Annotated in this window: 48 protein-coding genes, 1 tRNA gene and 1 rRNA gene; 31 read left to right on the top strand and 19 right to left on the bottom strand. The window is 66.8% G+C overall.

The window, feature by feature from the left end; translation table 11 throughout:
• Positions 1 to 161: 161 nt before the first annotated feature.
• Positions 162 to 275: ribosomal RNA gene (gene rrf / locus ABD024_RS15030) — 5S ribosomal RNA — on the top strand.
• 249 nt (positions 276 to 524) lie between these two features.
• Positions 525 to 1,208, top strand: a complete 684-nt coding sequence (locus ABD024_RS15035) for a rhomboid family intramembrane serine protease (protein ID WP_343854810.1) — start codon at positions 525 to 527, stop codon at positions 1,206 to 1,208.
• Positions 1,209 to 1,212: 4 nt separating this feature from the next.
• Here the strand turns inward: ABD024_RS15035 and ABD024_RS15040 are convergent, their stop codons facing one another.
• On the bottom strand, positions 1,213 to 1,941 hold the full coding sequence (locus ABD024_RS15040) for a glutamine amidotransferase (protein ID WP_343854814.1): 729 nt from the start codon (positions 1,939 to 1,941) through the stop codon (positions 1,213 to 1,215).
• A gap of 33 nt (positions 1,942 to 1,974) precedes the next feature.
• Positions 1,975 to 3,795, bottom strand: a complete 1,821-nt coding sequence (gene tfpB, locus ABD024_RS15045; protein WP_343854817.1) for a type IV pilus assembly ATPase TfpB — start codon at positions 3,793 to 3,795, stop codon at positions 1,975 to 1,977.
• Positions 3,796 to 3,892: 97 nt separating this feature from the next.
• Here tfpB and glyQ point away from each other — a divergent pair, with 97 nt between their 5' ends.
• Positions 3,893 to 4,816, top strand: coding sequence for a glycine--tRNA ligase subunit alpha (gene glyQ / locus ABD024_RS15050; RefSeq protein WP_343854821.1), 924 nt, complete (start codon positions 3,893 to 3,895; stop codon positions 4,814 to 4,816).
• On the top strand, positions 4,813 to 6,960 hold the full coding sequence (gene glyS / locus ABD024_RS15055; RefSeq protein WP_343854823.1) for a glycine--tRNA ligase subunit beta: 2,148 nt from the start codon (positions 4,813 to 4,815) through the stop codon (positions 6,958 to 6,960). Before glyQ ends, glyS begins: the two co-directional genes overlap by 4 nt.
• 69 nt (positions 6,961 to 7,029) lie before the next feature.
• Here glyS and ABD024_RS15060 read toward each other — a convergent pair whose 3' ends face one another.
• Complete coding sequence (locus ABD024_RS15060) at positions 7,030 to 7,593, bottom strand: helix-turn-helix domain-containing protein (RefSeq protein WP_343854828.1); 564 nt, start codon at positions 7,591 to 7,593, stop codon at positions 7,030 to 7,032.
• Between the two features lie 280 nt (positions 7,594 to 7,873).
• Between ABD024_RS15060 and ABD024_RS15065 the strand changes: the two genes are divergently transcribed.
• Positions 7,874 to 10,933 carry a TonB-dependent receptor gene (locus tag ABD024_RS15065; RefSeq protein WP_343854831.1) on the top strand — a complete coding sequence of 1,020 codons (3,060 nt, stop codon included), beginning with the start codon at positions 7,874 to 7,876 and terminating at the stop codon, positions 10,931 to 10,933.
• A gap of 240 nt (positions 10,934 to 11,173) precedes the next feature.
• Complete coding sequence (locus ABD024_RS15070; protein WP_343854837.1) at positions 11,174 to 13,048, top strand: MFS transporter; 1,875 nt, start codon at positions 11,174 to 11,176, stop codon at positions 13,046 to 13,048.
• An 11-nt stretch (positions 13,049 to 13,059) separates the two neighbouring features.
• Here the strand turns inward: ABD024_RS15070 and ampE are convergent, their stop codons facing one another.
• The 9 genes from ampE to ABD024_RS15115 all read right to left on the bottom strand — a co-directional run bounded on the left by ampE (position 13,060) and on the right by ABD024_RS15115 (position 18,864).
• Complete coding sequence (gene ampE, locus ABD024_RS15075; RefSeq protein WP_343854839.1) at positions 13,060 to 13,929, bottom strand: regulatory signaling modulator protein AmpE; 870 nt, start codon at positions 13,927 to 13,929, stop codon at positions 13,060 to 13,062.
• Positions 13,930 to 13,999: 70 nt separating this feature from the next.
• A complete protein-coding gene (locus tag ABD024_RS15080; RefSeq protein WP_343854842.1) occupies positions 14,000 to 14,701 on the bottom strand; it encodes a hypothetical protein in 702 nt (233 codons plus the stop codon).
• 64 nt (positions 14,702 to 14,765) lie between these two features.
• A complete protein-coding gene (nudC, locus tag ABD024_RS15085) occupies positions 14,766 to 15,740 on the bottom strand; it encodes an NAD(+) diphosphatase (RefSeq protein ID WP_343854844.1) in 975 nt (324 codons plus the stop codon).
• Positions 15,741 to 15,751: 11 nt separating this feature from the next.
• The gene (gene erpA, locus ABD024_RS15090; protein WP_343854846.1) at positions 15,752 to 16,120 is read right to left on the bottom strand and encodes an iron-sulfur cluster insertion protein ErpA; all 369 of its coding nucleotides are present in this window, start codon (positions 16,118 to 16,120) and stop codon (positions 15,752 to 15,754) included.
• Positions 16,121 to 16,166: 46 nt separating this feature from the next.
• Positions 16,167 to 16,595 (bottom strand): bactofilin family protein, encoded by a 429-nt coding sequence (locus tag ABD024_RS15095; RefSeq protein WP_343854849.1) that lies wholly within the window; start codon positions 16,593 to 16,595, stop codon positions 16,167 to 16,169.
• Positions 16,582 to 17,337 (bottom strand): DUF6776 family protein, encoded by a 756-nt coding sequence (locus tag ABD024_RS15100; RefSeq protein WP_343854852.1) that lies wholly within the window; start codon positions 17,335 to 17,337, stop codon positions 16,582 to 16,584. The genes ABD024_RS15095 and ABD024_RS15100 overlap by 14 nt, the downstream gene beginning before the upstream one ends.
• 104 nt (positions 17,338 to 17,441) lie before the next feature.
• Positions 17,442 to 17,912, bottom strand: a complete 471-nt coding sequence (gene bfr / locus ABD024_RS15105) for a bacterioferritin (protein WP_343854856.1) — start codon at positions 17,910 to 17,912, stop codon at positions 17,442 to 17,444.
• Positions 17,913 to 18,040: 128 nt separating this feature from the next.
• Positions 18,041 to 18,247 (bottom strand): (2Fe-2S)-binding protein, encoded by a 207-nt coding sequence (locus ABD024_RS15110; RefSeq protein WP_425543168.1) that lies wholly within the window; start codon positions 18,245 to 18,247, stop codon positions 18,041 to 18,043.
• Positions 18,248 to 18,303: 56 nt separating this feature from the next.
• Positions 18,304 to 18,864, bottom strand: a complete 561-nt coding sequence (locus ABD024_RS15115) for an RNA pyrophosphohydrolase (RefSeq protein ID WP_343854861.1) — start codon at positions 18,862 to 18,864, stop codon at positions 18,304 to 18,306.
• A 181-nt stretch (positions 18,865 to 19,045) separates the two neighbouring features.
• Between ABD024_RS15115 and ABD024_RS15120 the strand changes: the two genes are divergently transcribed.
• From ABD024_RS15120 to glmU, 14 genes are all read left to right on the top strand, one after another.
• Positions 19,046 to 19,122: transfer RNA gene (locus tag ABD024_RS15120), tRNA-Met, on the top strand.
• Positions 19,123 to 19,177: 55 nt separating this feature from the next.
• Positions 19,178 to 19,540, top strand: coding sequence for a 6-carboxytetrahydropterin synthase QueD (gene queD, locus ABD024_RS15125; protein ID WP_343854864.1), 363 nt, complete (start codon positions 19,178 to 19,180; stop codon positions 19,538 to 19,540).
• A gap of 152 nt (positions 19,541 to 19,692) precedes the next feature.
• Positions 19,693 to 20,082 (top strand): phasin family protein, encoded by a 390-nt coding sequence (locus ABD024_RS15130; RefSeq protein ID WP_343854866.1) that lies wholly within the window; start codon positions 19,693 to 19,695, stop codon positions 20,080 to 20,082.
• A 262-nt stretch (positions 20,083 to 20,344) separates the two neighbouring features.
• Complete coding sequence (locus tag ABD024_RS15135; protein WP_343854868.1) at positions 20,345 to 20,710, top strand: hypothetical protein; 366 nt, start codon at positions 20,345 to 20,347, stop codon at positions 20,708 to 20,710.
• A 3-nt stretch (positions 20,711 to 20,713) separates the two neighbouring features.
• On the top strand, positions 20,714 to 21,532 hold the full coding sequence (gene atpB, locus ABD024_RS15140) for a F0F1 ATP synthase subunit A (protein ID WP_343854871.1): 819 nt from the start codon (positions 20,714 to 20,716) through the stop codon (positions 21,530 to 21,532).
• A gap of 69 nt (positions 21,533 to 21,601) precedes the next feature.
• Complete coding sequence (gene atpE / locus ABD024_RS15145) at positions 21,602 to 21,895, top strand: F0F1 ATP synthase subunit C (protein WP_343854875.1); 294 nt, start codon at positions 21,602 to 21,604, stop codon at positions 21,893 to 21,895.
• Positions 21,896 to 21,997: 102 nt separating this feature from the next.
• Complete coding sequence (locus ABD024_RS15150) at positions 21,998 to 22,468, top strand: F0F1 ATP synthase subunit B (RefSeq protein WP_343854878.1); 471 nt, start codon at positions 21,998 to 22,000, stop codon at positions 22,466 to 22,468.
• A 3-nt stretch (positions 22,469 to 22,471) separates the two neighbouring features.
• Positions 22,472 to 23,005, top strand: coding sequence for a F0F1 ATP synthase subunit delta (locus ABD024_RS15155; protein ID WP_343854882.1), 534 nt, complete (start codon positions 22,472 to 22,474; stop codon positions 23,003 to 23,005).
• 149 nt (positions 23,006 to 23,154) lie between these two features.
• Positions 23,155 to 24,705 (top strand): F0F1 ATP synthase subunit alpha, encoded by a 1,551-nt coding sequence (gene atpA, locus ABD024_RS15160; RefSeq protein WP_343854884.1) that lies wholly within the window; start codon positions 23,155 to 23,157, stop codon positions 24,703 to 24,705.
• Between the two features lie 74 nt (positions 24,706 to 24,779).
• Positions 24,780 to 25,697: a F0F1 ATP synthase subunit gamma gene (gene atpG, locus ABD024_RS15165; protein ID WP_343854888.1), complete on the top strand. Its 918-nt coding sequence runs from the start codon at positions 24,780 to 24,782 to the stop codon at positions 25,695 to 25,697.
• Positions 25,698 to 25,828: 131 nt separating this feature from the next.
• Positions 25,829 to 27,241 carry a F0F1 ATP synthase subunit beta gene (gene atpD / locus ABD024_RS15170; protein WP_343854890.1) on the top strand — a complete coding sequence of 471 codons (1,413 nt, stop codon included), beginning with the start codon at positions 25,829 to 25,831 and terminating at the stop codon, positions 27,239 to 27,241.
• A gap of 128 nt (positions 27,242 to 27,369) precedes the next feature.
• Positions 27,370 to 27,795 carry a F0F1 ATP synthase subunit epsilon gene (locus tag ABD024_RS15175; protein WP_343854892.1) on the top strand — a complete coding sequence of 142 codons (426 nt, stop codon included), beginning with the start codon at positions 27,370 to 27,372 and terminating at the stop codon, positions 27,793 to 27,795.
• Between the two features lie 170 nt (positions 27,796 to 27,965).
• Positions 27,966 to 28,496, top strand: coding sequence for a hypothetical protein (locus tag ABD024_RS15180; RefSeq protein WP_343854896.1), 531 nt, complete (start codon positions 27,966 to 27,968; stop codon positions 28,494 to 28,496).
• A 72-nt stretch (positions 28,497 to 28,568) separates the two neighbouring features.
• Positions 28,569 to 29,963, top strand: a complete 1,395-nt coding sequence (glmU, locus tag ABD024_RS15185) for a bifunctional UDP-N-acetylglucosamine diphosphorylase/glucosamine-1-phosphate N-acetyltransferase GlmU (RefSeq protein ID WP_343854899.1) — start codon at positions 28,569 to 28,571, stop codon at positions 29,961 to 29,963.
• Between the two features lie 57 nt (positions 29,964 to 30,020).
• Here the strand turns inward: glmU and ABD024_RS15190 are convergent, their stop codons facing one another.
• On the bottom strand, positions 30,021 to 31,013 hold the full coding sequence (locus ABD024_RS15190; protein ID WP_343854901.1) for a chorismate transformation FkbO/Hyg5 family protein: 993 nt from the start codon (positions 31,011 to 31,013) through the stop codon (positions 30,021 to 30,023).
• 92 nt (positions 31,014 to 31,105) lie between these two features.
• On the opposite strand from ABD024_RS15190, the gene ABD024_RS15195 reads away from it, so the two are divergent.
• The 8 genes from ABD024_RS15195 to fabG all read left to right on the top strand — a co-directional run bounded on the left by ABD024_RS15195 (position 31,106) and on the right by fabG (position 37,520).
• Positions 31,106 to 31,375, top strand: coding sequence for a phosphopantetheine-binding protein (locus ABD024_RS15195; RefSeq protein ID WP_343854903.1), 270 nt, complete (start codon positions 31,106 to 31,108; stop codon positions 31,373 to 31,375).
• Between the two features lie 97 nt (positions 31,376 to 31,472).
• Positions 31,473 to 32,189 (top strand): COG4648 family protein, encoded by a 717-nt coding sequence (locus ABD024_RS15200; RefSeq protein ID WP_343854906.1) that lies wholly within the window; start codon positions 31,473 to 31,475, stop codon positions 32,187 to 32,189.
• Positions 32,186 to 32,485, top strand: a complete 300-nt coding sequence (locus ABD024_RS15205; protein ID WP_343854910.1) for an ApeI family dehydratase — start codon at positions 32,186 to 32,188, stop codon at positions 32,483 to 32,485. The genes ABD024_RS15200 and ABD024_RS15205 overlap by 4 nt, the downstream gene beginning before the upstream one ends.
• Entirely contained in the window at positions 32,485 to 33,441 is a 957-nt protein-coding gene (locus ABD024_RS15210; protein ID WP_343854913.1) for a lysophospholipid acyltransferase family protein, read from the top strand. The genes ABD024_RS15205 and ABD024_RS15210 overlap by 1 nt, the downstream gene beginning before the upstream one ends.
• Complete coding sequence (locus ABD024_RS15215) at positions 33,368 to 34,024, top strand: LolA-related protein (RefSeq protein ID WP_343854915.1); 657 nt, start codon at positions 33,368 to 33,370, stop codon at positions 34,022 to 34,024. The genes ABD024_RS15210 and ABD024_RS15215 overlap by 74 nt, the downstream gene beginning before the upstream one ends.
• 2 nt (positions 34,025 to 34,026) lie before the next feature.
• A complete protein-coding gene (locus tag ABD024_RS15220; protein WP_343854918.1) occupies positions 34,027 to 36,345 on the top strand; it encodes an MMPL family transporter in 2,319 nt (772 codons plus the stop codon).
• The gene (locus tag ABD024_RS15225) at positions 36,329 to 36,763 is read left to right on the top strand and encodes a hotdog family protein (RefSeq protein WP_343854920.1); all 435 of its coding nucleotides are present in this window, start codon (positions 36,329 to 36,331) and stop codon (positions 36,761 to 36,763) included. The genes ABD024_RS15220 and ABD024_RS15225 overlap by 17 nt, the downstream gene beginning before the upstream one ends.
• Positions 36,764 to 36,782: 19 nt before the next feature.
• A complete protein-coding gene (gene fabG / locus ABD024_RS15230) occupies positions 36,783 to 37,520 on the top strand; it encodes a 3-oxoacyl-ACP reductase FabG (protein ID WP_343854923.1) in 738 nt (245 codons plus the stop codon).
• Between the two features lie 9 nt (positions 37,521 to 37,529).
• Here fabG and ABD024_RS15235 read toward each other — a convergent pair whose 3' ends face one another.
• From ABD024_RS15235 to ABD024_RS15255, 5 genes are read right to left on the bottom strand one after another with little or no spacing between them, the layout of a single operon-like run.
• Positions 37,530 to 39,110: an NAD(P)/FAD-dependent oxidoreductase gene (locus tag ABD024_RS15235; RefSeq protein WP_343854925.1), complete on the bottom strand. Its 1,581-nt coding sequence runs from the start codon at positions 39,108 to 39,110 to the stop codon at positions 37,530 to 37,532.
• A 55-nt stretch (positions 39,111 to 39,165) separates the two neighbouring features.
• Entirely contained in the window at positions 39,166 to 40,425 is a 1,260-nt protein-coding gene (locus ABD024_RS15240; RefSeq protein ID WP_343854928.1) for a cation:proton antiporter, read from the bottom strand.
• Positions 40,426 to 40,429: 4 nt separating this feature from the next.
• The gene (locus ABD024_RS15245) at positions 40,430 to 41,188 is read right to left on the bottom strand and encodes a glycosyltransferase family 2 protein (RefSeq protein WP_343854930.1); all 759 of its coding nucleotides are present in this window, start codon (positions 41,186 to 41,188) and stop codon (positions 40,430 to 40,432) included.
• Positions 41,185 to 41,976: a beta-ketoacyl synthase chain length factor gene (locus ABD024_RS15250; protein WP_343854932.1), complete on the bottom strand. Its 792-nt coding sequence runs from the start codon at positions 41,974 to 41,976 to the stop codon at positions 41,185 to 41,187. Before ABD024_RS15250 ends, ABD024_RS15245 begins: the two co-directional genes overlap by 4 nt.
• On the bottom strand, positions 41,973 to 43,166 hold the full coding sequence (locus ABD024_RS15255; RefSeq protein ID WP_343854934.1) for a beta-ketoacyl-[acyl-carrier-protein] synthase family protein: 1,194 nt from the start codon (positions 43,164 to 43,166) through the stop codon (positions 41,973 to 41,975). Before ABD024_RS15255 ends, ABD024_RS15250 begins: the two co-directional genes overlap by 4 nt.
• A gap of 180 nt (positions 43,167 to 43,346) precedes the next feature.
• Here ABD024_RS15255 and ABD024_RS15260 point away from each other — a divergent pair, with 180 nt between their 5' ends.
• Entirely contained in the window at positions 43,347 to 44,048 is a 702-nt protein-coding gene (locus tag ABD024_RS15260; protein ID WP_343854936.1) for an ElyC/SanA/YdcF family protein, read from the top strand.
• Positions 44,049 to 44,136: 88 nt separating this feature from the next.
• Positions 44,137 to 45,039: an oxygen-dependent coproporphyrinogen oxidase gene (gene hemF / locus ABD024_RS15265; RefSeq protein WP_343854939.1), complete on the top strand. Its 903-nt coding sequence runs from the start codon at positions 44,137 to 44,139 to the stop codon at positions 45,037 to 45,039.
• A 9-nt stretch (positions 45,040 to 45,048) separates the two neighbouring features.
• Here the strand turns inward: hemF and ABD024_RS15270 are convergent, their stop codons facing one another.
• Positions 45,049 to 45,720 carry a DUF4097 family beta strand repeat-containing protein gene (locus ABD024_RS15270; protein ID WP_343854941.1) on the bottom strand — a complete coding sequence of 224 codons (672 nt, stop codon included), beginning with the start codon at positions 45,718 to 45,720 and terminating at the stop codon, positions 45,049 to 45,051.
• Positions 45,721 to 45,874: 154 nt separating this feature from the next.
• On the opposite strand from ABD024_RS15270, the gene gpmA reads away from it, so the two are divergent.
• The gene (gene gpmA, locus ABD024_RS15275; RefSeq protein ID WP_343854943.1) at positions 45,875 to 46,618 is read left to right on the top strand and encodes a 2,3-diphosphoglycerate-dependent phosphoglycerate mutase; all 744 of its coding nucleotides are present in this window, start codon (positions 45,875 to 45,877) and stop codon (positions 46,616 to 46,618) included.
• The last annotated feature ends 375 nt before the right edge of the window (positions 46,619 to 46,993 follow it).

Here is a 46,993-nt window from a genome sequence, read left to right on the forward strand (position 1 = left end):
ATGCGTTCAGCTAACTGATACTAATGAGCCGTGAGGCTTGACCATATAACCCCAAGACGCTTCGTGTGTCCGCAACACCCTCGATTCGAATTCACCTCGACGCTTGTCACTCGTTTACACCCTATGTGGAGCCGGCGCTTACGCGCTGCTCCCACCCCTTCCCTGGCGGCCATAGCGGCGTGGTACCACCTGATCCCATCCCGAACTCAGAAGTGAAACGCGCATGCGCCGATGGTAGTGTGGCTTTGCCATGCAAGAGTAGGTCACCGCCAGGGGCTTTATCCTTAGAAGGCCTCCCCATCCGGGGAGGCCTTCGTCTTTATGGCGTCGGTCGTTCCGCGGCGATCACCGATCGCTGGCTGCAACAGGTCACCGCCAGGGGCTTTATCCTGAAACACCCTCACCGGCAACGCTGGGGGTTTTTCTTTTATGTCGAAGGGCCGACCCCGTCATCGTGGGCAATCCGTCATCGCCTATGATGGCGGGCATACGCGGCCCGGCGCATGTCTGGGGGAGAGCGACTCTTGTTTGTCCATGTCGAAACACGTCGCCGTCCCCGTTGGCACTGGGCAACCCTGTTGGTGGTAACGGTCTGCGTGATGTGTTTCGTGGGTCTGGCGTTGACCCCTGCCACGCAACGGATTTCCCTGTTGCTGGAATGGGGCACGGTGCCGGCGAACATCTTCGACCCGCATGAGGCGCTGCTGCCGCAGTTTACCGATCCCGCCTTGCTGCGGCTGTTCACGGCGCTGTTCATCCATGTGACTTGGCTGCATCTGCTGAGCAACCTGCTGTTTCTGGCGATCTTCGGTTTGCCGGGCGAACGCGCGTTGGGCTCGCTGCGGTTCCTGCTGCTGTTCGTGGTGGGCGGGATCGTGGCGAACCTGATCGGTGCGTTGTCCCTGACCGGCGTCCGCCTGCCGATCATCGGCTGCAGTGGCGCGGTATCGGCGGTGGTCGGCACGTATGTGGCACTGTTTCCGCGTGCCCGGCTCGGTCTGGTGCTGCCGCTGGGCCTGTACCTGGAGTTTGTGCGGGTGCCGGCGTTCCTGCTGATCGGCCTCTGGGTTTTGCTGCAATTGCTGTTCAGCTATGCGGGGCCAAGCTACGGCGCCTACGTCTGGTGGGCGCACATCGGGGGTTTTCTGTTCGGCGTGGTGTTCGCGTTGTTCTCGCGCGATGCGATTGCCCGCCGCCTGCGCGGCTGAGGTCTCAGCCGGTGGTCGCGGTCCAGCGGTGGTGGCGTGAGAACTGACGCAGCAGCCGGCGAGCGATCGGCGTGGCCGCTACGGCACTGAAAACCTGCTGTGGGTCCGCACCTTCGCGTCGGATGTCGGCATGCTTGCGCCGGATGTAGGCGCGCATCACCTCAGCGTTGAACTCCGGGTGGAACTGCGCGCTGAGCGCATGCGGTCCATAGCGCAGCAGTTGATGTGGGTCGCGCGCCGATCGGGCCAGCACGGCAGCCCCGCCTGGTGGTTCGATCACGCTTTGTTCGTGCGTGGTGTGCGCGCGGAAGCTGGCCGGCAGCCCGCGCGCCAGCGGATCCTGCGCGCCGGCGTCTGACAACTCGATGGCCTGGGTGCCGATTTCGCGCCCGCCCGGCAGGTAGTCGACGCGCCCGCCCAGCGCATGCGCCATCAGCTGGTGGCCATAGCAGACGCCAAACAGTGGTAGTTCAACATCCATCGCATCGCGAATCCAGCCGGCGGTGCGCTCGCTCCACGCCAGGCGCTCGGTGACCATGGCGGCCGAACCGGTGATGATGGCCCCGGCAACCTCCTGCGCGGCCGGCAAGGCTTCGCCCGCAGCGACGTCGACGATCCGCAGCTGCTGCGGGTGCAGCCCCGCGCCAAGCCGGAACCAGTGGGGGAAGTCGCCGTGGCGGGCCCGGATGCGATCCGGCGCGCGGCCGGTGCGAATGATCAGTACGGGTTTCATGCGAGGAATCGGTTGCGCATCATCTGGACGTCTTTACGGCTGAGTATCGTCGAACGCGTCGATCGGCGGAAGCACGGTGAGGATCTCCTGCACGGTAGTCAGTCCGGCCGCCACCTGGTCCGCGGCCGAGATGCGCAGCGGACGCATGCCTTCGGACAGTGCGGCCTGGCCAAACCCGCTGAGATCGAGCTGGGCGGAGATCATGCCACGCAACCGCGGCGACAGCTTCAGCATCTCGTAGATGCCGGTGCGGCCGAGGAAGCCGGTATTGCGGCATTCCAGGCAACCGATCGGCTGGAACACCTGCTGCGGCAACGGCATGTCCCAACCATGGGTGAGTACGGTCCAGGTCTGCCGGTCTTGTGCGCTCACCTGCTTGCAATGCGGGCACAGCGTGCGCACCAGTCGCTGTGCCACCACACCGGTCAGGGTGGACTGGATCAGGTAATGCGGTACGCCCAGATCGAGCAGGCGGGTGACCGCGCTGGGGGCATCATTGGTGTGCAGGGTGGACAGCACCAGGTGGCCGGTGAGCGAGGCCTGTACCGCCATCTGCGCGGTTTCCAGGTCGCGGATCTCGCCGATCATGATGATGTCGGGGTCCTGTCGCAGCAGCGTGCGCACGCCGGCGGCAAAATCCAGGTCGATCGCCGCATGCACCTGCATCTGGTTGAATTCCGGCGAGACCATCTCGATCGGGTCTTCCACCGTGCACACGTTGAGTTCCGGCGTGGCCAGGTGCTTCAGCGTGGAATACAGCGTGGTGGTCTTGCCCGAACCCGTCGGACCGGTGACCAGCACGATGCCGTGCGGCCGCTCCACCATGCTGCGCCAGTTGGCGCCCTCGCGAGGGGAGAAGCCGAGTTGGGCGAAATCCTTCACCACCAGGTCTGGATCGAAGATTCGCATCACTACCTTCTCGCCGAACGCGGTGGGCATGTTCGAGATGCGCAGCTCCACCTCGCGGCCGGAGGACGAACGGGTCTTGATGCGGCCGTCCTGCGGGCGGCGCTTCTCGGCCACGTCCATGCGCGCCAGGATCTTGATGCGCGCGGTCACCGCCGTCATCACCGGCGCCGGCAGCTCGAACACCTTCTGCATGATGCCGTCGATGCGGAAGCGGATGTGTCCGGTGTCGCGGCGTGGCTCCAGGTGGATGTCCGAGGCGCGTTGCTCGAATGCGTACTGCAGCAGCCAGTCGACGATGTGCACCACATGGCGGTCGTCGGCGCCGACTTCGCCGCTCTTGCCCAGCTCGACCAACTGCTCGAAATTGAGGATGGCAGAAGAGGCATCGCTGCTGCCCTTGGCGTCCTGCGCCAGCTGGATCGAGCGCTGGACGCCGTAGAATTCCTGCAGGTAGCGGTTGATGTCGATCGGGCTGGCCACCACGCGCTTGATGTCCCGCCGCAGCATCTGCGCCAGATCCGGCGCCCAGCCAGCTTCGAACGGCTCGCAGGTGGCGAAGGTCACCTCACCCGGACTGGCCGCGATCGGCAGGATCCGGTGGCGCTTGGCGTAGGCATGGCTCACCACCTGGGTCGCCGAGGCGACGTTGATCTTCATCGGATCGATCTTCAGGTACGGCAGCCCGGCGTGGCCGGCCAGCCACTCGGTCAGGGCTTCCAGGCTGAGCGGTCGGCCCTTTTCGTGCTGGTTCGCCAACTTGGCGTTCGCGATCAGCACCAGCGGGTGCAATTCGACCGTGCTGCGGCCGGCCCGGACACCCATGCGCACCTGCTTGGCGTCATCGGCCAGCAGGTAACCGTCGACCACCAGTGTCGCCAGCAGTTCGTCCAGCTCCAGTCGGCCACGCCGGCCGAGCAGGGATGCGATTTGCGGTGAAGCGGCCATCCGGATGCGTCCCCCACGATGCGTTTTCCGACCGGAACCCGGTGGAAAAGCGAGCTGCGGCTATACTAACGCGCTTTACCCAAGGTCACGGAAAACCATGTCCGCACGCACCTTCCAGGATGTGATCCAGACCCTCAACCGCTACTGGGCGGCGCAGGGCTGTGTGCTGCTGCAGCCGCTCGACACCGAGGTCGGCGCCGGCACGTTCCACCCCGCCACCTTCCTGCGCGCGCTCGGTCCCGAGCCTTGGGCCGCCGCCTACGTGCAGCCCTCGCGCCGACCCACCGATGGACGGTATGGCCAGAACCCGAACCGCCTGCAGCATTACTACCAGTACCAAGTAGTGATGAAGCCCAATCCCGAGAACATCCTGGAGCTGTACATCGGCTCGCTGAAGGAACTTGGGCTGGATCCTCTGATACATGATCTGCGTTTCGTCGAAGACAACTGGGAGTCGCCAACCCTGGGCGCTTGGGGACTGGGCTGGGAAGTCTGGCTCAACGGCATGGAGGTCACCCAGTTCACCTACTTCCAGCAGGCCGGTGGCCTGGAATGCCGCCCGGTGACCGGCGAGATCACCTATGGCCTCGAGCGGCTGGCGATGTATCTGCAAAACGTGGACAACGTCTACGACCTGATCTGGACTGATGGTCCACGTGGCATCGTGACCTACGGCGACGTGTTTCACCAGAACGAGGTGGAGCAGAGTACCTACAACTTCGAACACGCGAACGTGCCCGAATTGCTGCGCTGGTTCGACGTGTGCGAAGCCACCGCGAATCAGCTGATCGCGGCGAACCTGCCGCTGCCGGCGTACGAACAGGTGATGAAGGCCAGCCATACTTTCAACCTGCTCGATGCGCGCCGTGCGATCAGCGTCACCGAGCGCCAGCGCTACATCCTGCGCGTGCGCACGCTGTCGCGCAGCGTGGCCGAGACCTATGTGGCGCAGCGCGAGAAGCTCGGCTTCCCGGGTCTGAAGCACGCGCCGTCGAAGAACGCGAAGGAGCAGGCCGCATGAGCGCCGCCAAGTCATTGCTGATCGAGTTGGGCACCGAGGAGCTGCCGCCGAAGGCGCTGGATGAACTGTCCGCTGCCTTCCTGCGCGGCATTTGTGACGGCCTGGCCAAGCGTGGCATCGACGCCGGGCTCGACCTGGCCCAGGCTTATGCCTCGCCTCGCCGCCTCGCCGTACATGTACCTGCGGTGGCTGCGGCACAGCCGGAACAGGCGCTGGAACGGCGTGGTCCGGCGTTGAATGCCGCGTTCGATGCCGAGGGGCAGCCGTCGAAAGCGTTGCTCGGCTTCGCGCAATCCTGCGGCGTCGGTGTGGAGCAGCTGGAAAAGCTGGAAACCGACAAGGGCGGCTGGTTCGTCTGGCGGACGGTCAAGCCAGGTCAGCCGGTGGCGGCACTGCTGCCCGAAATCATCGACGAGGCGCTGAAGACGCTGCCGATCCCGCGGCCGATGCGTTGGGCCGACCACGACTACAGCTTCGTGCGTCCGGCGCACTGGCTGGTGATCCTGCACGGCGCCGACATCATCGATGGCAGGGTGCTGGGCCTGAACAGCGGCCGCAAGTCGCGCGGCCATCGCTTCATGCATCCGCAGCCGGTGCACCTGGCCGACGCGGACGGCTGGCTGGATGCGATGCGGGCCTGCAACGTGCTGGCTGATCCGCGCGAGCGGCGCCAGCGTATTCGCGACCAGGTCAGGCAGGCCGCCGGAGTGACCGGTGGCGTGCCGCGGCTCGACGATGCGTTGCTGGACGAGCTGGCCAACCTCACCGAATGGCCGGTGGCGATCGCCTGCACGTTCGAGCGCGAGTTCCTCGGCGTGCCGCCCGAGGCGCTGGTGACCACCATGGTGGCGAACCAGAAGTTCGTGCCGGTGTTCGACGTCGACGGCAAGCTGACCGAGCACTTCATCGGCATCGCGAACATCGAGAGCAAGGACCCGGCCGAGATCCGCAAGGGTTATGAGCGGGTGATCCGGCCGCGCTTCGCCGACGCCAAGTTCTTCTGGGACGAGGATCTGAAGACGCCGCTGGCCGGCTACCAGGAACAGCTCAGGGACGTCACCTACCAGCAGGCGCTGGGCAGCCTGTGGGACAAGAGCGTGCGCGTGGCCGAACTGGCGCGGATCGTCGCTAACCGGGTCGGCGTCGATGCCGGCGCGGCCACCCGCGCCGCTTCGCTGAGCAAGTGTGACCTGCTGACTCGCATGGTCGGCGAATTTCCCGAATTGCAGGGCGTGATGGGTCGTTATTACGCCAGCCATGACGGCGAGCCGGCGGTGGTGGCCGAGGCGTTGGACAGCTACTACCAGCCGCGTTTCGGCGGTGATGCGATCGCCGCCGACCGGCTCGGTCAAGTGCTGGCCGTGGCCGAACGGCTGGATACCCTGGCTGGCATCTTCGCGGTCGGCATGAAACCCGGCGGCAACAAGGATCCGTTCGCCCTGCGCCGCGCCGCGCTGGGTCTGGCACGCACCCTGATCGAAGGCGGCCTCGAACTCGATCTGCGCGGCAGCTTTATTGAGGCGCTGGAACTGCTGCCGGACGCGGCGCTGGCTGCGGGGCTGAAGCCAGGCAAGGACGGCAAGCCGCCAGTCCTGAACGCGGGCCAGCGACGGGCGATCCTGACTGACGAGCTGTACGACTTCGTGCTCGATCGCCTGCGCGGCTACTACGCCGAGCAAGGCTTCGACAATGCTCAGTTCGAGGCAGTGCTGGCGGTGCAGCCAGCGAGCCTGGCCGATTTCGATCGCCGTCTGCGTGCGGTGGCCGAATTCGGTCGTTGCCCGGAAGCGGTCAGCCTGGCTGCCGCCAACAAGCGCGTCGCGAACATCCTGCGCAAGCAGGCCGAGGAGGCCGGTGCGCCGCCCATCGGAAGGGTCGTCGATCCGGCGCATTTCGAGGCGGATGCGGAGCGCGAACTGGCCGACGCGCTGGCCTCGGCACAGCGGGACAGCGCCGCGGCCCTGGCCGTCGGCGACTACACCGCCGTGCTGGCGCGCTTGTCGCAGTTGCAGGTGCCAGTGGACGCATTCTTCGACAACGTGCTGGTGAACGCCGACGCCCCGGCCGTGCGCGCCAACCGACTGGCCCTGCTGGGCCAGCTGAAGGCCCAGTTCGGCGCCATTGCCGACATCGCGCTGCTCTGACTGAGCGCACAAAAAACGCGGCAGCCCAGATGGCTGCCGCGTTTTTGTGCGCTCGGACCGGGCTGCGGGTCAGACCGTGCCACGCTCCTTGTGGACCCTCTCGGCGAGTTGCTGGTTGAACGTCACCATGGCGAGCGGATCCAGATGGGAGCCGCCTGGGCCGAGCATTTCGTAGAGCTGAGTCAGCAGATCGGTGTTCTCGGACAGCGAGAGATGGCTGTCGGCCAGGCTCAGCTCCGACTGCAGGATGCGTACGGCCGTATCCAGTCGCTGTGCGTCGACCGCAGTGGTGACCGCATGGTTGTGCGTAGAGACCATGCGACCGTGAGAGCGGTGTGATACGGCCTTTTCCGAACTGTACTGCTCATCCGCACCAGCATGGGTGGGATCGATTTGCAGCGTTCCTTCACCAGCCACCAGCCAGACCAGTGAGATACCCAGCGTCCTGGCCAGTGTGACGCAACGCGCGCGCGACGGATCGGTGTTGCCGTCGCGCCAGCTGCGTACCACGCCTTCGGAGAAGCCGCACATTCGGGCGATCTCGGTGGCGCTTCCTACGCGCTGGATCAACAACTTGATGCGTTCGGCAAATGTTTCCGCGACGAGCGGATTCGTTATTTTTTGCGTATCCATGGGGGAGACCGCCGTGCTGTGGAGTGGGATTAGCGCAAGTTCATGGCGTAAGTCAAGCAGAGAAATACAGGAAATGAAGTTACGGAAGTGTTGACCTTCGTGATTCCTTGAATTAACGTCGCAATAACTTGCGTAGGAATTTGCGCAGGAACGCACGTTAAATCATGTGGATGAGCATGGGCTAGGTGTCTCGCTTGGGACGCCGCCGTTGGATATTTGAACACACAAAAAGTTTCATGTGCCCGGGTGGCTCGGGCTGAACCTTGGGGAGTTACCAATTATGAATTCACGTAAAACCTTTATGACGCGTCAGTTGCGTCGCACATCGTTGGCGATCGGACTGGGCTTGTGCCTGGCCGGCACGGGTGTGCTGGCGCAGTCGACCACCGGTAGCATCTTCGGCCAGGTTCAGGCTGGCAGTGGCGAAACCGTGATTGTCAAGAGCTCGTCGGGCATCACCCGCCAGGTCGCGGTTGACTCGGCTGGTCGCTATGCGGTGGATTCCCTGCCGCTGGGCAACTACACCGTGACCCTGCAGCATGACGGCCAGGCCGTCGATTCGCGCTCGAACGTCACCCTGCGTGTGGGTTCGGGCACGGAAGTTTCCTTCGGCCCGCAGGACGCCCAGAACCTGTCGGCGGTGACAGTGCAGGCTAACGCCCTGCCGACTATCGATGTCAGCGGTGTTGACTCGCGCACGATCATCACGGCCGAGCAGCTGGCCCGCCTGCCGTTGGCGCGCAGCGCCGAGGCGATTGCCCTGTTGGCTCCGGGCGTGGTCGAAGGCAGTGGCTTGTTTAGCGGTCCGACCGGTGGTTCGGTGGTGTCGTTCGGTGGCTCCTCAGTGACCGAGAACGCGTATTACATCAACGGCTTCAACACCACCGATCCGCTTGGTGGCTTCGGCGGCCTGACCCTCCCGTACGGTGCGATCGACCAGCAGGAAATCCTCAGCGGCGGTTACGGTGCAGCCTACGGTCGTTCCGATGGTGGCGTAATCAGCCAGGTCGGCAAGCGAGGCACCAACGAGTGGCACTTCGGTGGCCAGATTCAATGGACCCCGACCGACCTGAGGAGCGACCCGAAGAACTTCTACTACGTCAACAAGGACGGTTCGCAGGGCAAGATCCGCCAGTACCGCAAGAACAACAAGTCGTGGACCACCACGGTGGACGCCTATGTCGGCGGCCCGCTGATCCAGGACAAGCTGTTCCTCTTTGCGGCCGTCGAGGCACAGCGTCAGCAGGGCGAGTCGACTGGCTCCAACGTGGCGCCATTCGTTACCCATTACCGCTACGACAACCCGAAGTGGTACGGCAAGCTGGACTGGAACATCACCGACAGCAACATCCTTGAGCTGACCGGCGCGTCGAACAAGTCGTCCTACCAGGGCGTCTTGAATGACTACGACTACGCCACCAACACCGAGGGCGGCTTCAACAGCAACGATACCTCGACCAAGAAGGGCAGCGACCTCTACTCGGCCAAGTTCACCAGCTACCTCACCGACGACCTGACCCTGACCGCGCTGTATGGCGAGATGAGGGGCACGCTGTACAGCAATACCCCGGGTTACGATCCGACCAACCCGTACCTGCTCACCCCGGACAAGCAGAACCCGGCGTTGACGGGTGGCCAAGTCATCACCAATAACCAAACCCTGTTGCGGATCGCGAATCCGGCACACAGCACCAAGAACACCAACCTGCGCTTCGACCTGAGCTACCGCTTGGGTGATCACACGATCATCGCCGGTATCGATAACCAGACGGTTCATGATGCCGACGACGGTACGGTGACCGCGGGTCCGGGTTACGCTTGGGAATACAACGACAGCACGGGCAAGACCCCGGCGACCTACATCACCGGTGGCCCGGTTGCCAACGGTGCGGGCTGGCAGAGCCAGCCGTGGGTGGAGGCTCCGGCGGGTTATGCCGGCGGCCAGACCGGCTACTACGCGGCCCGGTACGTCTACAGCAACAATTCGTCGGTCAAAACGACGCAGCGTGCCCAGTACATCGAAGACAGCTGGCAGGTCAATGACCGCTGGTTGGTCAAGCTCGGTCTGCGCAATGACCAGTTCACCAACTTCAATGGTGACGGCGTTCCGTATCTGCGTCTGACCAGCCCGCAGTGGGCTCCGCGCGTGGGCTTCAGCTGGGACGTGAACGGTGACTCCAGCTTCAAGGTGTACGGCAACGCCGGTCGCTACTACCTGGCGATGCCCGCCAGCGTGGCGCTGCGTTCGGCCGGTGCCTCGCTGTATACCCGTGAGTACTTCACGTATACGGGCATCGACGCGAATGGCGTTCCGACTGGTCTGACTCCGATCAAGAGCAGCACCGGCGGCCCGATCTCGGCCAACCTGGAATACGGCATTCCGCGTGATCCGAAGACCGCAACTTCGAGCACTCTCAAGTCCGAATATCAGGATGAGTACATCGTCGGCTTTGACAAGAAGCTGGGCGACTCGTGGGTGTACGGTGCCAAGGCGACCTACCGCAATCTGCGCAACGCCATCGATGATGTCGGCGACTCGTTCGCGATCATGGACAAGATGGATGCCATGGGTATCGATCCGGCTACCTATGATCCCGACTCGATCCAGGGCAGCTACCTGGTCAATCCGGGTCGCTCCAACACCTTCGTGATCCCCAAGATCGGCGGTGGCTACTACGATGTGACGATGGATTGGGCGAAGGATTTCCACTTCAACACCACGCTGAAGCGCAAGTACTACGGCCTGAACCTGTTCTTGGAGCATCCGTTCGACGGTAAGTGGTTCGGTCGTGTCGACTATCTGTGGTCGCGCAGCTACGGAAACAGCGAAGGCCAGGTTCGTACGGACATTGGCCAGGCCGACGTCTCAGCCACGGTGGACTGGGATTACGCTGCCGTCATGGATTACGCCAACGGCTCGCTGGCCAATGATCGTCGCCATCAGATCAAGGCGTTCGGCTCGTACCAGGTCGCCCCGGAATGGATGGTGTCCGGTAACCTGGCGATCATGTCCGGTGCGCCGCGTACCTGCCTGGGTTATTACGGCGAGGGCCAGACCAACCCGGGTCTTGGCTATGGTCCGTACTACCACTTCTGCAAGGGTCAGCCGTCGTCGCCGGGCGCTTCGCGTGAGGCCTGGACGTACCAGCTCAGCCTGAGCACCGAGTACCGTCCGCTGTGGGCTGACAAGAAGTTGGCGTTCAACGTGATGGTCAACAACGTGTTTGACAGCCAGAAGACCACGCAGACCTACGCGATCGAGGCGAGCTCCAGCTTCCGACGTCCGTATACTGCACAAACCCCGCGTTATGTCCGTTTTGGTATCTCGTACGACTTCTGATGGTCTGAAGCAGTACGCATAACGTGGTAGTTACAAGAAAAGCCGCCGGGGTTACCTCGGCGGCTTTTTTGTATACGGCTGAATGCGGCATCGGGCACTATGGGTGCCATCAGGCGGCAACGTGAGAGCCATTTTCAGGCAAGCGGCCTTCGTTGGGCCTGATGCGCGCTCGCTCGTGGCAATAATCTCGCGGACGGGGTCGGTGGGCTGACGCGGACGCTTTCTCTTTCAGGGCATCGCATGAGCCAATTCGCATTGCTGGGCAAGCGGCGCTTTGCGCCGTTCTTCTGGACCCAGGCGCTGGGGGCGTTCAACGACAATGCGTTCCGCAATGCGCTGGTGATGCTGGTGGCGTTCCAGATGGGGCTGGGTGACCGCACGGTGTCGCTCTACACCAACCTCGCGCCGGCGTTGTTCATCATTCCGTTCTTCCTGTTCTCCGCCACCGCCGGCCAGCTGGCCGAGAAGTACGAGAAGAGCCGGATCATCCGCTACGTGAAGCTGTTCGAGATCGGCGCGATGGCGCTGGCTGCGTACGGTTTCTACACGCACCACACCACGCTGCTGCTGGTTGTGCTGTTCATGATGGGCATGCATTCGGCCACGTTCGGGCCGATCAAGTACGCGATCCTGCCGCAGGCGCTGAAGCCGGACGAGCTGGTCGGTGGCAACGGGCTGGTCGAGATGGGCACGCAGATGGCGATGCTGGTCGGCATGATCGCCGGCAACTCGCTGATGCTGGTGGCCGGCGTAGGGCCGCTGCTGGCGTCCGGCGCCACCATCGCGGTGGCGATGGCCGGCTATCTGGCTTCTCGCCGCATTCCGCCTGCGCCGGCAACCGCGCCGGAATTGGAGTTCAACTGGAATCCGTTCAGTGAAACTGCGCGGGTATTGGCGATCACCCGCGCCGATCGCGCGGTGTTCAACGCGGTGCTCGGCATTTCGTGGTTCTGGTTCTTCGGCACCGTGCTGATCGCGCAGCTGCCGATCTACACGCGCGAGACGCTGGGCGGCGACGGTTCGGTCAACACCCTGGTGCTGACCCTGTTCTCGATCGGCACCGGCGTCGGCGCGCTGCTGTGCGAGCGGATGTCGGGCCGGCGGGTGGAAATCGGCCTGGTGCCGCTGGGTGCGTTCGGACTGACCGCGTTCGGCATCGACCTGTACTTCGCGCAGCACGGCGTGGCGGCGGTGCGCGGGCTGGACTGGCTGGCCTTCCTGCACGGCGCGGGCAGCTGGCGCGTTGCGCTCGACCTCACCCTGATCGGCGTGTTCGCCGGCTTTTACGTGGTGCCGCTGTTCGCGTTCGTGCAGGCGCGCGCACCGCGCGAGAAGCTGTCGCGGATCATCGCCGGCACCAACATCCTGAACGCGCTGCTGATCGTGGCGGCGGCCGGTTTCGGCCTGGGACTGGGCGCGCTGGGCATGGATGCGCCGCAGATCTTCCTCGCCGCGGCGCTGCTCAACGTGCTGGTGGCCTGGTACATCTTCACCCTGGTACCCGAGTTTGTGATGCGCTTCATCACCTGGGTGCTGGTGAACACACTGTACCGGCTACGCGCTGACGGCACCGGGCAGATTCCCGAAGAAGGTCCGGCGTTGCTGGTGTGCAACCATGTCAGCTTCATGGACCCGCTGTTGCTGATGGCGAACCTGCGTCGGCCGGTGCGCTTCGTGATGTATTACAAGATCTTCAACATCCCGCTGCTGAGCTTCGTGTTCCGCACGGCGAAGGCGATCCCGATCGCCGGCCACAAGGAGGATCCCGCGGTGCTGCAGCAGGCCTACGATGCGATCGACGCCGCGCTGGCGGCGGGCGAGGTGGTGTGCATCTTCCCCGAAGGCGGGCTGAGCACCGACGGCGAAATCGCGCCGTTCCGGCCGGGCGTGGAGAAGATCCTGGCGCGGCGGCCGGTGCCGGTGGTGCCGATGGCGCTGCGCGGCCTGTGGGGCAGCGTGTGGAGCCGACGCGACTCGATGCTGCATCGCGCCCGTTTGCCGCGGCGTTTCCGGGCGCGGGTGGAACTGGTGGTCGATGCACCGCGTGCGCCCGCACAGGTCACCGCGACAACGCTGGAGGCGCGGGTGCGCGAGTTGCGCGGCGACCTGGCTTAGGTCGGATTCCTTCAGCCGACCCAGCTGCCGATCACGATCAGCGCCACCACGCTCAGCCATGCCAGCAACGCACGCAGCAGGGTGCTGCGCAGGCGCCGCAGTTCCGCCAGCGGGTCGCTGTGTTCCTCGGCGTAGCCGTCGCCGGCCTCGATGTCGATCAGCACGTCGGCCTGTGCCGCCACGCCCAGGAAACCCGGGCCGGCGTCATACCAGCTGGTCGGCGCGGCCTGACTGTGCCAGCGCCGCCAGGCGCCGATCACCGCTTCCCAGTGGCCGACCACGGCCAAGGTGAAGGTCAGCAGCTGCGCCGGTAGCCAGTCCAGTGCGTTGGCCACGTAGCCGGCGGCGCGACGGCTGTCCGGATCGAGCCGCAGCGCGTCGTCACGGCCCAGCGTCTGCGCCAGCCGGTACAGCAGCGCGCCGGCCGGGCCGAGCAGGAAGAACCACAGCAGTACGGCGAAGCGCCGGCGCAACGCGGCATAGGCGACCGCCTCGCCCAGCGCCGGTGCGTTCCAGGGGATCGGACGGCCGTCGTCGGCCAGCGTCTGTGACGCGGCTTCGCGGCTGGCGTCATCCGGGGCGTCCAGGATCGCTTCCAGGTCGGCTTCGAATTCGCGCGGACCGAAGCAGTACAGCAGCACCGCCAGCGCGAACAGCAATGGCAGCAACTCGCCCAGCGGCGAACGCCCGAGCGACCATTCGAGCAGCACGCACACGATCAGCGGCAGCAGCAGTGCCAGCGCCACGCGCCCGCCACCGCTGGTGTCTGCCAATTGCGCCACCCAGCGCCGGAACAGGCCGTCGCCGCGCCAGCGTGCCAGTTGCGGCAGGACGTGCAGCAGGCCAAGGGCGACGAGGGCGACGAGCAGACTGATGGCCATGATGGAACAGACTCGCGGACAGTAGCTGCCATTGTAAGCGACCGCTCGGCGTCGACAGCATGCGCTGGCGTCAGTCGTTGGAGATGGCCCGACGGGAGGCCGCATCGATGGTGGCGTCGGCTGCGGTGCGAGCGGCTTGCGGGCCGCAGCCGTCGGCGTCGAGCGCGCGTTCCACCAGCTGGCGCGTGACGAACTGGTTGACGCTGCGTTCCATCTTCATGCGCTCGTATTTGCAGCGGCTGGCCGTGCTCATCGCGCGCACGACTTCCTGCAGGCTCGGGGTGGTCCGCAGCTGGATACCCGGGTGCGGCGGTGCATCCGAACCGGGCAGGCGCACGCGCGGCGTCTGTGGCGCGTCGCGCAGGCCTGCATCCAAGGCCGCGGAACGGTAGTCGCCGGGACCATCGGGCACGCTTGCTGGCGGGGTGACGACGACAGTGTGCGGCGGCGTGGTTGCGCTCGACGGCAGCGGTGCGGCCACCAACGCCGCCGGGTGCGCCGCTCGGGGCCGCAGCGGTCCCGGCGGCAGGCTGGCAGGTCGTGGTTTGTCGGGTCGTATCACGAAGCTGAGGCGCAGGGCTTCGTCATCGTCGTGGATGGTGGTGCGCGCCGATCGGTACGGCGGCATAGGGCGCAGCACCAGCGCCATGGTGACCAGGTGCAGTGCGGTGACGCTGCCGAGGACCACGCCGCGGCGCAATGTGGCACGCCAGGCGGGGTGCGCACGCGATCGCCCACGGGCGTCGTATAGCAGAGTGCTTCGGTGCGCCATGGCCGATCCTTGGTGGTGGATGCGGCTGGGACCGGCAGATCGGTGTGAAGTTCGCGCCAGCGGATCAGCGTGACGGGGTATCGGCAACCAGCGCGTCCAGGTCCAGCCCCGCGCGCTGCTGCAGCCAGTGCGCCAGCAACTGATAGGACACCGACAGTCGCGTGGAGGGCAGGAAGCTGCCGTCGGCAATGCCGTCGACGATCTGCTGCGGGGTGAACCAGCGCGCGTCTTCGAGCTCGTGGTCGCGCATGACGATCTGCCGCGACACGGCGGTGGCGATGAAGCCGACCATCAACGAGGCCGGCATCGGCCACGGCTGCGAGGAGTGATAGCGCACTTCGTCGACGATCACGCCGGCTTCCTCGGCCACCTCGCGGCGCACCGCATCCTCCAGCGCCTCGCCCGGCTCGATGAAGCCAGCCAGGGTGGAGTAGCGGCCGGGCGGCCAGCCGGCCTGGCGGCCGAGCAGGCAGGCACCGTCGTGCTCGACCAGCATGATCACGGCGGCATCGGTGCGCGGGAAGTGCAGGCGCGCGCAATCCGGGTTGGTGCATTGCGCGCGATGGCCGGCGGCAACCAGCCGCAGCGTTGCGCCGCAATGGGCGCAAAAGCGCGTCTCGCGCTGCCAGTGCGACAGGCCCTTGGCATAGGCGAACAGGCTGGCCTCGTCGGCCGCCAGCTGCAGACCGGCGCTGCGCAGATTCATGCGGCGTGCGTCCAGCGCACCTTCGAGTTCGCCGATGCGGGCGGGATCGTCCACCACCAGCAGGAAATGCGGGCGTTCGTAGGCGATGCCGAGCAGGCTGGCGTGCAACTCGCCCAGCCATTGTTCGCGTTCGTTCACGTCGAGCCAGCGCAACACGTCGCCATCGCGGCGCAGGAACGCTTCGCCGCTGGCGTCCAGCAGCAGGTAGCGCGCCGCCGGCGAGCGTGCCTGTTCGACGATCCACATCGATTCGTCGCGCGACTCGGCGACGCGGTTCAGCACCAGGCTGAGCCCGGCGAACGTGTTCGGCGGTGGCAGTTTGGCCCGATCCATCGGCGGCGTGCTCAGGCGGAAAACGAGGAGCCGCAGCCGCAGGTGGTCTTCGCGTTCGGGTTGCTGATCACGAATTGCGCGCCGCTGAGGTTCTCGGCGTAGTCGATCTGCGCGCCGGTGAGGTATTGCAGCGACAGCGGATCGCATAGCAGGGTCACGCCCTCACGCTCGATCGCCAGGTCGTCCTCAGCCTGGGCCTCGTCGAAGGTGAAGCCGTACTGGAAACCCGAGCAGCCGCCGCCGGAGATGTAGACGCGCAGCTTCAGCGCCGGATTGCCCTCTTCGGCAATCAGCTCATGCACCTTGTGCGCGGCGGCGGCGGTGAACACCAGCGGGGCACCGCTGCTGCGGTAATCGGGGATCGCGATGAGAGTTTCCATGGTCATCTAGATGGGGGCGTGGCGGACTGTAGCCAAGCATACCGCTTCAGGCCGGCATGGCCTCGTCGAGTTCGGCGTCTGGTGCCGGCAGTTCACGTTGCGCCTCCTCGACCTGGCGCGAAATGCGCCCGTTGACCTGCGCGCCGGCGGCCATTTCCAGCGTGTGGTAGCGCAGATCGCCGTCGATGCGCGCCAGCGGCGCCAGTTCCAGCCGCACGCTGACGACGACGTCGCCGGTCACGTGGCCATTGATCACCGCCTGCGGTACATGGATCTCGCCGTGCACCTGACCGTGCTCGCTGAGCGTGAACATGGCATCGTCGCCCTCGCCCAGCACGGTGCCCTCAATGCGGCCGTCCAGGTGCAGCGCGCCGCTAAAGCGCAGGTCGCCGCGGATCACCGTGCCGCGCGCGATCAGGCTGGTCTCATGACTGGTGTTGCGATCATTGCGATCGTTGCGTCTACGGTTGAGCATCGCGATCCCCTTCGGCGTTGGTGATGTTTCCGCTCAGTGCGGCGCCCCATGCGACGGCACGGTTGACCGGCTCGCCGCTGACGGGCTGAATGCTGATGCGCAATCGCGTCGGGCGGAAATCCGCCGGCAGCACGATGGTGCCGTGCAATTGCTGGAAATAGGTGAAACGGAATGGCAGGCCATCCTTCTGCGCGGCATCGCCCAGCGCGGGCCAGTCCAGCCGTGCCACCTGGTCGCCGCGCAGACCTTCCACGCTGACCAGGGCATTGCCGGAAATCTCGTTGCCGCGTTTGGCATTCTGGGTCAGGCTGAGGCTGAGGTTCCAGCCGCGCGAGCCGACGATCGGCTGCAACTTCACTTCCTGCAGCTTCAGTCCCTGCCGTTGGGCGTCGCCGCCGACCAGTCGCGCGTAGAAACCCAGGTCGGCACGCAAGCCGTTGAGCTCTTCCTCGCGCTGGGCCAGGGTGCCGCGCAGCGAGCGGGTGGCGACTTCGTTGACCTGGGCCGCGCGCTGCAGGTTCGCGAGCTGCTGCTTCAGGTCGTCGATCTGGCCGAGCAGGGCGCGCTGCTGGCGGTTGTCGACGGCGGCAGGGGCGTTCGCCCGCCAACCCAGCGCAGCAACGACCAGGCCGACCACCAGCAGGCTGCCGAGCCAGGCCAGGCCCAGCCACAGCCAGCGTCGGCGCTGGCTGGCATCGTCGTGTCGGCGCACGACAAAACGCGGTGGTGGTCGTGAGGCCATGCGGCGCGTTCCGGGGAAAACCGAAGGTATAGCCCCGGCGTGATGAAAGCGTCAAGGAACGGGTGCACGCTTCGATGCGCAGGCCTCGATGCAACCGCCGTGGCTCAGCCCTGCATCTTGCTTTGCAGGTAGCGCTCCGCGCCGATGTCCTTGATCAGGCTGAACTGGGTTTCCAGCCAGTCGATGTGTTCTTCCTCGTCGTGCAGGATGTCCTTGAACAGATCGCGGCTGATGTAGTCGGCGATGCCTTCGCTGTATGCGATCGCCTCGCGCAGATCCTTCACCGCGGCCAGTTCCAGGTCGAGGTCGCCCTGCATCGATTCCAGCGCGTTCTCGCCGATGCGCAGCTTGCCCAGGTGCTGCAGGTTCGGCAGGCCATCGAGGAACAGGATGCGCTCGATCAGGTGATCGGCGTGCTTCATCTCCTCGATCGATTCCTTGTACTCGTGCTCGGCCAACTCGGTGTAGCCCCAGTCCTTGAGCATGCGGTAATGCAGGAAGTACTGGTTGATCGCGGTCAGTTCGTTGTAGAGCACCTTGTTGAGGAACTCGATGACCTTGGCATCACCTTTCATGGTCGTTCTCCGATCAACAGACGACTTGGACTATACGAATTCCATGCGGGAATCGACGGAATGAGAATGGCAATGGTTTGCCTGTGCGGAGCAGGGCATCCGCGCATGGCGAGCAGAAGATGAAGGACTCAGGCGGTGGCGAGCGGCAGCTGGCAACGGACCTGCGATACCGCCTGGTCGAACGTGGCGCGGGCTTCCTGTTCGCAGCAGCCGCAGCAGTCCGAGCAGCCGGTGCGGGCCTGCAGTTCGGCAAAGGTGTGTACGCCATCGGCCGCTTCGCGGCGGATGTCGTGGTCGGTGACGGCGTTGCACATGCAGATGTACATGGCGCGTATAAGAACGCGAATACGAATGATTGTCAACAAGCAGTTGGCGGGCCGCGGCAATCCGTTCAGGCGACGGCGCGGCCGTCGCCTGGTCCGGTCGGTGGCGTGTCGGCGTTGTCGCGCGGCGGCAGGGTGCCCAGCTGCACGCTGAACAGGTCTTCCACCAGCGGGGCGAAGTGGCGCAATGCCCGTTCGTATACCTGCCGCTTGAAGTTGACCACGTGCGCGGCGGGGTACCAGAAGTCGACCCAGCGCCACAGGTCGAACTCCGGCTTATCGCAGGCATCCAGCTTCAGCGCATCCTCGCCGCCGACCAGCTTGAGCAGGAACCAGACCTGCTTCTGGCCGATGCAGGTGGGCCGCTGGTGATGGCGTACATAACGGTTCGGCAGGCGATAACGCAGCCAGCCGTGGGTGGCGCTGATGACCTCGACGTGGTGCGCGGCGAGGCCGGTCTCCTCTTCCAGTTCGCGGTACATCGCCTCCAGCGGGGTCTCGTCCGAGCGCATGCCACCCTGCGGGAACTGCCAGCCGTCGCGATTGATCCGGCGCGCCCAGAACAGCCGGCCGTCTGCATTCAGCAGCACGATGCCGACGTTCGGGCGGTAGCCATCTACATCAATCATGTCGCCTCCTGGAGTCGAACGGCGCAGCCACAGTCGACAAGACCGCAGCGACTCCTGCAGTCGATTCAACCACGGCGCGCGAAGCGGCGGCAAGCGGCGGACTTGAACCGACCGGGTTACCCGACTACACTGCCGCGCCCCGCCCGCATCGTTCCGATCCGGCATGGCGGGTTTCCCCCAAGGCTATGTAGCTCAGCCGGTTAGAGCACAGCACTCATAATGCTGGGGTCGGTGGTTCGAGTCCACCCATAGCCACCAAACGCGTCGTGCGTGTTTTCTGCCGCCGGCCCATCATTTTTCGCAGGCGTCCGCCATGCATATCTTCAAGGTGTTTCAGATCGAGGCGGCGCATCGGCTGCCGAACGTGCCGGCCGGGCACAAGTGCGCGCGGTTGCATGGGCATTCGTTCCGTATCGAGATCCATGTGACGGGCGAGCCGGACCCGCAACTGGGCTGGGTGATGGATTTCGCCGACGTGAAGGCGGCCTTTGCGCCGCTGTACGAGCAACTGGACCATCACTATCTCAACGAGATCGAAGGGCTGGGGAACCCGACCAGCGAGATACTGGCGCGCTGGATCTGGCAACGGCTGCAACCGCGCCTGGCCGGGTTGGACAAGGTGGTGGTGCACGAGACCTGTACCTCGGGAGCCAGCTGCAGCCGCGACAGCTTTTGACGCGTCGCGGTAGTACTTGAGGTGGTCATAAGTCACCGTTTTTCATGAATGTTTCTTGACTTGGCTGTGCATGTACGAAAATATATGTTGCATTGCAACAGAAACGTTGCTAGAGTGCATGCCACTACCCCATCCTCAACGAGGACTACGTCATGACGCAGCAACTCAACAACCAGCTTTTCGCTTTCACCAAGCAGTTCACCGATAGCGCGTTCAAGGCGCAGTCGCTGGCCCTGAAGGGTCTGGAGACGGTCACCGAGCTGCAGCTCAAGGCGCTCGAGGAGCAGGCCAAGGTCTCCGCCGAGTTCGTCGCCGAAGCGCTGGAAACCCGCGACATCAACGGCCTGCGCAGCCTGTGGGAAAAGGGCACCAGCCTGGGCCGCGACAACGCCGAGCGTGCGGTGGCGGTTTCGCAGGAAGTGCTCGCGATCACCCAGAAGACCGCCGAGTCGCTGAATGCGCTCGTGCAGGAGCAGCGTCAGGCCGCGAACGACGCCGTTGTCGCGCCGGTCGCCGCTGCCAAGAAGGCTGCCGCCAAGTAATCCAGCCATACGTCGCAGTTCACGCGATGAAACAGGGCCGAACCTCGTGTTCGGCCCTGTTTGTGTGTACGGTCGCAGGAAGATGCGGGCGGCGACAGGCCAGGAAGTGCAATCCGTATGGGCGGATTCTGGTGGTCCGGACACGATGCCGCAGGCTGCACGGCTTGTCCGCACAATTGCCGCACTGATATACTTTTGCGGATTGGATCGTGGCCCGTAGCTGTATCGGTGCCGCCTGACGCAGGCCGCGCGGAGACGCTACGTGCTCAATAGTCTTGCCTCTGGTCGACGCCTCGCCTTGCGCATCATTTTGCTGCAGCTTGCTGTGGCGCTGCTGGCTGGCCTGGTTTTCCTGATGCTGGGGCGCCGCGAAGCGGTGTCGGCAGCGGCAGGTGCGGCGCTGGTGGCGCTGGGTACCGCGCTGATGTCGGCGCGATTCTTCAGCGGCCTCGGCGGAGCGGGCCTGGCGTTGAGCCGCCTGCTGACGGGCATGTTCCTGAAATGGATCGTGATCGTCGGGGGGCTGGTCGTGATCCTGTTCCAATTCAAGTTGCCACCGCTGGCCGCCATCACGGGGTTGGCGGCGGCTTACGCGGTTTATCTGCTGGCGTTCAGATTCAAGGGTTGATCCATGGCAAGCGAGCCGCAGGGCGGTCTTACCGAATACATCCAGCACCATCTGCAGCATCTGACCCCGCACTCGAGCGAGGGCGGTTTCTGGGCGGTGCACGTCGACTCGGTCACCGTGTCGCTGGCGCTGGGCGCGATGTTCTGCCTGTGGTTCTGGCTGAAAGCACGCAAGGCCACGGCCGGCGTGCCGGGCAAGGGGCAGGCCTTTGTCGAGATCGTGCTGGAGTTCGTCGACGGTCAGGTCAAGGACGTGTTCCATGGCGACCGCCGCGTGCTCGGGCCGCTGGCGCTGACCGTGTTCGTCTGGGTGTTCCTGATGAATGCGATGGATCTGCTGCCGGTCGACCTGTTGCCGTGGATCACCGAGAAGTTCGGTATCGGCCACTTCCGCGCCGTGCCCACCGCCGACGTCAACATGACGTTCGCGATGTCGCTGACGGTGTTCATCCTGATCATCTTCTACAGCTTCAAGGCCAAGGGCGCCGGCGGCTACATGCACGAGCTGTTCACCGCGCCGTTCGGCAAGCATCCGCTGCTGTGGCTGCCGAACTTCGCGCTGAACCTGGTCGAACTGGCGTCGAAGCCGGTGAGCCTGGCAATGCGACTGTTCGGCAACATGTACGCCGGCGAGCTGGTGTTCATGCTGATCGCCGGTTTGTTCAGCGCCGGCGCGGGCATCGCGGGCTGGGCGCTGTATGGCGCGGGCATCATCGGTTACACGGTGTGGGGCATCTTCCACATCCTGATCATTTCGATCCAGGCGTTCATTTTCATGGTGCTGACGATCGTGTACATCTCGATGGCGCATGACCATCACTGAGTGAAGTTTTCGCGACATCCGTTTCTGTAAATCAACTTTTCAGCTTCAATTTTTTTTCAGGAGATCACCGTGGAACATCTCGTTCAGTTTGCACAAATCCAGGGCTTCACCGCCATCGCGCTCGGCCTGATCATCGGTTTCGGCGCACTCGGCGCCTGTATCGGTATCGGCATCATGGGCTCGAAGTTCCTCGAAGCCGCTGCCCGTCAGCCGGAGCTGGTGCCGCTGCTGCAGGGCCGCATGTTCCTGCTGGCCGGCCTGATCGACGCGGCGTTCCTGATCGGCGTGGCGCTGGCGATGTACTTCGCGGTGGCCAACCCGCTGCTGGGCAAGGTGCTGACTGCTGCCGGCGCAGGCCAGTAAGAGTCGTCGTTACGGCGCGCGTCGTTGTGGCGCCGCCGTCTGTTCGGCACGGGTATCTGATACCCGTGTCTGTTCCATTCCGTATTTGCAGGTAACGCAGCGATGAATTTCAACGCGACCTTGATTGGCGAAATGATTTCGTTCGCCATCCTGATCTGGTTCTCTGTCCACTTCATCTGGCCGCACATCAACAAGGCCATCGAAGAGCGGCAGATCAAGATCGCCGAAGGTCTGAATGCGGCCGAGCGCGCCCACGCCGAGCTGAAGAGCGCGGACGTGAAGGTGGCCGGCGAGATCAAGCAGGCCCGCCTGCAGGCTTCCGAGATCATTGACAAGGCCCAGCAGCAGGCCAACCAGATCATCGAGAAGGCCCGTGGCGAAGCGGTCAGCGAGATCAACCGGCTGAAGGCGGCGGCGCAGGACGACATCGCCTCGATGGCGCAGCGTGCCCGTGACCAGTTGCGCGAGCAGGTCGGTGCATTGGCCGTGCAGGGCGCCAGCAGGATCGTGCAGCGCGAGGTCGATGCGTCGACGCACAAGGCGTTGCTTGACCAGCTCGCGGCCGAGATCTGATCCATGGCCCAGGCAATCACCCTCGCCCGCCCGTACGCCCGCGCCGCTTTCGAAGTGGCGCATGCGGCCGGCACGCTGGACGCATGGTCGCAGGCGCTGGCGTTCGCCGCCGCGGTGGCGAAGGACCCGCGCGTGGCCGGCCTCGGCAACGACCCGCGGGTGCTGCCGGCGCAGCTGGTGGCGCTGCATCTGCCCACCGGCGTGGCCGCGGACGCCCCGTTCGGGCAGTTCCTCGTCGAGATGGCCGAGCAGCGCCGGCTGGCGTTGCTGCCGGAAGTGGCTGAATTGTTCGAGGCGTTCAAGCGCGAGTCCGAGTCGCAGCTGCTGGTCAAGGTGACCAGCGCGATGGCGCTGGACGCCGTCCAGGCCGAGCAGCTCAAGGCATCGCTGAAGCGCCGCTTCAAGCGCGAGATCGAACTGGAAACCCAGGTCGATGCGGCGTTGCTGGCCGGCGTGGTGATCGATACCGGCAGCGAAGTGATTGACGGTTCCGCCCGTGGGCGCCTGGCGAAGCTGGCTGGCGCACTGGCGAATTGATTTACGCGAAGTCCATTTCGCGAAGAGCAAAACCGGCCGTCCGTGGCCGGACAGATTGAGTAAACGCGAGATCCGTTTCGCGAAGAGCAAGACCGGCCATCCCTGGCCGGACTCTTCAAAAAAGCTTTTCATTTTCGGGATAGATGACCATGTCCAGCACCACACTGAATCCGTCCGAGATCAGCGAACTGATCAAGAGCCGCATCGAGCAGTTCAAGCTCGGCGCGGAAGCGCGCAACGAGGGCACGATCATCAGCGTGTCCGACGGCATCGTGCGCATCCACGGCCTGGCCGACGTGATGCAGGGCGAGATGATCGAGCTGCCGGGCAACTCATTTGCGCTGGCGCTCAACCTCGAACGCGACTCGGTCGGCGCGGTGGTGCTCGGTGAATACCAGCACCTGCGCGAAGGCGACACTGCCAAGACCACCGGCCGCATCCTCGAAGTGCCGATTGGCCCGGAGCTGCTCGGCCGCGTCGTCGACGCGCTGGGCAATCCGATCGACGGCAAGGGCCCGCTGAATGCCAAGCTCAACGCGCCGATCGAGAAGGTCGCGCCGGGCGTGATCTGGCGCAAGTCGGTCGACCAGCCGCTGCAGACCGGCTACAAGTCGGTCGACGCGATGATCCCGGTCGGCCGCGGCCAGCGCGAGCTGATCATCGGCGACCGCCAGACCGGCAAGACCGCGCTGGCGATCGACGCGATCATCGCGCAGAAGGATTCCGGCATTAAGTGCATCTACGTCGCGATCGGCCAGAAGCGTTCGTCGATCGCCAACGTGGTGCGCAAGCTCGACGAGAACGGCGCGCTGGCGAACACCATCATCGTGGTCGCCTCGGCGTCCGAGTCGGCCGCGCTGCAGTATGTCGCGCCGTACTCCGGTTGCGCGATGGGCGAATATTTCCGCGACCGCGGCCAGGACGCGCTGATCGTCTACGACGATCTGTCCAAGCAGGCCGTAGCGTATCGCCAGATCTCGCTGCTGCTGAAGCGTCCGCCGGGTCGTGAAGCGTATCCGGGCGACGTGTTCTATCTCCACAGCCGTCTGCTCGAGCGCGCCTCGCGTGTGTCCGAGGAGTATGTCGAGAAGTTCACCAACGGCGAAGTGAAGGGCAAGACCGGTTCGCTGACCGCATTGCCGATCATCGAGACCCAGGGCGGCGACGTCTCGGCGTTCGTGCCGACCAACGTGATCTCGATCACCGACGGTCAGATCTTCCTCGAAACCGACCTGTTCAACGCCGGCATCCGACCGGCCGTGAACGCCGGTATCTCGGTATCCCGCGTCGGCGGTGCCGCGCAGACCAAGATCGTCAAGAAGCTGTCCGGCGGCGTGAAGCTAGCCTTGGCGCAGTTCCGCGAACTGGCCGCGTTCGCGCAGTTCGCCTCGGATCTGGACCCGGCCACCCGCGCCCAGCTCGACCGCGGCCAGCGCGTCACCGAACTGATGAAGCAGAAGCAGTATTCGCCGCTGTCGATCGCCGAGCTGGCATTGTCGGTGTACGCCGCCGAGCAGGGTTATCTCGACGACCTGCCGGTGAACCAGGTGCTGGCGTTCGAGAAGGGTCTGCACGCGTTCATGCACCAGAACCACGGCGACCTGATGAACACCATCGTGGCCACCGGCAACTGGGACAAGGACATCGAGGGCGTCTTCAAGGCCTCGCTGGACGAGTACAAGAAGACCGGTAGCTGGTAATACGGGTAGTGGCGAATCGGAAGGGTGGACGGTTTCCTCTCTTCCCACCAGCGAGCATAACGAGCGGATAGAGCATGGCCAGCGGACGCGAAATCAAAACCAAGATCAAGAGCACGCAGAACATGCGCAAGGTGACGCGCGCGCTCGAGATGGTCTCGGCCTCGAAGATCCGCAAGGCGCAGGATCTGATGAAGGCCTCGCGTCCGTATGCGCGCTCCATGCGCAAGGTGATCGCGCACGTGGCGCAGGCCAGCACCGACTTCAGCCATCCGTTCATGGTCCAGCGCGACAACGTGGCGCGGGTCGGCTACATCGTGGTGTCGACCGATCGCGGCCTGTGCGGCGGCCTCAACTCCAACCTGTTCCGCCGCCTGCTGCCGGCGATCGCCGAATGGCAGAAGCAGGGCGTGCAGGTCGACGTGGTGGCGATCGGCCAGAAGGCCGTGGCGTTCTTTCGCCGCCTCAAGGGCGTCAACCTGGTCGGCAGCGTCACTCATCTCGGCGAGAAGCCCAAGCTCGAACAGCTGGTCGGCGTGATCAAGGTGATGATGGACGCCTACCAGGCCAACGGCCTGGACCGCGTGTTCCTCGCCTACAACGACTTCGTCAACACCATGACGCAGAAGCCGACCATCGACGCGCTGCTGCCGCTGCCGCTGGTGGCCGCGGAGATGGAAGCGCACCAGGAAGCGGGCGAGTCGGCGTACGCCGGCGTGAAGCTGGAAGCGAGCCACGACTGGGACTACATCTACGAGCCGGATGCGCAGACCGTGCTGGAGCATGTGCTGACCCGCTACATCGAGTCGGTGGTGTACCAGGCGGCGCTGGAGAACCTGGCCAGCGAGCACGCCGCGCGCATGGTCGCGATGAAGAGCGCGTCGGACAACGCGAACAAGGTGATCGACGAGCTGACGCTGATCTACAACAAGGCGCGCCAGGCCGCGATCACCCAGGAAATCTCGGAAATCGTCAGCGGCGCTGCGGCGGTATAAATGCGCTCATCCGTGATCGCAGAACAAGATCAAAAAGCGGCCATCCGTGGCCGCACTCCTAGCAAGAGCGACGTTTCATTGGCGCTTTGTACAAATCGAAATCTTAAAGAGATTCATCCGGAGCTATCAGCATGAGCCAGGGCAAAGTTGTTCAGATCATCGGTGCGGTCGTCGACGTGGAGTTTCCGCGCGACCAGGTGCCGCAGGTGTATGACGCACTGAAAATCGACGGCACCGCGATCACGCTGGAAGTCCAGCAGCAGCTCGGCGACGGCATCGTGCGCACGATCGCACTTGGTTCCACCGAAGGCCTGAAGCGCGGCCTGCAGGCGCGCAACACCGGCGAAGGCATCAAGGTGCCGGTCGGCAAGGCCACCCTGGGCCGCATCATGGACGTGCTCGGCAACGCCATCGACGAGGCCGGCCCGATCGGCGAGCAGGACCAGTGGGTGATCCACCGCGAGGCGCCGAGCTACGCCGACCAGGCCGCCGCCACCGACCTGCTGGAAACCGGCATCAAGGTGATCGACCTGGTCTGCCCGTTCGCCAAGGGCGGCAAGGTCGGCCTGTTCGGCGGCGCCGGCGTCGGCAAGACCGTCAACATGATGGAACTGATCAACAACATCGCGAAGGCGCACGAAGGCCTGTCGGTGTTCGCCGGCGTGGGCGAGCGTACCCGCGAGGGCAACGACTTCTACCATGAGATGAAAGACTCCAACGTGCTCGACAAGGTCGCGATGGTGTACGGCCAGATGAACGAGCCGCCGGGCAACCGCCTGCGCGTCGCGCTGACCGGCCTGACCATGGCCGAATACTTCCGCGACGAGAAGGACGAGCATGGCAAGGGTCGCGACGTACTGTTCTTCGTCGACAACATCTACCGCTACACGCTGGCCGGTACCGAAGTGTCCGCGCTGCTCGGCCGCATGCCGTCGGCGGTGGGCTACCAGCCGACGCTGGCCGAGGAAATGGGCGTGCTGCAGGAGCGCATCACCTCGACCAAGACCGGCTCGATCACCTCGATCCAGGCCGTCTACGTGCCCGCGGACGACCTGACCGATCCGTCGCCGGCCACCACCTTCGCGCATCTGGACGCGACCGTGGTGCTCAGCCGCAACATCGCCTCGCTGGGTATCTACCCGGCGGTGGATCCGCTCGATTCGACCAGCCGCCAGCTCGATCCGAACGTGATCGGTCAGGAGCACTATGACGTTGCCCGCAAGGTGCAGGGCACGCTGCAGCGCTACAAGGAGCTGAAGGACATCATCGCGATCCTTGGCATGGACGAGCTGAGCGAAGAGGACAAGCAGGCCGTGGCGCGTGCGCGCAAGTGCGAGCGCTTCTTCTCGCAGCCGTTCCACGTGGCCGAGGTGTTCACCGGTTCGCCGGGCAAGTACGTGTCGCTGAAGGAAACCATCCGCGGCTTCAAGATGATCGTCGACGGCGACGTCGACCACCTGCCGGAGCAGGCGTTCTACATGGTCGGCGGCATCGACGAGGCGATCAAGAAAGCGGAAGAGATGGGCGCCAAGAAGGCCGCCTGATTGCAAAAGCGGGAACAGGGATCGGGGAACGGGGAACAAGAGCAGCGATGCCTCGGCGTCAGCGCTCCTGATTCTTCCGTTCCCCGTTCCCCGTTCCCTGTTCCAGTCGAGCAAAGCGAGACCAAGCCATGACCCAAACCATTCGCGTCGACATCGTCAGTGCCGAAGCCGAGATCTTCTCCGGCGACGCGACGATGGTCGTTGCCACCGGCGAAATCGGCGAGCTAGGCATCACGCCGCGCCACGCACCGCTGATCACCCGTCTCAAGCCGGGCCACGTCGACGTGCTGCTGGCCAGTGGCGAGCGCCAGCAGTTCTGGGTCTCCGGAGGCATGCTGGAAGTGCAGCCGCAAGTGGTCACCGTGCTGGCCGATACCGCCGCGCGCGCCGCCGACCTGGACGAGGCCTCCGCGCAGCGCGCCAAGAAGGAAGCCGAAGACGCGCTGGCCAACCGCACCGACGCGATGGAAATCGCCGAGGCCCAGGCCAAGCTGGTGGAGGCGATGACCCAGCTGCAGGCGCTGGAGCGGCTGCGCAAGAACCTCAAGCACTGAGTTTGTGCGCTCGTCCGTGAGCGCAGAGCCAGGATCAAAAGGCGGCCGTCCGTGGCCGCACTCGTGGATGAAGCGGTCGCTTCGATGGACACTTCAGAAAAGGACGCCGGCCTTGTGCCGGCGTTTTTGCATCGGCACGATGCAGCTTTGGACAGACAGGGATGATGACGATGACGCGGCTGAAGTACGCATGGGGCGGACTGTTGCTGATCCTCGTCGGCTGCGCCATCACGCCACCCCGGCCGCCGCCGTTGCCATCCGCCACGAGCGAGGCATCGTGGCGGGCTGTGCTGCCGCCCGGCACGACACGCTATCCACTGGCGCTGGGCGAGGTGTCCAGCGGCGGCACGCCGTTACAGCGTGTGACGCCGGCGTATCCGCCCGATCTGCTCGCCCGCTGCCCGCCACCGCAGGAAGTGCCGGCGCTGCTGATCGTCGGCGCGAACGGCCGGCTCGACGAAGTGCGCGTGGCGGGTGAGGCGCAGGCCGACGCCGGTCGGCGTGCCTTCATCGCCGCGGTGCGCGTGGCCGCGCTGCAATGGCAGTTCAATCCGCTGCTGATCAACCGCTGGGCGGCCGATGCCGACGGCAACAGCCATGTGGTGGACAGCGAGACGAAACCGTTCAGCCTGGCCTACGTGTTCCGCTTCGCGTGCCCCGCCGGCAAGCCCGCGGTTTCGGCCGTGGCTACGACGCCCTGAGCCTCACCCGCCCTCGTCCGGGCAGAACGGGCTGGTATGCTTTTTGATCGCGACGCGCCAAGGCCGATATCCATGAATCACGCACCCCTTCACGTCATCATCCTCGCCGCCGGCGCCGGCACGCGGATGAAATCGAACCGACCGAAGGTATTGATGCCGTTGGCCGGCCGGCCGCTGCTGGCGCACGTGATCGCGGCGGCGCGCGCGCTGCAGCCGGCGGCGATCCACGTCGTCTACGGCCATGGCGGCGAGCAGGTGCCGGCCGCGTTTGCCGGTCAGGCCGACCCCGGATCAAGTCCGGGGCAGGCTCTGCGCTGGGTGTTGCAGGCGGAGCGGCTGGGCACCGGCCACGCGGTGGAGCAGGCGCTGGCCGGCGTGCCCGATGGCGTGCGCGTGCTGGTGCTGTACGGCGACGTGCCGCTGACCCGGGTCGAGACACTGCAGCAACTGGTGCAGGCGGAGGGCGGCTTCAGCCTGCTGACCATACGGCTCGCCGACCCGCACGGCTACGGCCGTGTGTTGTGCGACGGCAACGGCCGCGTGCGCGCCGTGGTCGAAGAGAAGGATGCCGATGCCGACCAGCGTGCGGTGAACCTGGTCAACACCGGCATCCTGGTCGCCGAGGCGCAGGCCCTGCGCGGCTGGATCGGCCGGCTCGACCGCAACAACGCGCAGGGCGAGTACTACCTCACTGACATCTTCCACATGGCCGCCGCGGAAAACCGAACGGCGCTCAGTGTCGAATGCGTCGACCCGATCGAGGCCGCCGGCGCGAACAATCCGCTGCAGCTGGCCGAGCTGGAAGCGGCGTATCGCCAGCGTGCCGCGCGCGCGCTGATGTCCGATGGCGTGCGCCTGGCCGATCCCTCGCGCATCGACGTGCGTGGCACGGTCGAGGCCGGTCACGATGTCGAGCTGGATATCGATGTGATCCTGGAGGGCCGCGTGGTGCTCGGCGACGACGTGCGCATCGGCGCGTTCACCCGGCTGAAGGACGTGCAGCTGGCGGCCGGCAGCGTGGTGCAGTCGCACTGCGACCTGGACGGCGTGGTGACCCACGGCCCCTGCACGATCGGCCCGTTCGCGCGGCTGCGCCCCGGCACCGAGCTCGATGGCGGCGTGCACGTGGGCAACTTCGTCGAGACCAAGAAGACCCGCCTCGGCGAAGGCAGCAAGGCCAACCACCTCACCTACCTCGGCGACGCCGTGGTGGGTCGCGGTGTCAACATCGGCGCCGGCACGATCACCTGCAACTACGACGGCGTGAACAAGTTCACCACGCGCATCGGCGACGGTGCCTTCATCGGCTCCAACAGCGCGCTGGTGGCGCCGGTGACGATCGGTGCACAGGCCACCATCGGCGCCGGTTCGGTGATCACGCACGATGCACCGGATGGCGAGCTCACCGTGGCGCGCGGCCGGCAGCAGACGTTCGCGGGCTGGAAACGACCCGTGAAGCGGAAGTAAGTGGCGAGTGGCCAGTAGCTGGAGAAAGCGCTGCCTTTCTCTCACAACTTGCCTTTCTTACACGTAGCGCCAGCCGTCGATCTCCACCAGCAGCTCGCTGCGGCAGATGTCGCCGTGCAGCAACAGTACCGGCACGCCGGGCAGGCGAGTTTGCAGGAACGCGCGCACGTGCGGGGCGTCGGCGTCGTGGCGTACGTAGGCCTTCAGCGGCGAGCGGGTGTCGAAGCTGGCGGCCATACCGGCGCTGGACAGCAGCGCCTCGAGGTTGGTCAGGGTTTCTTCCAGCTGGGCATCGAGGTCGTCCTGGTGCGCCGAGGCGTGGCCGACCACGGCGGCGGTGCCGGAGATCGCCAGCACGTCCTGCGCCGGCAGCGCCATTGCGCGGGCGAAGCTCGGTGGGGTGCGGCCGTACTGGCGCGGGTAGCGCCAGGCGCTGACCTGGCGCGGGTTTTCCACCCGCGTGCCGGGCTGGTCGCAGGCCAGCAGGTAGACCTGCAGGCGATGCGGGTCGCCGTGATGCCCGATCGCGGTGGCGGCGGGAAACCCTTCGGCGAAGAAATCGCCCATGCCGGTGGCGCGGCCATCGCAGAAGTGCTTGTAGCGCTCGGCGTCGCCGTCGCCGTGATTGATCGCGCCGAGATAATTCCAGACCCGCAGCACATGCCGCGCCTCGCGCGTGGCGACGAAGCGGTGCAACTGCTCGTAGGCCAGCCGGGCGGTGGCGATGGGACCGCCGTGTTCGCGCTCGTCCAGCTCGATCGAGGCGAACAGCCAGCCGCCGCCGGCCGACCAGCGCAGCGCGCCGTCGCTGCCGCTGCTGACTGGCGCGTCGACCTGCCACAGCTCCACGGGCGCGGGGGTATCGAAGGCCTGCAACGCCACCTGCAGATAGCGCGGGTCGGTGCTGGCCGGCGCGCTGGCGCCAAAGCCGAACAGCGCCAGCGTGCCGGGTTCGGCCAGAGTCGCGGCGACCTCGGCCATGCGGTAGGACACCCGTGGCGCGCGGCGCGGCTGCGGGTCGATCTGGGGGTTTTCACAGCCCTGCATCATTGCGTACAACCGGGAGCGACAAGGGCGCTATGTTACACTCCGCGGCCACTGCCACCGGGGGGAGGCAATGTATTCAGCGTACGGAATCGAGCATGGCGGAACAGACAGCGGCACAGCACGAATTGGCCACCTTGGTCGTGGAATGCCTGAATCTCGAGACCGTGACCCCGGAACAGATCGACCCGGAGGCACCATTGTTCGGCGGCGAGCTGGGACTGGATTCCATCGACGCGCTGGAGATCGCCCTGGCCGTGTCCAAACGCTACGGCTTCCAGCTGCGCTCGGACAACCCGGACAACCGGCAGATCTTCACCAACCTGCGCACGCTGTCCGCGCATGTCGAGAAGAACCGCGTCGGTTGAAGCGGGCGCGTCGACGCATCGGCGTTGCTTCTGTCACGCCATGTTCCAGCGCCGGTGGCAGGCTGGCGGCTTCGATGGAGCCACCGCGGAACCCCGCATGACGTTCTCTTCACCACCTGACGGCACGACGCGGCGCTACGGCCTGCTGTTGCTGCCGGCCTATCCGCTGCTGGCGATCGCCGGCGCGGTGACGCAGCGGCAGGTGTTCGCGCTGCTGGCGCTGGCCCTGCTGCTGACCGTGCTGATGCTGCCGCGCCTGCTGACGCGCCGCGCCGCGCCGTGGCTGTGGTGGTCGGGCCTGCTGGCCGGCTTGCTGTGGACGTGGCGGTACGGCTTTGCCGACGTGCTGCTGGAGGCGGTGCCGGTGCTGATCAATGCACTGCTGGCGGGCTGGTTCGGCCGCACGCTGGGCACGTCCGAGCCGCTGGTGGCGCGCATCATCGTCGCCATCGAAGGCGCCGAACGGCTGCTGCAGCCGGGCGTGGCAGCCTACGCGCGCCAGATCACCTGGTTCTGGACAGTGTTGCTGGGCGCCCAGGCGCTGCTGCTGACCGTGCTGCTGCTGTGCGCCGACCACAACGGCCTGCTGGCGCGCGCCGGCATCGCCGCGCCGCTGTCGGTGCCCGAGCGCTGGGCCGCAACGTGGCTGCACCTGGGTTGCTACATCCTGCTGGCGGCGGCATTCCTGCTGGAGTACGCCTATCGCCGCTGGCGGCTGCGCCATCTGCCTCATCCCGGCCTGCACGACATGCTGCTGCAGCTGGCGCTGCACTGGCCGCAGTTGCTGCGCGGCAAGCGCGCGGTGACGCCATGAACGCCGGCTTCGAACAGGCGCTGCGCATCGACGCGGGGCATCCGGCGTTGCCTGGCCACTTTCCCGGCGCGCCGCTGGTGCCGGGAGTGGTCCTGCTGGAGCAGGTGGCGCTGGCCCTGCGCGCCTGGCGCGGCCAGCGGCTGGGCCGCGTGCTGGAAGCGAAGTTCGCCGCGCCGCTGCTGCCGGAGGAAACCGCCACGTTGCGCCTGACCGCCGCGGATGGCGCGCGGGCGCGTTTCGAGATCCGGCGTGACGGCATCCTGCTGGCACGTGGCCTGGTCGAGGGAACGACATGATGAGCACACACGAACACTGGCAGAACCGACCGGAAGGCGGCGGACGTTTCGCGATCTGGCTGATCCGCGCGATCGCGCTGTACGGCGGGCGCCGGCTGGGCCGGCTGTGCCTGTACCCGATCACGCTGTACTTCTTCCTGCGTCGCGGGCCGGAACGGCAGGCCTCGCGGCAATACCTGCAACGCGTGTTCGGCCGCCCGGCCTCGACGTGGCAGGTGCTCAAGCACATCCACTGTTTTGCCGCGACGATCCTGGACCGGATCTTCCTGCTCGCACACGGCGAGCAGCCGTTCCGGATCGAGACCGAGGGTCTGGACCTGCTTGACCAGTGCGTCGCGCAGGGTCGCGGCGTGCTGTTGTTCGGCTCGCACCAGGGCAGTTTCGAGGCGCTGCGGGCGATCGGCGCGCGCCGGCCGGAGATGCCGCTGCGCGTGGTGCTGGACAAGCAGAAGACCCCGGCGATGACCGAACTGCTCGAAGCGCTGGCGCCGGACGTGGGCGCCTGCGTGATCGACGCGGCGCAGGACGGCACCACGATCGCGCTGGCGATGGCCGAGGCCTGCCACGACGGCGCGCTGGTGGCGATGCTGGCCGATCGCGGCCGCGGTCACGAGGTATTGCGGCGCACCGGTTTCCTCGGTTCCTCCGCGCCATTCCCGATCAGCCCGTGGCTGCTGGCGCATACGCTGCAGGTGCCGGTGGTACTGTGCTTCGGGCTGTACCTTGGCGGCAACCGCTACAAACTGATCTTCGAGCCGTTCAGCGACCAGGTGCACATCCCGCGGCAGAATCGCGGCCCGGCGCTGGATGCGTTGATTGCCCGTTACGCGCAACGGCTGGAGCACTACATCCATGTCGCTCCCTACAACTGGTTCAACTTCTATGATTTCTGGCAAGACGCGCCTGTGGCTGATGGGCCTGCTGCTGCCGCTGTGGGCGAGCGCGTCGGCGTCTGAGCCGGCGCCGACAGCGTCGTCCGCGCCGGCGCTGATCGCGGCCCTGGGCCAGCCCGCGCCCGCGCGTACCGCATTCGCCGAGGCGCGTTTCCTGCAGGTGCTCGATCGGCCGCTGGTGGTCTCCGGCGAATTATCGTGGCTCGGCGGCGACCGGCTGCAGCGGCGCGTCGATCATCCGCAGCAGGAAACGTCCACCATCGCCGACGGCGAGGTCACCCAGCAGCGCGCCGGCAAGAGCCCGCGGCACTTTTCGCTGAAGCGTGCGCCGCAGTTGCAGGTATTGCTGGACAGCTTCGTGGCGTTGCTCAGCGGCGACGCTGCGCGATTGCAGCAGGCGTTCGAGATCCGCCAGGGCGGCGACGCCGGCGGCGCGTGGACGCTGACCCTGGTGCCGCGCGACGCCCGCGTGGTGAAAACCGTCGCCAGCATCCGCATCGACGGCTACGCGAAGGAGTCGCGCTGCATGCACATGCAGGAGGCCGACGGTGACCTCGCGGTCGACCTGCTCGGCCCGCTGGCCGCGCAGATGCCGACCGAGCCTACCCGTGAAGCGCTGCAGGCGCTGTGCCAGGGCGTGCCCTGAGCATGCGTCGGGGCGCCCGCGCGACGTTGCTGATCGGATGGTTGCTGGCGCTGGCCGCGCTCGGCTGGATGGTCAGCCAGCGGCTGCACGTCAGCACCGACCTGCGCAGCTTCATGCCCGCGCCGACCACGCCGGACCAGCGCCTGCTGATGGAGCAGGTCGGCGAAGGACCGGGCTCGCGCTTGCTGTTGTTGTCCATCTCTGGCCAGCCCGACGAACAGCTGGCGGCGCTGAGCCAGGGTCTCGCTGCGGCGCTGAAAAACGACAAGCGCTACAGCCAGGCGCTCAATGGCAGCTTCGATCTCGGCGCGCTGGACGCCAGCCTGCTGCCATATCGCTACCTGCTGTCGCCCACGCTGGACACGCAGCCGCTGGACGCGGCGTACCTGGCCGACCAGCTGCAGCAGCGGCTGGACGATCTCTCCTCGCCGGCGGCCAGTCTGCTGAAAGGCCTGTTGCCGCGCGACCCCACGCTGGAGGTGCTGAAGCTGGCCGAGCGGTGGGCACCGGCGAAATCGCCGGAACTGCGCGAGGGCGTGTGGTTCTCGCCGCAGGATGAAGCGCTGTTGCTGGTGCAGACGGTCGCCGCCGGTTTCGATCCGGGCGCGCAGCAGCAGGCGATCGACGGCATCCGCCAGGCCTTCCACGCGTTGCCCGGCAGTACCGGCGCGAAGCTCGAGCTGAGTGGTCCGGGCTATTTCAGCGTGGTGGTCGGTGCGCAGACGCGGCATCAGGCCGACTGGATCGGGCGCGTCTCCACCGTGGGTTTCATCGCGCTGCTGCTGCTGGCGTATCGCAGCTTCAGCTCGCTGCTGTTGTCGGCGCTGCCGATCGCCAGCGCCGCGTTGGCGGGCATCGCCGCGTTGACGCTCGCGTTCCCTGAAGTGCACGGGATCACCCTGGCGTTCGGCTTCACCCTGCTTGGCGTGGCGCAGGAATACCCGATCCGCGTGCTCAGCCACCGCCGCGCCGGCGAGGATGCGGTGCACAGCGTGCGCGCCCTGTGGCCGCTGCTGCTGACCGCGATCGCCTCGGCCTGCATCGCCTACCTGGCGTTCTACGCTTCCGGGGTGAACGGGCTGAAGCAGCTGGCGGTGTTCACCATCGTCGGCCTGCTGGTGGCCGGTTTCAGCACGCGCTACCTGCTGCCGCACCTGTTGCCGCGACGCGTGCGCGACGTCGCCGACATGCGCTGGCTGGCGCGCGCGCGCGATGTCGTCGACCGGTTGCCGCGGCCGCGCTGGATTCCCGCCGCGGTCGCCGTGGCGATCGTGCTGATGCTGGCGCTCGCACCCGCGCCGTTCTGGCAAAACAACCTCGCCGCGCTGACCCCGTTGCCGCAGGACCTGCTGCAGCACGACGCGCGCCTGCGCGAAGCGCTGGGCGCGCCCGACGTGCGCTACCTGCTGGTGCTGCAGGCACCGACCGAGCAGGGCGTGCTGGCGTTGTCGGAACAACTGCAGCCGCGCGTCGATGCACTGCTGGCGCAACGCGCGGCCGATGCGCTGGAACTGCCGTCGCGTTATCTGCCGACGACAGCGTTGCAGCGCGAACGCCAGCAGAAGCTGCCCGATCGCGCCACGCTGCAGCACGCACTGGACGGCGCGGTGCAGGGCCTGCCGTTCCGTCCCGACCTGTTCCAGCCGTTCGTCGACGATGTGGAAGCCGCGCGCCAACTGCCGCCGCTGACGCCGCAGCGCTACGCGCAGACGCCGCTGGGCCAGCGCCTGGCCGCCATGCTGGTAGAGCGCGACGGCCACTGGCTGGGCCTGGGCACGGTCAGCGGCGTGCATGACGCGGCCGCGCTGCAGGCGCTGGGTGAAAACACGAACGGCGCGGTGCGCCTGCTCGACCTGAAGGCGGCCTCGGAGTCGCTGGTGGTCGACTACCGCACACGCATCCTGCAGGCCCTGCTGGTCGCTGCGACCTTGCTGGTGCTGACCATCACGTTCGCGCTGCGCAGCCTGCGCCGCGCCTGGCACGTGCTGGCGCCGATGACGCTGGCCACCTTCCTGGTGCTGGCGGTGGAGCGCGTGGTCGGCATCGAGATCTCGCTGTTCCATCTGGTCGCGCTGATTCTCGCCGGCGGCCTAGGCCTGCACTACGCGCTGTTCTTCGAGCGCGACACCGGCGACCCCGCCGAGCAGCGGCGCACGCTGCACGCCACCATTGTCTGCGTGCTGTCCGCGCTGCTGGTGTTCGGCATGCTGGCGTGGGCGACCATTCCCGTGCTGCGCGCGATCGGGCTCACCGTGAGCCTGGGCGTGGCGTTCCACTTCTGCCTGTCGATCCTGATGGCGCCGCATGCTCGACAAGACTGACTGGGCGCCGCTGATCCCGCACGCGGGCGCGATGTGCCTGCTCGATGCGGTGCTGGCGTGGGACGAGCGCAGCATCCACGCGATCAGCGCGGGCCACGCGCGCGCCGACAACCCGCTGCGCGGCCCGCACGGCTTGCACGCCGTGCACCTGGCCGAATACGGCGCGCAGGCGATGGCGGTGCACGGCGCGTTGCTGGCGCGCACGCGCGGCGACGAGACGGTGCGCCCCGGCATGCTGGTCAGTCTGCGCGACGTGCGGCTGTTCGAGGAGTACGTCGATCGGCTCGACGGCCCTCTGGACGTCCACGCCGAATGCCTTTACGCCGACGACGGCGGCGCGCAGTATGCGTTCCGCGTCGAGCATCGCGGCCGGCTGCTCGCCAGCGGGCGTGCCGCGGTGATCCATCCTTCCCGCTGACCCGCCTGCGAGGCCTGCCATGTCCGAAGCCCATCCTGCCCGCCGCGCCCTGGTCACCGGCGGCAGCGGCGAGCTCGGCGGCGCGATCTGCCACGCGCTTGCCGCCGCCGGCTGGCACGTCGTCGTGCACGGCCACCACAGCCTGACCCGGGCCGAGGAGACCGCCGCCGCGATCGTCGCCGCCGGCGGCAGCGCGCAGGCGCTGGCGTTCGACGTCACCGATGCGGAGGTGACCCGCGCGGCGCTCGACGTGCTGCTGTCCGAAGGACCGATCCACGCGCTGGTCAACAACGCCGGCATCCATGACGACGCGCCGATGGCGGGCATGAGCGACGAGCAGTGGCACCGGGTGATCGACGTCTCGCTGCATGGCTTCTTCCACGTCACCCGGCCGCTGCTGCTGCCGATGGCACGTGCACGCTTCGGCCGCATCGTTTCGATCGGCTCGGCGGCGGCACAACTGGGCAATCGCGGCCAGACCAACTACGCCGCGGCGAAGGCCGCGCTGGTCGGCGCCAGCAAGTCGCTGGCGCGCGAGATGGCCTCGCGCGGGATCACCGTCAACGTGGTCGCGCCCGGCGTGATCGAGGGGCGCATGGCCGAGGCCGCGTTCCCGCCCGAACGCATCCGCGAGCTGGTGCCCGCGCAGCGCGCCGGCAAGCCGGAGGAAGTCGCCGCGCTGGTCGCGTTCCTGTGCTCGGACGCGGCCGGCTACATCAACGGCCAGTCGATCGGCGTCAACGGCGCGATGGGCTGAGCCGCGCGGTCACCCCGCCGCGTTGAACAGCGCCGGCCGCGGTTGCCCGGACAACGGTGCATGCAGGCGCGCATCGACGGCGGCCGCCTGCAGGGTAAGCGCATCGGCCAGGCCGTCGAGCAGGCGCACGTGCTCGCGCAGCCGCGCGCGGATGCCGGCATCGTCCAGCGTGTCGTGCAGGCCGCGATTGAGTGTGGCGAACCAGGCCAGGCTGTACTGGTCCAGCATCTCGCGGCGGCTGTGGCCGTTGCTGGCCGCATGCCAGTGGCGGAACAACTGCTGCATGCGCGCATTGAGCGCCTGTGCGCGTTCCAGTTCGGGGCGCATCTCGCCGAGCAGGTCGAGGTCGGTCAGCCGGCGCTGGAACATCAGCTGGCACAGCACGCCCCAGTAGTACGCATAGTCCCAGGTCACCTTGGCCGGCAGCACCTGGGCGTTGCCGAACAACGGGTACTGGCCGCGGAACAGGCTCAGCGTGCTCGCGTAGAACGAGCGGAACAGCTGCTCGTAGATGTGCGCGTACGGCGCCAGCTTGCGGCCGGCGCGGTCGTGTCCGACCAGCGCCACGATGTAGGTGTTGGCGATCGCGATGAAGTCGCTGCCGGGCGAGTAGAACGGATCGAGAAAGCTGCCGGCCTCGCCGGTCAGCGCCCAGCGATCGGCGGAAAACAGCTGGCGGCTGTCGTGCGAGTAATTGCGCAGGAAGCGGAAGTCGAGCAGGCTGTCGCGCTCGGCGGCGATCGCGCGGCCCATCGCCGGCTGGCGGGTATGCAGCCATTTGAGCGCGAGTTCGAAGTCGCGCATGCCGTCGAGCGGATGCATCGCCGCGTCGGTGACGATGCCGACCGAGTGCGCGCCCGAACCGAGCGGAATCAGCCACGCCCAGTAGCCCGGCCCCGTCAGGTGGTTGGTCGAGCGCCAGCGTTCCGGCGGCGAAACGCGTCCGCGCCAGTCGGCGTCGTCGCTCCAGCGGTCGATGTCGAGCTTCGCATCCATGCGGAACCACACCGCGTTGGCGTGATGGCCGTTGTCCACGGTCAGCTCGAAGCGCCGGCGCAGCAGCGCGGCGCGGCCCGACGCATCCAGCAGCCAGCGCGCCGTGACATGGTGCTCGCCGTCGGCATCGACGTAATGCACCTCGTGCTCGACGCCATGCTCGCCCACGTCGAAGCGCTTGACCGTGGCGCCGTCGCGGAACGTGATGCCTCGTCGCCGCGCTTCCTCGCCGAGAAAGGTCTCGAAGATGCCGCGGTCGATCTGGTAGCTCGGTGCCGGCAGGATCCGGCTCACGCCCAGTTCGGTGGTGTTCTCGACGTCGTCGCGCCCGTCGCAGAAGAAGTAGCGCAGGCCGAACTTGCGGATGTGCGCCGAATCCATGTGGTCGCGCAGGCCCAGCGTGTGGTCGAAATAATCCGCGCCGATCTCCACCGTCGACTCGCCGACCTTGTGCGCCGCCGCCGGCAGCGGGTGCCGGTTGCGCTCCAGCACCAGGATGTCCATCTCCGGAAATTCGCCGCGCAGCTGCAACGCCAGGCACAGGCCGGCCAGCCCGCCGCCGAGAATGACTGCTTCATGGGTCGTGTCGCTCATGCAGGTTCAAGGCTCCGGAAATGCGCGACGGCTGCCGTGCACGACCGATGCTGGCTCAACCCTGGTCTGGGTGGCGTGAGCATTCCACGGCGGCAGGTCGGTGGTGGCGGCTGAAGTACAGCAGCATCGGCGTGCTCATCATGGTGGTGACGATCGCCATCAACAGTAGCAGGGTGAACATCTCGCGGCCGATCACGCCGGCATCGAGACCGATCTTCAGCACGATCAGCTCGACCATGCCACGCGCATTCATCAGCGAGCCGACTGCGAAACTGTCGCGCCAGCCGTGGCCGCCCATGCGCGCGCCGAGCGCGCCGCCGAGCACCTTGCCGATCACGGCAACCGCGAGGATCAGCGCGAAGGCGCCCAGCGCTTCGCGCTGGAACGCGTCGGCACTGGTGCTCAGGCCGGTCAGCGCGAAGAACACCGGCATCAGCGCGATCACCGCGACGTGTTCCAGCCGTTCGATCAGCCCGGCCAGCAACGCATCGTCGCGCGGCAGGCACAGGCCGAACACGAACGCACCGAACACCGCATGCAGATGCAGCCACTCGGTCATCGCGGCGCAGCCGAACGCGCCGATCAGCAGCACGGCGAGCACGCCGCCGGCTGGCCGCCCATCGGCCGCGTGCCGCGTCAGCCAGCGCCGCAACAGCGGCCGCAGCACGCCGAAGCACAGCGCCAGCATGGCGCCGACGCCGAGCACGCTGCGCCAGAACGGCACCCAGTCGCCGTGCGCGGAGATCAGCGCCACGGTGAGCGCGAGCAGGATCCACGCCAGCACGTCGGCCATCGCCGCCGCCGTCAGCGCGAGCTGGCCGACCGGCGTGTGCGTGGCGTGGCGATCCTTGAGGATGCGCGCCAGCACCGGCATCGCGGTGATCGCCAGCGACGCGGCCAGGAACAGCGCGAACGGCCAGTACGCGATGCCGGCCGGCGCATAGCGTGCATGCAGCAGCGGCGTGATCAGCAGGGCGAGGCCGATCGGCAGCAGCACGGCGAGTCCGCCGACCGCCCCGGCCGTGCGCAGCGCCTGCCGCACGCCGCCGGACAGGCGCAGCTCGGCACCGACGATGAACATGAAAAGCACCAGGCCGATCTGGCTCAGCCCGTCCAGCGCCGGCAGGCTGGCCGGTGCGAACAGCCAGCCCTGCCAGGCCGGTGCCAGCGCGCCGAACAGCAGCGGGCCCAACGCCAGGCCGGCGATCATCTCGCCGATCACCGGCGGCTGGCCGATCCAGCGCAGCAGCCAGGCGAGTGCTCGTGCGGTGACCAGGATCACCACCAACTGCACCAGCAGCAGCGCGTGGCCCATGGCGTCAGCCCGTCGTGCCGTCGTCGACGATGAGCGGCGTCGCGCGCGAGCGGCGGTGGCTGGCGACGATGTGGCCGTAGTGGAGGACCCGGCCGATCGTGTAGGTGGTGATGCGGGTGACGTCGCGCACCGGCTTGAGGTGACTGGGACGGAACGCGCCGTGGTAGCGCGAGGCGATCGGCACCGAGACCACGCCGAGCTTTTTCTCGCGTGAGGCCGCGATCAGGATCGCCGCTTCGAACACGAAGTTCTCCGCCGGCAGGTCGACCAGGTCCAGCGCTGCGCGCGGATACCAGCGCTGCCCGCTCTGGGTGTCGGCGATCGGCTGCCCGCAGGCCCACGAGATGCCCCAGTCGGCCACCGCGTTCGCGCGGCGGCGGCCCTTCGGTTGCTGTTCGCGATCGAGCAGGCGCGCGCCGATCACGATGTGTCCGGGATATTGCGCGGCGGCCGCCACGATGCGCGGGATGTCGCTGGCCAGGTGCTGGCCGTCGCCGTCCATCGTCAGTACCGCCTCGTAGCCTTGCCGCAGCGCCTCGCGGAAGCCGTGGCGCAGCGCCTCGCCCTTGCCGCGGCGTTCGTCGTGGCGCAGCAACGTCACCGGCAGCGTGGCGACGATCTCCGGCGTGCGGTCGTCGGAGCCGTCGTCGATCACGATCACCGGCGCGCCGAGCGCCAGCACGGATTCGACCACCGACTGGATCGCGGCCTCCTCATTGAGGCAGGGAATCAGCACGCACCAGCGCGCCACGGCAGTGTTCAAGCGACGTTCTCCATGTCGATCCGCAAGCCGAGTGTAGCGGCGACGGCCAGTTCGCAGTGTCCACCCGTACTGGCCAGCCGGGCCAGCAGCGGCAGGCTGGCGGCCGACGGGTTGCCGGCGCGCCAGCCGTGCAACGGTTCCGGCAAGGGCGTGTCGGTATGCGTGGTGGCCAGTTGCAACTCCAGCCGGGCCAGCGTCGCCGGGCCAGCGTGCGGCGCCAGCACCAGCGCGCAGCCGAACGCCTGCGTGCAACCGGTGACCTCGGCCAGCGGGCCGCCGCCGGCGGTGTCGCTGCACACCAGCAGCACCGGACGCTGCTCGGCCAGCACCTGGCTGGCCGCTTCCAGCAGCGCGGCACCGAAGCTGGCGCGTTGGGCGCAGATTGCGGTGGATGACGCGTGGCAACCGGTGGCGATGGTCCAGTAGCCGACCGCGGCGTTGTGCACCGAATTGTGGAAGCGGATCGGCGACAGCTCGGTAGGCGCCTGCGCCAGGGTGGCGCACATGTAGTCGGTGATTGCCTGGTCGCCGTGCGCGGAGGCGAACACGCAGGCCAGCGTGGCGGCATCGCGGCGGCTCATCGCCACCGCCTGGCCGGCCGCCTCGATCGCCAGCAGCACGCTTTCCGGCGCGCGCCGGCGTTCGTTCGCCGGCAAGCTGGCGGCGGCCGGTCGCGGTGGCGGTACTGACGGGGTGGTGCCGGCCAGCAGCGCGCGCAGCGCGGCGAAGTCGGCCAGTTGCGGCGACCACAGGCCGACGCCTTCGACGTGGACGCGCAGCACGCTCATGCGGCAAATCCTGCGCGGGCGAACGCCAGGCAGGCGTTGTTGCCGCCGAAGCCGAACGAGTTGCTCAGCGCCACATCGACGCGCTGGTACTCGTTGCGCCAGGCGAAGTGCGCGCCGCAGATCGGGTCGGGCGTGTCGCCGCCAAGGTTGCCCGGCACCAGGCCGTGCTCGATCGCCTGCAGCGCGATCGTCGCCTCGACGATGCCGGCCGCGCCCAGCGTGTGGCCGGTGAAGCCCTTGGTCGAGCTGGCCCGCGTCGTGGCCGGAAAGGCGCGGCCGACCAGCGCCGCCTCGACCTCGTCGTTCTTCTGGCTGGCGGTGCCATGCAGGTTGATGTAGTCGACCCGGGCCGCATCGAGGCCGGCGCGGGCCAGCGCATCGTGCAATGCCAGCTCGGCGCCTAGGCCGTCCGGATGTGGGGTGGACATGTGGTACGCGTCGCTGGCCTCGCCATAGCCGAGCAGCCGTGGCGCGTCGGACGCCACGTCGGTGCGTTCCAGCAGCGCGAAGCCGGCGGCCTCGCCGATCGAGATGCCGTTGCGCGCGGCATCGAACGGGCGGCACGGTTCGGGCGACACCAGCTCCAGCGCATTGAAGCCGAACAGCACGCTGTCGCACAGGGTGTCCACGCCGCCCACCACCGCTGCGTCGACCAGGCCGAGGCGGATCATCCGTTCGGCGCTGGCGAATACCTTGGCGCTGGACGAGCAGGCGGTGGAAACCGTCAGGCACGGGCCCTCGAGTTCCAGCGCGGCGGCGACGAAGGCGGCCAGCGAATGCGGCGCGTGGATCGCCGGGCGCAGCATGTCGTCGGCGAAGCCGCCATCGGGATCGAGCCGGCGATAAGCTTCCTCGGTGGCGCCGATGCTGGCGGTGGACGTGCCCAGCAGAAGCGCCACGCGGTCGGCGCCGTAGCGCGCGCGCGCGGCGTGCACGCGTTCGAGGAAGCCGTCCTGGTTCAGGCCCAGCCAGGCCAGCCGGTTGTTGCGGCAGTCCCACGCGCCGAATGCCGCGGGCAGGGCGACACCCTCCACGCCATCGACGCGGCCGACCCAGCAGGCCAGCGGCGCACTGCTGATGTCGTTCGGACGCAGCCCGCTGCGGGCGTGTTCGAGCGCATCGAGCTGTGCTGCGAGGCCGCTGCCCATGGCGGAAGTGGCGGTATACGCGGTGACTGCGAGGGGTGTCATGAGAATGGGCATCAGGAAAGCCTAACGTCGCCCCTGCAGAATGCCTAGGGATGCACTGAATGAATCAGGGCATTTCTGCCCTGTGATCGGGTGGGCATTCAGGGTGGTGGCTGCGACATGAAGGCACCGCGAACAGCGCGCGCCCGCTAAGCTGGAGCACCCCGGTTCTCTGCGAAACCTGTGTCGTCGAACCCCTCCCCCTCACGAAGCTGGCGCTACCTGCGCGACCGCGACGTGCAGCATGCCGCGCTGGTGACCGTGCTGGCGCTGGTATTGAGCGCGGGCCTGGTCTGGCTGGGTTACCTGATCCACGTCTGCCGCGTCGCCATGCACAGCCCGCTGGTACCGCCGCGGCGGATGGTGACGCTGGTGTTCGGCCGCCGCCTCGAGCGCGATGCGCCCGAGCATGACTATCAGCAGCGCCTGCGTCGTGCGCTGAGCCTGGCCGAACAGCAACAGACCGATCACCTGCTGTTGCTCGGCGGCTGCAGCGGCGGCCAGTGCAGCGAGGCGGCCGCCGGTCAGGCCTGGTTGCAGCAGCATGGCCTGGCCGGCGAAGTACGGGTGGAACTGGAGCAGGATTCGGTCGACTCGCTGGAGAACCTGCGCCACGCACGCCGCCTGCTGCTGGCCGAGGCCGGCGACGCCGGCCTGCCACCGGTGGCGCTGGTGACCAGCCGCTATCACCTGGCGCGCTGCCTGCTGCTGGCGCGCCGGCTCGGCTTCGATGGTTTGCCGGTTGCCGCCGAACCGGCGCTGCCGCGGCAGCGGCGCTACCTCGGCCTGTTGCTGCTCGAAGCCAGCTACCTGATGTGGATCGACCTGGGCCTGCGCTGGGCGCAGCTGATCGGGCACCGCCGGATGGCGGCGCGGATCAGCTGAGCTGGATCACGGTGGCGCGGCGCCGCGCCACAGCCGTTCGTGCATGGGCACTTGCTAAGCTTGCGCCATTGAATCGACGAGCCGGACGATGAGCGAGCAAGCCAACCAGGCCGAAACCTTCCTGCGCGAACTGCAGGATCGCATCTGCGCCGCGATCGAACAGGCCGACGGCACGGCGCGATTCGAGGAGGACGCGTGGCAACGCGCAGCCGGCGGTGGCGGGCGCACCCGCGTGCTGCGCGACGGTGCAGTGTTCGAGCAGGCCGGGGTGAATTTCTCGCGCGTGTCCGGCCACCAGCTGCCGCCCAGCGCCACTGCACATCGGCCGGAGCTGGCCGGCGGCAGCTTCATCGCCACCGGCGTGTCGCTGGTACTGCACCCGAAGAATCCGCACGTGCCGACCACCCACGCCAACGTGCGCTACTTCGAGGCCAGCAAGGAGGGCGTGGAGCCGGTGTGGTGGTTCGGCGGCGGTTTCGACCTCACCCCGTTCTATCCGGTGGACGAGGACGTGCGGCACTGGCATACGGTGGCGCGCGACCTGTGCGAGCCGTACGGTGCGGACGTCTATCCGCGCTACAAGCAGTGGTGCGACGAGTACTTCTACCTGAAGCACCGCGACGAGACCCGCGGCATCGGCGGGCTGTTCTACGACGATTTGAACGAGGGCGGCTTCGAGCGCTGCTTCGCGTTCACCCGTGACGTCGGCCAGGGCTTCCTCGATGCCTACCTGCCGATCGTCGAGCGCCGCAAGGCCACGCCGTTCGGCGAGCGCGAGCGCGAGTTCCAGCTGTACCGGCGCGGCCGCTACGTGGAGTTCAACCTGGTCTACGACCGCGGCACGCTGTTCGGCCTGCAGTCCGGCGGGCGCACCGAGTCGATCCTGATGAGCCTGCCGCCGCGGGTGCGCTTCGAGTACGCGTATCAGCCGGAAGCCGGCTCCGCCGAGGCGAAGCTGGCCGATTACCTGAAACCGCGCGACTGGGTGTAGGAGTCGGCTTTACGGCATCGCGCCGCTGAACTTCTCCACCGTGGCTCCCTTCACCGAGCCGATCTGCGCGCTGTCGCTGACCTTCAGCACCACCTCGCGGCGGAATTCCAGCGTGCCTTGCACCACGGCGTGCGGGCCGATCACGATCACCGGCTTGCGCTCGCTGCCCCAGTGGAACCAGCCGTTGTTCGGCTTGTCGACCAGGATGCCGCCCTCGACGCGCGAATCGGCACCGACCGTGATGTCGCCCGCCACCGTGCCGATGCCGCCGGCGACGTGGGCGCCATCCAGCACGATGGCGCCGTTGACGTTCTCCAGCCGGCCGCCGATCTCGGCGCCGCGAGCCAGATGGATGCTGCCGTTGACCGCATTCACCTTGCCGCTGACTCGGCTGGCGCTGCCCAGGCTGATCGCGCCGTTGACCGTGCCCAGTTCGGTTGCCTGCGCCTTGTCGCCCAGTTCGACTTCGCCGTTGACGGTGCTGGCCTCGTGCACGCTGGCGCCGTCGCCGACATGGACCGCGCCGTTGACGGTGCTGACATCTCCCGCCTGCTGCCCGGCCGCGACCTGCACCGAACCGTTGACCTTGTCGATGTCGTGGTCTTGCGCGGCGGCCAGCGGCGGCAGGCCCAGGCTCAGCGCCAGTGCGGCCAGGATGAGGATCGTCGGGAATCGACGCATGGCAATCTCCTTGTGTCTTCAGTGGATGGATACCGGCACTAGGATGCAGCCAGCGGGCCGAGGGTTTGAGATGACCTGTGGCAGGGGCCGCATTTGACGCTGCCGGGGCCCGCCGGCACCATTCCCGGTTTACTCCTCACTGTTGGGCGCCTCCATGCACAAGCTCGTCCTGATCCGCCACGGCCAATCGCAGTGGAACCTCGACAACCGTTTCAGCGGCTGGGCCGACGTCGACCTCACCGAGCAGGGCATGGCCGAGGCACGCGAGGCCGGCCGCCTGCTGCGCGAGGGCGGCTACGCGTTCGACGTGGCGCACACCTCGGTGCTCAAGCGTGCGGTGCGCACGCTGTGGGGCGTGCAGGATGCGATGGACCTGATGTGGATTCCGGTGCTCACCGACTGGCGTCTCAACGAGCGCCACTACGGCGGCCTCACCGGGCTGAACAAGGCCGAGACCGCGGCGAAGTACGGCGAGGATCAGGTGAAGATCTGGCGGCGCAGCTACGACATCCCGCCGCCGCCGCTGGATCGGGCCGCGAACGAGTCGGTGCACGATCCGCGCTACGCGGCGCTCGATCCGAAAGACATCCCCGACACCGAATGCCTGAAGGACACCGTGGCGCGCGTGCTGCCGTACTGGCACGAGCTGCTGGCGCCGGCGATCAAGTCCGGCCAGCGCGTGCTGGTGGCCGCGCACGGCAATTCGCTGCGCGCGCTGGTGAAGTACCTCGACGGCATCTCCGACGAGGCGATCGTGGAGCTGAACATCCCCAACGGCGTGCCGCTGGTATACGAGTTCGACGACGCGCTGAAGCCGCTGCGCCACTACTACCTCGGCGACGCCGACGCGATCGCCGCGAAGATGGCCGCGGTGGCGAACCAGGGCAAGGCGAAGTAACACGTCGCCGCGACCCGTGCGTCGGCTCGCCGGAACCAGCGCGCTGTAGCCGTGCCTGTCTATGCGGGTCGGATGTGTTGTGGCGCCCGCGGTCGTGGTGACGAGTATCCGGGCCGGGTGCGCGGGAATCGGGGACCTTGGCGAACGCGACCCCGCCGTGGGCGATAGGCGTCGAATCGGGTCAGTTTGTGCTCAAGGGAGACGCGTCGGGTATCCAGTCCCGGCGGGTATAGGTCAGTCGATGACCGGCGATCCGTGTTGCATCCCGTTGCCGCAGGCCCCGGCAAGCGGCTCGCGTCGCGGCGTGTCCGTCAGAGTGAACCCGGCATCGGTTCCCCCATCACTGGCACAAAAGGTGCTTGACATGGCTTGCAG

The organism is Rhodanobacter soli (assembly GCF_039523495.1).
GTDB lineage: Bacteria > Pseudomonadota > Gammaproteobacteria > Xanthomonadales > Rhodanobacteraceae > Rhodanobacter > Rhodanobacter soli.

Excerpts from the sequence above, each read along its gene's own strand:
- ABD024_RS15040 (WP_343854814.1), bottom strand. The coding sequence starts at position 1,941 with ATGAAACCCGTACTGATCATTCGCACCGGCCGCGCGCCGGATCGCATC.
- tfpB (WP_343854817.1), bottom strand. The coding sequence starts at position 3,795 with ATGGCCGCTTCACCGCAAATCGCATCCCTGCTCGGCCGGCGTGGCCGA.
- glyQ (WP_343854821.1), top strand. The coding sequence starts at position 3,893 with ATGTCCGCACGCACCTTCCAGGATGTGATCCAGACCCTCAACCGCTAC.
- glyS (WP_343854823.1), top strand. The coding sequence starts at position 4,813 with ATGAGCGCCGCCAAGTCATTGCTGATCGAGTTGGGCACCGAGGAGCTG.
- ABD024_RS15060 (WP_343854828.1), bottom strand. The coding sequence starts at position 7,593 with ATGGATACGCAAAAAATAACGAATCCGCTCGTCGCGGAAACATTTGCC.
- ABD024_RS15065 (WP_343854831.1), top strand. The coding sequence starts at position 7,874 with ATGAATTCACGTAAAACCTTTATGACGCGTCAGTTGCGTCGCACATCG.
- ABD024_RS15070 (WP_343854837.1), top strand. The coding sequence starts at position 11,174 with ATGAGCCAATTCGCATTGCTGGGCAAGCGGCGCTTTGCGCCGTTCTTC.
- ampE (WP_343854839.1), bottom strand. The coding sequence starts at position 13,929 with ATGGCCATCAGTCTGCTCGTCGCCCTCGTCGCCCTTGGCCTGCTGCAC.
- ABD024_RS15080 (WP_343854842.1), bottom strand. The coding sequence starts at position 14,701 with ATGGCGCACCGAAGCACTCTGCTATACGACGCCCGTGGGCGATCGCGT.
- nudC (WP_343854844.1), bottom strand. The coding sequence starts at position 15,740 with ATGGATCGGGCCAAACTGCCACCGCCGAACACGTTCGCCGGGCTCAGC.
- erpA (WP_343854846.1), bottom strand. The coding sequence starts at position 16,120 with ATGGAAACTCTCATCGCGATCCCCGATTACCGCAGCAGCGGTGCCCCG.
- ABD024_RS15095 (WP_343854849.1), bottom strand. The coding sequence starts at position 16,595 with ATGCTCAACCGTAGACGCAACGATCGCAATGATCGCAACACCAGTCAT.
- ABD024_RS15100 (WP_343854852.1), bottom strand. The coding sequence starts at position 17,337 with ATGGCCTCACGACCACCACCGCGTTTTGTCGTGCGCCGACACGACGAT.
- bfr (WP_343854856.1), bottom strand. The coding sequence starts at position 17,912 with ATGAAAGGTGATGCCAAGGTCATCGAGTTCCTCAACAAGGTGCTCTAC.
- ABD024_RS15115 (WP_343854861.1), bottom strand. The coding sequence starts at position 18,864 with ATGATTGATGTAGATGGCTACCGCCCGAACGTCGGCATCGTGCTGCTG.
- queD (WP_343854864.1), top strand. The coding sequence starts at position 19,178 with ATGCATATCTTCAAGGTGTTTCAGATCGAGGCGGCGCATCGGCTGCCG.
- ABD024_RS15130 (WP_343854866.1), top strand. The coding sequence starts at position 19,693 with ATGACGCAGCAACTCAACAACCAGCTTTTCGCTTTCACCAAGCAGTTC.
- atpB (WP_343854871.1), top strand. The coding sequence starts at position 20,714 with ATGGCAAGCGAGCCGCAGGGCGGTCTTACCGAATACATCCAGCACCAT.
- ABD024_RS15150 (WP_343854878.1), top strand. The coding sequence starts at position 21,998 with ATGAATTTCAACGCGACCTTGATTGGCGAAATGATTTCGTTCGCCATC.
- ABD024_RS15155 (WP_343854882.1), top strand. The coding sequence starts at position 22,472 with ATGGCCCAGGCAATCACCCTCGCCCGCCCGTACGCCCGCGCCGCTTTC.
- atpA (WP_343854884.1), top strand. The coding sequence starts at position 23,155 with ATGTCCAGCACCACACTGAATCCGTCCGAGATCAGCGAACTGATCAAG.
- atpG (WP_343854888.1), top strand. The coding sequence starts at position 24,780 with ATGGCCAGCGGACGCGAAATCAAAACCAAGATCAAGAGCACGCAGAAC.
- atpD (WP_343854890.1), top strand. The coding sequence starts at position 25,829 with ATGAGCCAGGGCAAAGTTGTTCAGATCATCGGTGCGGTCGTCGACGTG.
- ABD024_RS15175 (WP_343854892.1), top strand. The coding sequence starts at position 27,370 with ATGACCCAAACCATTCGCGTCGACATCGTCAGTGCCGAAGCCGAGATC.
- ABD024_RS15180 (WP_343854896.1), top strand. The coding sequence starts at position 27,966 with ATGACGCGGCTGAAGTACGCATGGGGCGGACTGTTGCTGATCCTCGTC.
- glmU (WP_343854899.1), top strand. The coding sequence starts at position 28,569 with ATGAATCACGCACCCCTTCACGTCATCATCCTCGCCGCCGGCGCCGGC.
- ABD024_RS15190 (WP_343854901.1), bottom strand. The coding sequence starts at position 31,013 with ATGATGCAGGGCTGTGAAAACCCCCAGATCGACCCGCAGCCGCGCCGC.
- ABD024_RS15195 (WP_343854903.1), top strand. The coding sequence starts at position 31,106 with ATGGCGGAACAGACAGCGGCACAGCACGAATTGGCCACCTTGGTCGTG.
- ABD024_RS15200 (WP_343854906.1), top strand. The coding sequence starts at position 31,473 with ATGACGTTCTCTTCACCACCTGACGGCACGACGCGGCGCTACGGCCTG.
- ABD024_RS15205 (WP_343854910.1), top strand. The coding sequence starts at position 32,186 with ATGAACGCCGGCTTCGAACAGGCGCTGCGCATCGACGCGGGGCATCCG.
- ABD024_RS15210 (WP_343854913.1), top strand. The coding sequence starts at position 32,485 with ATGAGCACACACGAACACTGGCAGAACCGACCGGAAGGCGGCGGACGT.
- ABD024_RS15215 (WP_343854915.1), top strand. The coding sequence starts at position 33,368 with ATGATTTCTGGCAAGACGCGCCTGTGGCTGATGGGCCTGCTGCTGCCG.
- ABD024_RS15220 (WP_343854918.1), top strand. The coding sequence starts at position 34,027 with ATGCGTCGGGGCGCCCGCGCGACGTTGCTGATCGGATGGTTGCTGGCG.
- ABD024_RS15225 (WP_343854920.1), top strand. The coding sequence starts at position 36,329 with ATGCTCGACAAGACTGACTGGGCGCCGCTGATCCCGCACGCGGGCGCG.
- fabG (WP_343854923.1), top strand. The coding sequence starts at position 36,783 with ATGTCCGAAGCCCATCCTGCCCGCCGCGCCCTGGTCACCGGCGGCAGC.
- ABD024_RS15235 (WP_343854925.1), bottom strand. The coding sequence starts at position 39,110 with ATGAGCGACACGACCCATGAAGCAGTCATTCTCGGCGGCGGGCTGGCC.
- ABD024_RS15240 (WP_343854928.1), bottom strand. The coding sequence starts at position 40,425 with ATGGGCCACGCGCTGCTGCTGGTGCAGTTGGTGGTGATCCTGGTCACC.
- ABD024_RS15250 (WP_343854932.1), bottom strand. The coding sequence starts at position 41,976 with ATGAGCGTGCTGCGCGTCCACGTCGAAGGCGTCGGCCTGTGGTCGCCG.
- ABD024_RS15255 (WP_343854934.1), bottom strand. The coding sequence starts at position 43,166 with ATGACACCCCTCGCAGTCACCGCGTATACCGCCACTTCCGCCATGGGC.
- hemF (WP_343854939.1), top strand. The coding sequence starts at position 44,137 with ATGAGCGAGCAAGCCAACCAGGCCGAAACCTTCCTGCGCGAACTGCAG.
- ABD024_RS15270 (WP_343854941.1), bottom strand. The coding sequence starts at position 45,720 with ATGCGTCGATTCCCGACGATCCTCATCCTGGCCGCACTGGCGCTGAGC.
- gpmA (WP_343854943.1), top strand. The coding sequence starts at position 45,875 with ATGCACAAGCTCGTCCTGATCCGCCACGGCCAATCGCAGTGGAACCTC.